The following is a 57,671-nucleotide window of genomic DNA, read 5'->3' as shown; positions in this document are numbered from 1 at the left end:
CGAGGGGGAGACGCACATGACAAAAAGGGTTGATGCCGAATATTACCGTCAGCTTGAGCAAATACAGGCTGCTGATTTTGTGCTTGTTGAGCTGAGTCTTTACTTGGATACACATCCTCATGATGAAGATGCGCTGAAGCAATTCAATCAATATTCCGGCTATTCAAGGCACTTAAAAAGACAGTTCGAATCCTCTTACGGACCGCTCTTGCAGTTTGGCAACAGCCCAGCTGACAAGGATTGGGATTGGGGGAAAGGGCCTTGGCCGTGGCAAGTATAAGGAGGAATGCCTGAATGTGGGTGTATGAAAAGAAGCTGCAATACCCTGTCAAGGTCAGTACGTGCAATCCGACGCTGGCGAAGTATTTGATTGAGCAGTATGGCGGAGCGGACGGCGAGCTGGCCGCGGCTCTTCGATATTTAAACCAGCGTTATACGATTCCTGATAAGGTCATCGGCCTTTTAACAGATATCGGCACGGAGGAGTTTGCCCATTTGGAAATGATCGCGACTATGGTGTATAAATTAACAAAAGACGCTACGCCGGAGCAGCTGCGTGAAGCGGGGCTTGGCGACCATTACGTGAATCATGACAGCGCGCTGTTTTATCACAACGCGGCGGGCGTTCCGTTTACTGCGAGCTATATCCAGGCGAAGGGTGACCCGATTGCCGATTTATACGAAGACATTGCTGCAGAGGAAAAGGCGCGGGCGACGTATCAATGGCTGATTGATATTTCGGATGATCCTGATTTAAATGATTCCCTGCGTTTTTTGCGTGAACGTGAAATTGTACACTCCATGCGCTTCAGGGAAGCGGTTGAAATTTTAAAAGAAGAGCGGGATAAAAAGAAGATTTTCTAATGGGCAAATTGGCCTCTCTTTCATACACCCTTTTACATATAAAGAAAATGGTCTGTTTTTGCTGTTTAGTCTGCATTATAATCAAGGTGTGTGTGCAAGCTTACTTTTTGATTGGGAGGCCTTTATGTCAGCTTTTAAGATGAAGAACGAAATGATTGCAGATGGATTTTACGCGTGTCCGGCTGTCTATGAGGATGCAGAATCGATTACTGGATTGCTCGTCCGAACAGCTGAATGGCTCCGGGATCGGGGTTCTAATCAATGGAGCGGACTGCTGAAAGGGCAAGATACACATGACATCACGGGGGCAATTGAAAATGGACATGTGTTTGTGTTTAAAAAAGACAAAGAGCTTGCGGCTGTCGTGATGCTGCTGCCTGAACCGAGCGAGTGGGACCAGACGCTTTGGGGAGACGATGGGCATGAGGAGTCCATTTATTTGCACCGCCTCGCAGTAAGCCGCCGGTTTGCGGGACAGGGGCTTGGAGAACGCGTCCTTCATTGGGCGGAGACGGACATATCCTTTCCGGGAAAAACACGGATCCGTCTTGATTGTGTCGCTGATAACGATGCCTTGCATTCCTTTTATCGGCGTATGGGATATGAATTTATGGGTGCTGATGCATCCGGGTATCATTTGTTTGAAAAAGAGCTTTCGGCAGAATAAGCGTCCTTTGCAGGAGGCTTTTTTGTCTTTTTCTAAAAGGGGAGGGCAGGCGATGTGGCCGGAATGGATGTTGGCCGGACTGATTGTCCCTGGTGTGTTTGCGATCTGGCACAGCACGGCTGGGAAGGAGATGCGCTTGGAATGCTTGGATTCAATGTGATTGGCGGAGCGGTTACGGGATATTTGATCGATAGGGCCATCCGGCGATACAGGAGAAGTTAAGGAGATCTGCTGCCTCTCATATGTCGAATGTTAAACAGGATGGCAGGAATTTTCTTTCGAACAGAGAAATACTTATTACTTAGAATGAAAGCGTTTTCTAAAACGGGAAGGTGATGTTGATGATACACAGTGTGACGAATGGGCTGGATCGTTTTTGCACGTGGGTGATGAGACTGGCCTATTTGAATGTGCTTTGGCTGTTATTTTCTCTTGCGGGCCTCGTTGTGTTTGGGCTGCTGCCTGCTACTGCCGCAATGTTTTCAGTCACGAGAGAATGGGCGAAGGGGAACACAGATGCCCCGGTGTTTTCTGTTTTTTTTCGGGCGTTCAAAAAGGAATGGCGGGCAGCACAGATTCTCGGGCTTATTCTTGTGACGGCCGGCTTGTTTCTGTTTGCGGATATGCGGATTGCGGCGCAGATGAATCAGCCTGTGCTCGTCAATGTGTTCCTGAGCATCAGCTTGATTTTCGCATTTGTTATGCTGTATGTGTTTCCTGTGTTTTCTCATTTTGACGTGAAAATCAGAGAAGTGCTGAGCATCAGCTTTTTGATAGCCTTCAGCCGTCCGGCGGTGACGCTCATGATGGCGGCAGGCGCTGTCGGTGTGTTGTTTCTCGTGTTGTTTCACGTCACGTTTCTGCTATTTTTCAGCGGGAGTTTACTGAGCCTGATCTTAACGAAGCTATCCTTTAAAGCGTTTCGGTCAATGGATCAGCGTCAGGAGAAAGAAGAGGCGGCATGAAAAAAAGAGCTGCTGGCTGGTACAGGCGGATGAAAATTAGGGATAAGCTGTTTGTGTTCCTTTCACTGATTATGGCTATTTCCTTTTTGTTTGTATACAGCGGGGTGCAGTATGCCTTTCATGTGTATGATGAGCAAATTTACCGCAAATCCTCGGAGGTGCTGCGGATGTCTTCTGAAAGGATCGAAGACGAGCTGAAGAAGATAGAGGATGTGTCATATGAAATCATTACGGACGAACAGATTCAGCGCATTCTGAGCATGCAAAACCGCGTTGATACGTACGATCAGTATCAAATGAAGCAGAAGCTGTGGGATCAGCTGGCGGAATATGCCGGTGATGAAAAGTACATCGATTCCATTCATTTGATTGATGCCCGCGGCTCGGAGTATTCAGCGGGAAGCAGTTCTTCAGATCTTTTGAAGCAGGAGCGGGAAGAGGTGTTTAAACGAGCCAAAGCGAAAAATGGAAGAAATCTTTGGATGACGCTCGGTGATTCCGATCCTGTCCTGATTTCAGCGCGGCAGATCAGATCCTATCACCAGTTGAGTTTGAACAGCTTGGGCATGGTGCTGATCCAAGTCAATGTGAAACAGATGATCCGTGATGTACCAAAGGATTGGGGCGATTCGGTCGGAGACATCATGATCGCTGACCAAAGCGGGAATTTGGTGTATTCGGCACATTCATCTGTGCTTGTTCCTGAAGCGGCAAAAGAAACGCTAAAGCACCCTGGTTATGACTTGATAAAAAAGAATGGCAAACGTTACTTTATTTCTTTCCTTCAATCATCCTACCAAAATTGGAGCTACTATAACGTCATCCCCTTTGATCAGATGTTCGAAAAAATTTCCTTTATGAAAACGGTGATTGGCACGTGTTTTCTGCTGTTTTTCTGTGTGGTTTTGCTTTTCGGAAGGAAAATCGCCAACAATATCACGGAGCCGATCGAGCAGCTTGTGTCCGCAATGAAATCGGTGCAGGACGGTGGCATTGAGGCGGGCGTATCGCTTTCTCTGCCGGAACATACACAGGATGAGGCCGGCATGCTGAACCGCCATTTTACGGTCATGATGAAGCGGATTAACGAGCTGATGGAAGAAAATGTGGAAAAACAGCTCATCATTAAAGAAACTGAATTGAAGGCGCTGCAAGCCCAGATCAACCCGCATTTTTTATATAATACGCTCGAGTCCATCAATTGGCTCGCAAAAGCAAATCAGCAAAAGCAAATTTCAAAGATGGTGGAATCACTCGGTTTTCTTCTTCGAAACAGCATACATATGAAGAAAGATATCGTGACCATTCAGGAGGAGGCGGATATCGTTCTTCACTATATGACCATTCAGCGGTTTCGATTTGAAGAGCGCCTAAACTTCACGTTGGATATTGACGATGAGGTAAAGCATTGCCTCATTCCGAAACTGACGCTCCAGCCGCTGGCGGAAAATGCGATACAATACGCACTTGAGCCTTTTACAAGGCCGTGCGCCATCCGCCTTCAGGCGAAAAAGATGAAGGATTGTGTCTGTATTACCGTCGAAGATAACGGCCCCGGCATGGATGAACGGATGCTTGAAACATCGTGCGGAAGAGGAATCGGACTTTGGAATATCCGTGAACGCATCCGGCTGACATTCGGAGAGCCGTATGGCTTGCGCATTCAGTGTGAGAAAGGAAAGGGAACGAGGGTTGTGATCACTATACCGTGCCGAAATGAGGTGGTGTGATGTATAAGATCTTGCTAGCTGATGATGAGAGGATTATTCTTGACGGAATGGCAGGAATCATTGAGTGGGAGGCGCTTGGCGCTTCATTAATCGGCAAGGCGCAGAACGGCAATGAAGCGTATGAGAAGATCTTACATAAGCAGCCGCATATCGTCATTACAGACATCAAAATGCCCGGCATGGACGGGCTTGAGCTGATCAAAAAGGTGTCAGGCGTGAGTCCGTCGGTTCAATTTATCGTTCTGTCCGGGTTTGGAGAGTTTGAGTACGCGAAGGAAGCAATGAAATATGGGGTCAAGCATTATTTGCTGAAGCCCTGCAATGAACAGCAGATTATCAGCTCACTGGAGGAAATCATTGTTGAACTGAAGCGGCATGAGGTGCGGAAAAAGAAAACCGCTCATCTGAAACATGAGCTCGATCATATCCGTTCTTTTGCTGCCGATCAATATTTGGAGGGCGTGATCGCCGGTGTGGCCCAGTTGTCCCCGCCTTCTTCACTTGCCGAAAAAAAGGTCCGCCTCCTCATTGTAAAAGGGGAACAATCTGTTGATGACGCGGCTAGAGAAGTGCTCGGGTCGGCGCTGACAGCGGTTTGCAGCAGCGAAGAATGGACCGTGCTCGCTGTGGAGGAAAACGCCGCTGAAAAGGCGGCGGACGTTTTTGCTGACCGCCAGATCGCCATCAGCCAGGCGGGAGAACTCCGGAATGCGGGGCAGCTGTTTCGCGACACAGCCGTAGTTTCTGGTAACCTGCACGGAAGCGCAGTGATTTCGAAAATGATCAGGCTTGTTGCCGATGAGCTCGGAAATCCGAATCTGTCCTTAAAATGGGCGGCGAAGGATATGCTGTTTATGAATCCTGATTATCTCGGGAAATTATTTAAACAGGAAACAGGAGAGAAATTTTCTCAATACGTTACGCGAGTGCGGCTTGAGCATGCGATGAAGCAGATGAAAATAAGGCGGGATGCGAGTGTATCAGAAATTGCGGAAGAAATTGGGTTTGGCGATAATCCGAAGTATTTTAGTCTCGTCTTTAAAAAATATACGGGTCTGACACCGTCAGAATTCAGAAGAAAACAGGGAGGCGCTTCCGCAGGATAGCCATCTCTGTTTTTTTTACTTTCGCCACTGTTTTTTGAGTGTTTCGCCCCATCCGAACACTTTAAAATGAAATGTAAGCACTTACATTAAAGGGGGGATTGGTTTGAAGAAGGTTTGTTGCTTGCTGTTATCGCTCGTCTGCGTCTTTTTTTTCAGCGGATGTTCTGCAGGTGAAGAGGCATCGGGGAAAAAAGAAGACATTACGCTTAGAATCGCATGGTGGGGCGGGCAGCCAAGGCATGATTATACAACGAAGGTGATTGAGCTATATGAGAAAAAGAATCCGCACGTCCATATTGATGCGGAATTTGCGAACTGGGATGACTACTGGAAAAAGCTCGCCCCGATGTCTGCCGCTGGCCAGCTTCCTGATGTCATTCAAATGGATACCGCTTATTTGGCACAGTACGGAAAGAAGAACCAGCTGGAAGATTTAACGCCGTATACAAAGGATGGAACGATTGATGTCAGTTCAATCGACGAGAATATGCTGTCGGGCGGAAAAATTGACGATAAGCTCTATGGGTTTACGCTAGGCGTCAACGTGCTGTCTGTGATTGCGAATAATGATTTGCTGAAGAAAGCCGGTGTGTCCATCAATCAGGAAAACTGGGCGTGGGAGGATTACGAGAAGCTGGCGTATGACCTTCAGGAAAAAGCCGACGTCTATGGCTCCAACGGAATGGATCCGCCTGATATTTTCTTCCCTTATTATTTGCGCACGAAGGGTGAGCGTTTTTATAAGGAAGACGGCACAGGCCTCGCGTATCAGGATGATCAGCTGTTTGTCGATTATTTTGAACGGCAGCTAAGGCTGGTGAAAGCGAAAACATCCCCAACACCTGATGAAAGCGAACAAATTAAAGGGATGGAGGATGACTTTATCGTCAAAGGCAAGTCAGCCATTACGTGGAACTACTCTAATCAATATTTGGGCTTTGCCCGGCTGACAGATTCGCCGCTGTCTCTCTATCTGCCGCCGGAGCAAATGAAGGAAAAAGCGCTGACGCTGAAGCCGAGTATGCTGTTTTCGATTCCAAAAAGCTCAGAGCATAAAAAAGAGGCCGCAAAGTTTATCGATTTCTTCGTCAACAATAAGGAAGCGAACATGCTGATTAAAGGCGAGCGGGGTGTACCGGTATCTGACAAGGTGGCGGACGCGATTAAACCGAAGCTGAATGAGGAAGAAGCCAACATCGTGGAATATGTAGAAAACGCGTCAAAAAACATCAGCAAAGCCGATCCGCCGGAGCCTGTGGGAAGCGCGGAGGTCATCAAGCTGCTGAAGGATACGTCTGATCAGATTCTGTATCAGAAGGTATCTCCGGAAAAAGCCGCCAAAACGTTCCGGAAGCAGGCCAATGAGATATTAGAGAGGAATAATTGACGGGAAATGGGGCTGATGCAATGAAAAAAAGCCGGAGTATGAGAAAAGACAATCTGGCGGGATATGCTTTTATTTCTCCGTTCATTATCGGATTCCTATGTTTTACAGTGATTCCGATGGGTGCGTCCCTGTTTCTGTCCTTCACAAGCTATGACTTGTTTACAGCGCCGAAATGGATCGGGCTCGACAACTACAAGGAGATGTTTACGGGTGACGAAAAGTATTGGCAGTCACTGAAGGTGACGTTTACGTATGTGCTTGCCGGGGTTCCGCTCCGCCTCGGCTTCGCGCTTTTTATCGCTGTCATTTTAAACAATGCATCAAAAGGAACGGCCATTTACAGAACGCTCTTTTATCTGCCTTCAATCATCGGCGGGAGTGTGGCCGTGGCGATTATGTGGCGCAATATTTTCGGCAATGAAGGGGTCATTAATGCGCTGCTGTTTTTTGTCGGGATTGATCAAAAAATTCTTTGGTATCAGGACCCGACAAGTGCGCTATGGACATTGATTCTGCTATCCGTCTGGCAGTTCGGGTCATCAATGCTGATTTTTCTGGCCGGGCTGAAAAACATTCCGTCTTCGTATTTGGAAGCGGCAAGCGTGGACGGGGCAAACCGGGTGCAGCGTTTCTTTAAAATTACGCTTCCGATCCTCACGCCGATTATTTTCTTTAATCTAGTGATGCAGACGATTTCTGCTTTTATGACATTTACACCTGCCTATATCATCTCGAAGGGCGAGGGCGGGCCGCTTGACGGGACGCTTTTGTATTCGCTCTATTTGTTCCAGCGGGCGTTCAACTATTTTCAAATGGGTTACGCATCGGCGATGGCGTGGATCATGCTTATCATTGTCGGGCTGATTACGCTGATTTTGTTTAAAACCTCGTCATATTGGGTTCATTACGAGTCAAAGGGGGAATGACGGATGGAGCCGGTTAACCAGCCTGACAGAGAAGCCCCGGTTTTTGAGAGAAAAAAAGCCGGGCGCGTCAGGCCCAAACGCATACTGTTCCACGTTTTTACGGCATCGCTGGCAGTGTTATTGCTATACCCGGTCATTTGGCTGTTTGTCAGCTCATTTAAGGAAAGCGCCAGTATTTTTACAACCTCTCACTCTCTCATTCCCGATCCTTTTATTCTCAGTAACTATGCTGAAGGATGGAAGGGCATTGCCGGACAGCCGTTTCTGACCTTTATTAAGAACTCGGCGATCATTGTCGGGCTGTCAACAATCGGCGCCGTCCTGTCATCGGCTGTCATTGCATACGGATTTGCGCGTATCCCGTTTAAAGGGAAAACGTTTTGGTTCGCCTGCATGATGGGGACGTTAATGCTGCCGCATGAAGTGCTGATGATTCCGCAGTACATTTTGTTTGCGAAATTAGACTGGCTGAATTCTTTTAAACCGATTGTCGTTCCGCAATTTTTCGGGCATGCGTTTTTTATATTTCTGATGATCCAGTTTATCCGGACGATCCCCGAGGAGCTGGATGAAGCAGCTCGAATCGACGGCTGCGGGCGCTTTGCCTGCTTTTGGCGCATCATTCTCCCGCTAATTGCCCCGGCGCTTGCGACGTCTGCGATTTTCTCCTTCTATTGGAAGTGGGAGGAGCTGATTCAGCCGCTCCTGTATTTGAATAAGCCGGAGCTTTATCCTGTTTCACTTGCGCTGAAGCTTTTCCTCGATACGGAATCGGCTTCGAACTGGGGGGCGATGTTTGCGATGTCGGCCGTCTCGTTATTGCCTGTGATTCTTGTATTCTTTTTGTTTCAGAAATATATCGTTCAAGGCATCAGTACGACCGGATTAAAATAAAAGGAGTGTTACAGATGGCACAGCTTATCTTTGATGAAGAAAAGGTGACGTCCGTCATTGACCGGATTGTAAAAAGGACATTTCAGATGGATTTTGCGTGGGATTGGCCGGGCGGCGTCGCGTTTTACGGCGTGGCGGAGGCTTATGAAGCGACGGAAAACGAGGAATATATCAATTTATTAAAAACGTGGGTGGATGAACAGCTGGAGGATGGGCTCCCGCCCCTTTCGATCAACGGGGTTTCCATCGGGCATACGCTTTTGTTCCTCCATAAGGTGACAGGGGATCACGTCTATTTGGAAACGGCGGGGGAGATGGCGGAATATGTGCTGCATAAAGCGCCGCGCTTTGGCGAGGGCATCCTTCAGCATACGGTTAATTCCGCAGAGTACGTGTTTCCTGAGCAGGCATGGGCGGATACGCTGATGATGGCGGGGCTGTTTATGCTGAGAATCGGGCGGGTGATGGAGCGTGAGGATTATTTTGAAGACGGCCTTCGCCAGTTTCACGGACATGAAGACGTGCTTCAGGACCCTGTCACGAATTTGTACTACCACGCTTGGGACAACAAAGCGCAAAATCATCTGTCGGGGATTTATTGGGGCAGGGCGAACGGCTGGGCGGCACTCACGATGGCGAAGGCGCTCCCGCTCATTGAGGTGACGCATCCTTCCTTTATGATCATCGACGGATCGCTCAGAGATCAGCTAAGCGCGCTCGTCCGGCTCCAAGACGATACAGGGCTGTGGCATACCATTTTGGATGATCCGGATTCGTATCTCGAAGTTTCGGCATCGGCTGGCATTGCCTCTGCTCTGCTGTCGAGCGGAAAGCTGTATACGAAATATGTGCAGAAATCGCTTGCCGCCATTTTGGATGCGGTAGAAGAGGACGGACGGGTCAGCAAGGTATCGGCCGGAACAGCTGTCATGAAAAATGCCGATGGATACAAACAGGTGCCTTACAAACGAATACAAGGATGGGGACAGGGACTTGCGCTGACGTTTCTTGCTGATGTGTTGAGAACGAAAAAACGCGTGTATCAGTAATAATGGCGGCGGGGGGAAAGGGATGAAAAAACAGCCTCAACAGAAGGAACGGGTTTCACGCTGGAAGGGAACGTATTTCAAAAGAAACTTTATCTTCATTTTGCTGATTGCCTGTATTCCCGGATTGCTGACTGGGGGCGCTGTCTACTTTCTTTCGATCGACAAGGTAGAGAAAGAGCTGCAGAGGTCACATGAAACACAGGTGGCGCGTGAAGTCAGCCGAATGGATGAGAAGCTGGCAGTGCTGGAGCTGACTCTCACCCAGATGGCATACGATTCTTCGCTGATGAACGGATTGGCCGAGAGGGATTTGGAGAAAGACTTTACGTTCTCCTATCAATTAACGAAAAAACTGTTTCTTTTACGGGACCAGCAGCCGCTGATCGAGCAGGCTTCCATCTTTCTGAACAGCCCCCGGCCTCTTGTGATGAGCCCCGAATACAGCGCTTTGACAGAACAGGAGGCGCTTCGCAAGTATCGCTCGCTGCTTGCCTCAGACAACAGTATTTATTGGAAACGATCCGGAAAACAAACGATGCTGATCCAGCTCATTCCGGGTGCAGCGGAGAAACCGTTCGGCGCGATCATGCTGGCGGTTGATCCGAATGAAATGGAGTCGATCCTGCAAAGCTTATCCCCTTATCCTGATGGCAGTGCGCTGCTTCTGGATCAAAATCAGGAGGTGCTTTTTCACGAGGGAGAAATAGCGTTTGAAAAGACTTTACTTAAAGAGGTGAGGAAACAGCCGGAAGGGAAAGGCCATTTCCAGATGGAATGGGACGGCAAGGTGTATTCCGTCTCCTTTGGAGAAATGAATCGCATGCATCAGCAGTGGACCTTTGTGTCAGCGGCGCCTCTTTCTGCCATTACAGCGCCGATGGTGTTTTTATCAAAAGTGATTATCGTGATGCTTGTCATTTGCATCTGCTTGGCGGTGTGCATGACGTGGTATGCCTCAAAAAAAATCTACCGTCCCATTCAGCATTTGCTTGGCTTATTTACCGGTGGAGAGAAGAAAACATGGCAGGCGTCCGGGCAGGATGAATTCAAGTGGATTGAAAAGCGATGGAATGATCTATCTCTTGAAAGCCGAAAGCTTCAAGAGCAGCTTCTGCGGCAGACACCCCATATGAAAAAGAGTTTCTTACAGCACCTCTTGCAGGGTGATTTTTACTATGACAACGAGACAAGTCTCAGGTCGCGGATGGAGGAGGCTGGATGGAACATCCGAGAAAATGTGTTTCAGGTGCTTGATCTTCAGGTAACAGGCCTCCGTTGTGAAAAAAGCATCTTCCGTGCCGGTGATGAACAGCTTGCTGTATTTACGCTGACCAATCTGGCCGAGGAGCTTGCAGCAAAACAATGTTTTCAGCCCTCCATTCTTGATATCAGCCGGCTTTCCGTCACCTTGCTTGTGATGAAAACCAACAGCTCTGATCTGAAGGCGTATGTAACGGAGCTGGCACGCCAATTTGACGATGTTGTCGGATTAAGCCTGACCGGAACGATAAGCAGGAAGACAGAGCGTGTTACGGAGATCCCTGATTTATTTCAAGATGTAAAAAGCGGCAAATCCCGCAGGCATTTTGCCAACCGGCATCAGGTGATTGATTTGCAGGACGACTTCCCTCAGGCTGAGCACTCCGCCCCTTATTATCCTTTTGAACTGGAAAAACAAATTGTTCAGGCCATCCGGCTGGAAAGAAAACAGGAGGCTGAAGAATTGATACGTGTATGCATGATGGACCTGGCGGAAAAGGCGGCTATAGACAGGCATGTGCACGCCGGCCTGATTCAGCTGTTTTCCCGCATTCAGGAGGATATTTTGCATTCCGGACTCAATCCGAGTGACCTATATCAGCATCGGGATCTGCTTCTTGACATTTCAGAATTGCGCGAACCTGATGAAGCGGTGGCCTGGCTGATGGATGCTGTGGTGACGCCTTACCTTTCCAAGCTTGAGGGCAGAAAAAACAGACAGCAAAAACAGCTGGCGGATCGTGTCATAGCCATGATTCACGAACAGTACATGGCGGATATCTCGCTGGAAAGCTGTGCCGATGCGCTCGGCATGAATTCATATACGTTAAGCAAGGCATTTAAGCAAGTGACCGGCGTTAATTTTATTGATTATGTGACCAAAATCAGAATCGAAAAAGCGAAAGAGCTTTTAGTGAATACGAATAAAAAAATTCATGATGTGTCGGAGGAAGTCGGCTACCGCCACAATTACTTCAATCGGATTTTTAAAAAACAGGTGGGCATGCCGCCGGGTGTTTTCAGGCAAATGTATCAGGAAACGCCGTGAAAGGAGAGAAGATGTAATGGAGAAAGTGATTCAAGTGTTTTTAGCGGGTGACTCCACCGTGAGTGATTGCCCGCCTCATGAAGCGCCGATGGCGGGGTGGGGGCAGGTACTCGGGCAGTTGTTTTCTAAGGATGTGAAGGTGCACAATCACGCCAAAGGAGGGGCGAGCACCAATTCTTTTGTGGAAGAAGGAAGGCTCCAAGCGATTGCCGAGCGCATCAGACAGGGCGATTATTTGTTTATTCAATTTGGCCATAATGACCAGAAACCGCGGGGGACGAAACCCTACTCTACATTTCAACAATTTCTCACCCTATTTGCAGATACCGCACGCGAAAAAGGAGCGCATCCTGTATTCGTTACATCGGTGCAGCGCCGCCGCTTTGATGAAAACGGCCGTATTGAGCATACACTCGGCGAGTACCCTGATGCGATGAAAGCACTGGCGAAGGAGCTAGATGTGCCTGTCATTGATCTGCTGGCCAAAACAAAAGAGCTCTATGAAGCATACGGACCGGAGGAGTCGAAAAGATTGTTCGTTTGGCTTCAGCCGAATGAACATCCGAATTATCCGGACGGTATTGAGGACAATACACATTTTTCAGAAGAAGGGGCAATGGAGGTTGCGAAGCTTGTGGCAGAAGGCATTGAAGAACTCGGCCTTCCGCTGAAGGACCATCTTGTGATCCGGGAGGGAAAAGAACATGTATAAGGAAGGCGCGTGCCTGTACCGCAATCCGCTCCGGTCAGCAAGCGATATGGAGGATTGGCGGATGGAGGGAGGGGGACAGATCTCATTTGACGATCACTCCTTGCATCTGTCGCATGTTCAGGACGAAGCACATTTTGTCTATTGGTGCCCGGAAACGTTTCCGGATGGCATCATTGTGACGTGGGACTTCTCTCCGATTGAGCAGCCTGGGCTGTGTATGCTGTTTTTTTCCGCTGCGGGGATTGGAGGCGAAGATCTGTTTGATCCATGTCTCAAGAAAAGAACGGGAAAATACCCCGAGTATCATTCGGGGGACATCAATGCGCTCCATCTGTCGTATTTCCGCAGAAAATACGCGGAGGAAAGAGCGTTCCGCACCTGCAATTTAAGAAAAAGCCGCGGTTTCCACCTCGCCGCGATGGGAGCCGATCCGCTGCCATCTCCAGACGACGCTGATTCCCCATATCATATGAAGCTCATCAAAGACAAAGGCTATGTGCACTTTTCAATTAATGATTTGCCCATTCTTGAATGGATGGACGACGGCAGCACATACGGGCCTGTATTAACGAAAGGGAAAATCGGGTTCCGGCAGATGGCGCCCATGAAAGCCGCTTATCGAGATTTTGCTGTGCATCAAGCGGTGAGAAGATGAAGACGACGGTAACGGATGCGCTTTATGCAGGCTGTGAAGCGGTGGTGAAAATTGCGTGGCTCAACGGGCTGTGGCTGTTGTTTACGCTTTTGGGCGGCGTTCTTTTTGGATGGGCGCCGAGCACTGCCGCGATGTGTGCCGTCATACGGAAATGGCTGATGGGACAAAAGGATATCCCGGTGTTTCCATTATTTCTCGATACCTACAAAAAAGAGTTTCTCAAGGCCAATGCAATTGGATTGGCGTTTGCGGCGCTTTTGCTCATATTGTCCGCGAATTATCATTATTTTTCAGCCAGTACGGATTGGCTGTCCTTTGCTGTAACCAGCTGCACGCTGTTAGCAGGGGTATTGTATATCATCGCGCTAATGTATGTGTTTCCCCTTTATGTGCATTACCAGCTCCCGCTGCGAAAATATATTCCGCAAGCGCTGCTGTTTGGCGCCATGCGGCCTTTGACGACCGGCTGTATGCTGATCGGGTGCGGATTTGTCCTTTACCTGCTGTATACGCTACCAGGATTGATCCCATTTTACGGCCCATGTTTATTTGGGCTAGTGGTGATGTTTTTTGCTCTTAGAGGATTTCAAAAGACGGAGGCTCAGCACCACCAAGCAGGTTAACAAAAAAATGACAATCATGCAAAAAAGTGCAGTGTCTGAAAAAGGCAGATGCAAAAAAGTGTAATTGAAGACAGCTCACACAGCGCATAAAATCCAATATAAGTAAGCGCTTACAGAAAAATGAGAAGGAGCTGTCTGATGATTAAACGAAGGAAACGCATGTTTACCGCTGTTACGTTGCTTGTCTTGTTGGTGATGGGAGTCTCTGTATTTCCTGTGAAAGCTGAAGGAGCAGCGCGGCAGATGGAAGCACTGAACCGGGGGCTTGTGGCGGTCAAGACGGACGGCGGCATTTTTGTCAGCTGGCGGTTTCTTGGCACTGAAAATGCATCTGTTTCGTTCAATGTGTACAGAGACGGGCAAAAGCTGAATGCTGCACCTGTCAAAACCACGAACTACGTGGATAAAAACGGATCGGCGGTCTCAACGTATACGGTTCGGGCTGTCGTAAACGGTACCGAACAAGCGGCTTCTGAAAAAGCCTCCGTATGGGTGCAGCCGTATCATTCCGTCCCGCTGGATAAACCGGCTGGCGGCACGACGCCAAAGGGTGAAGCTTACACCTACAGCGCCAATGACGCAAGTGTTGGCGATGTGGATGGTGACGGGCAATACGAGCTGATCCTGAAATGGGACCCGTCTAATTCAAAGGACAACTCACAGGATGGCTATACGGGTGACGTCCTGATTGACGCCTATAAACTGGACGGAACGAAATTATGGCGGATCAATCTCGGCAAAAACATCAGAGCGGGCGCGCACTACACCCAATTTATGGTGTATGACCTTGATGGTGACGGAAAAGCGGAAGTGGCAATGAAAACGGCAGACGGGACAAAAGACGGCACGGGCAAAGTGATTGGAAATGCCAATGCTGATTACAGAAACGAACAGGGGCGTGTGCTTTCAGGACCGGAATACCTTACTGTGTTTCAAGGTGCAACCGGAAAAGAGCTTGTCACAACAAATTTTGAACCGGCCCGCGGCAATGTGTCAGATTGGGGAGACAGCTACGGCAACCGGGTTGATCGTTTTCTCGCCGGCATTGCCTACCTCGACGGGCAGCGGCCGAGCCTGATCATGAGCAGAGGGTATTATGCCAAAACCGCGCTTGTCGCCTATAACTTCAGAGACGGAAAGCTGTCAAAGCTTTGGACATTCGATTCTTCGAAGTCTGGAAATGAGGCGTTTGCAGGACAGGGGAACCACAGCCTGAGCATTGCAGATGTTGACGGGGACGGGAAAGATGAGATTATTTTTGGCTCAATGGCTGTTGATCATGACGGTAAAGGCATGTACTCAACTGGCTTAGGCCACGGGGATGCCCTCCATACCGGGGATCTTGACCCGAGCCGGCCGGGTCTTGAGGTGTTTCAAGTTCATGAGGACAAAAATGCAAAATACGGCTTATCCTTCCGTGATGCGGCAACCGGAAAAATCCTTTGGGGCGTTCATGCAGGCAAGGATGTAGGCCGTGGGATGGCTGCTGATATTGACCCGCGTTATCCGGGACAGGAAGTGTGGGCTAACGGTTCTCTCTACACAGCGAAAGGGGTCAAAATCGGTAGCAGTGTTCCGTCATCGACCAATTTCGGCATCTGGTGGGACGGTGATTTGCTGCGGGAACAGTTGGACAGCAACCGAATCGATAAGTGGGATTATCAAAACGGTGTATCGAAAAATATGCTGACTGCTTCAGGCGTGGCCGCCAACAACGGCACAAAAGCAACACCGGCGCTTCAGGCTGATCTGCTTGGGGACTGGCGCGAGGAAGTCGTGTGGAGAACGGAGGACAGCAGTGCGCTCCGGATCTACACGACTACCCATCCGACTGAGCACAGGCTGTACACGCTGATGCACGATCCTGTGTACCGGCTTGGCATCGCCTGGCAAAATGTCGCGTATAACCAGCCGCCGCACACGAGCTTCTTTTTAGGAGACGGCATGGCGGAACAGCCAAAACCGAATATGTATACGCCTTAATAAAAAGGGGGGAAGGAACGGGCTGCATGCAGCCCGTTCCCATTAAATTGAAACCAAAAAAGAGGCAGATGGAGTACTTGACCAGAGGCTTAATTGCGGTCAAGACGGAGCAGGGTGTGTTTGTCAGCTGGCGTTTTCTCGGAACGGATCATGAGACGACGGCTTTTCACCTTTATCGGGATGGAGCACGGATCACCCGCAAGCCGATCGCAGACAGCACCAATTTTCTCGATCAAAACGGAACGGCGGACGCTGTTTACCAGGTGGCGGCAGTCAATAAAGGACGGGAAGAAAAGCTGTCCAAAGAAGCTCATGTCTGGCGGGAAAATGTCCTAGAGGTACCGCTTAATAAACCGGAAGGCGGTCTCACGCCGGACGGAATGCCTTACACGTACAGCGCCAATGATGCCAGTGTCGGGGATGTGGATGGGGATGGAGAATATGAAATCATTCTGAAGTGGGACCCGTCCAATTCAAAGGACAACGCCCATGACGGATACACCGGGGAGGTTCTCATAGATGCCTATAAACTGGACGGCACCTTTTTGTGGCGCATTAATCTCGGCAAAAACATCAGAGCAGGCGCTCATTATACCCAGTTTATGGTCTATGACTTGGACGGTGACGGAAAAGCAGAAATCGCCATGAAAACCGCTGACGGCACAACAGATGGGAAAGGACACATCATTGGCGATGAACATGCTGATTTTAGGAACGAACAGGGCAGAATCCTGTCCGGTCCGGAATATTTGACTGTGTTTAAAGGAGAAACCGGTGAAGCGCTCACGACCGTGGAATATGAACCGCCCCGCGGCAAGCTGGAAGATTGGGGAGATGGCTATGGAAACCGCATGGATCGTTTTCTCGCCGGGATCGCGTATTTGGATGGGGAGCGGCCGAGCCTCGTGATGGCGCGCGGTTACTATACGAGAGCTGTACTTGTGGCATACGATTTCAGAAACGGAAGGCTTAACAAACGCTGGATATTTGATTCCAATCAGCCGGGCCATGAAGCGTATGCTGGGCAGGGCAACCACAGCTTGAGTGTGGCAGATGTTGACGGAGACGGGAAGGATGAGATCATTTACGGCGCCATGGCGGTTGATCATGACGGTACAGGATTGTACACAACGGGGCTCGGACACGGAGACGCGATGCATGTAGGGGATCTGGATCCGTCCCGAAAAGGGCTTGAAGTGTTTCAAGTGCATGAAGATGCCTCGAAGCCGTACGGACTGTCGCTGCGTGATGCCGGAACCGGCGAGGTTTTGTGGGGCGTTCATGCCGGAACTGACGTCGGCAGGGGCATGGCGGCTCATATCGACCCAAACTACAAAGGATCGCTCGTATGGGGAATCGATCCGCCGGGCAACGCTGGCATGTCGTATGGGCTTTTCACGAGCAAAGGAGAAAAAATCAGCGACAAAGCGCCTGCTTCAGCCAATTTCGCCATCTGGTGGGACGGTGATTTAGTCAGAGAACTGCTTGATCATGACTGGGACGGAACGGCCGGCAGACCGAAGATTGAAAAGTGGGATGCTGAGAACCGCTGTCTGAAGACGATTTTTCAGCCGGACGGCGTATTGTCCAACAACGGCACAAAAGGAAATCCTGTCCTTCAGGCCAACTTGTTCGGAGACTGGCGGGAAGAAGTGATATGGAGAACGGAAGACAGCAGCGCGCTCCGTATCTATACAACAACACATCTCACCCGCCATCGCTTGTACACGCTTATGCACGATCCGGTTTACAGGCTCGGCATCGCCTGGCAGAACACCGCCTACAACCAGCCGCCGCACACGGGCTTTTATCTCGGAACGGGAATGAAAAAACCGCCGAAGCCCGCCCTGTATATAGCAGGCAGCAAAGCGGAGGCGCCGCTATAGGAGGAACGTATGGCATACAAAGCAAAAGCTGATCGCTTTGGAAGAATGGTGTATCACAATGCCGGACGAACCGGATTAAAGCTTCCTGCCGTATCTCTCGGCCTCTGGCATCAGTTCGGCGGTGCCTATTCAGCGGAGAACGCACGATCGATGCTCAGCTCCGCATTTGACGCAGGCATTGTCCATTTTGATCTCGCCAACAATTACGGCCCGCCGCCCGGATCGGCCGAAGAGATGTTTGGGAGCGTGCTGAAAGCTGATTTTGCACCGTACCGCGATGAACTCGTCATCAGCACAAAGGCAGGCTATGACATGTGGGAGGGGCCGTATGGAAACGGCGGTTCAAAAAAACACCTGACAGCCAGCCTGGATCAAAGCTTGAAGCGAATGGGGCTTGATTATATCGATCTGTTTTATTCGCACCGCCCGGATCCTGAAACGCCGCTCGAGGAAACGATGGAGACGCTGGCCGGATTTGTGCGGCAGGGAAAGGCACTGTACGTCGGAGTATCAAACTACAGCCCGCAGGAAACGGAGCGGGCTGCCGAGCTTTTAAAGCAATTTGGCGTCCGCCTTGCCATCCACCAAACGAAATATTCCATGTTCCACAGAGAGCCGGAAAAAGGCCTGCTTGATGTGCTGGAGAAACAAGGAGCCGGCTGTATCGCGTTTGCGCCGCTTGCTCAAGGGCTTCTCACGACAAAGTACGTATCAGGCATTCCAGAGGGATCAAGAGCCATGGATGCAAGCAGTCCTTTCCTGCAGGCGGAGAACGTCACCAAAGGAGCAGTCACGAAGGCGCAAAAGCTGAACGAAATAGCGAAAGAACGGGGGCAATCGCTTCCGCAAATGGCGATCGCATGGCTTTTAAAGGATGACCGAATCACTTCAGTGCTGATCGGAGCGAGCAGGAAACAGCAAATAGAAGAAAATGTTCAAGCGTTGCACGCACCGGTTTTTTCAAGGGAAGAGCTGTCCATGATTGATGCCATATTAAACGAAAAAAACGAGGGGGAATGAGAAATGGCAAATCACATTTATCTTGCTGGCGATTCAACTGTTCAAACGTATGGAGACAGCACCAATCAAGGGGGCTGGGGGCAGTTTCTCGGCTCGCATCTGCCGGAGCATATTCAAGTGATCAACAGAGCAATCGGGGGAAGAAGCTCAAAAACATTTGTGGAAGAGGGCAGGCTTCAGGCGATTCTTGATGTGATTGAGCCGGATGACTGGCTGTTTGTGCAGATGGGCCATAATGACGCGTCGAAAAATAAGCCCGAGCGCTACACTGAGCCCTATACCACCTATAAACAATATTTAAAGCAGTATATCGCAGGCGCGCGGGAAAAAGGCGCCCATCCGCTTCTCATTACCCCTGTAGCACGCTTTCATTATGAAAATGACATGTTTTTGAACGACTTTCCTGATTATTGCATTGCCATGAAGCAAACGGCTGCAGAGGAGAATGTCCAGCTCATTGATCTGATGGAGAAAAGCCTTGCTTTCTTTACCGAGAAGGGTGAGGAAAAAGTGTACACCTATTTTATGGTGTCAGAAGGAATTAACGATTACACGCACTTCACAAAAAAAGGCGCAAATGAAATGGCGAAACTTGTTGCAAAAGGCATAAAGGAACTCGGCCTGCCATTGACAGAATCGATCATCAAAGAAGGGTGAAAAATGTGAGGAGAAAACTGTATCACGGGGCTTGCTATTATCCAGAATTATGGGATGAAGAGACAATTCAGCAGGACATTGACATCATGCGTGAGGTTGGCGTGAATGTTGTAAGGATTGGCGAATTTGCTTGGTCCGTCATGGAACCGGAAGAAGGAAAAATTGACGTCAGTTTTTTCAAAGAGATCATCACCCGTCTGTATGATAACGGCATCGAAACGATCATGTGCACGCCGACGCCTACACCGCCGATTTGGCTGTCGCACGGCCGGCCGGAGCGTATGCATGTAAACGAAAAAAGAGAAGTCATGGGCCATGGCTCCCGTCAGCATGCTTGTACGAACAACCCGTATTTCCGAAAAAAAGCCGCCATCATTACTACAAGCATCGCCAAGGAGCTTGGCCAGCTCCCGGGACTGATCGGCTGGCAGCTAGACAATGAGTTTAAATGCCATGTGGCTGAATGCATGTGTGAGACGTGCTTGCACTTATGGCACGACTGGCTCAGAAACCGCTATGGCGTGATTGAGCGGTTAAACGAGGCATGGGGAACTGATGTGTGGAGCGAAACCTACCAGTCGTTTGAGCAGGTGCCGCAGCCGGGGCCGGCCCCGTTTCTGCATCACGCCTCTCTAAGCACAATGTATCAGCTGTTTTCGATGGAGATGATCGCTTCATTTGCAGATGAACAGGCCAAAATGATCCGCTGCTATTCGGATGCGCCGATCACGCATAACGGCTCTGTCATGTTCAGCGTGGACAATGAGCGGATGTTTCGGAATCTCGATTTTGCCTCCTATGATACGTACGCTTCGCAGAAAAACGCCTCTGCCTTTTTATTGAACTGTGATTTGTGGAGGAACTTGAAGCAAGGGCGCCCGTTTTGGATTTTGGAAACGAGTCCGTCGTATGCTGCCTCGCTCGAGAGCTCCGCTTTTCCGCATGCCGACGGGTATTTGCAGGCTGAAGCTGTATCTTCCTACGGCTTAGGAAGCGATGGCTTTTGCTATTGGCTGTGGCGCCAGCAGCGTTCAGGCAGCGAGATATCACACGGTTCGGTTCTCAGTGCCTGGGGCGAGCCGACTGTAGGTTATCAGAACGTGCTGGCAGTCGAGCGGGCTAGAAAGGAAATCGAACCGGTGATTTTATCGACTGTGCCTGTCCAAGCCGAAGCGGCGATGACCTACTCTGACAGAGCAAAAGCATTTATCAAAACTGAGCCTCATCAGGGGCTTCAGCATCGTTCGCTTGTGACGCACTTTTATGAACGGATTCTCAACACGGGGATTCACCGTGACCTCATTCCGGAAGGTGTTCCGCTGGACGGCTACCGTTTGCTGTTTACGCCTTTTGTGCCGTATCTGTCTTCTGATTTTATCAAAAAAGCTTCAGCATTCGCTGAAACAGGCGGCATCTGGATTGCCGGACCGCTGACAGGAGGGCGCACAAGCGAGCATACGATTCATACGGATTGCGGGCTTGGCCAACTTGAGAAAACAGCCGGGATCAAAACGCTGTTTACCTTTCCGATGAACGAGGATGCCAATACAGGAAAAGCGTTTGGCTTCACAGCGCCGCTCGGGCTGTGGAGCGCAGTGTTTGATACAGCGAGCGGAAACACCCTAGGCACGGTTGAGTCAGGACCGGGAGCAGGTCATGCCTTTCTGACAGAACAGAAGCACGGCAAGGGAAAAATCGTTATGCTTGGCTCGCTTCCATCGGGGAAAGAAGGGAATGTGATGCTGGAAGCGCTCGTCAGGCATTACGCTGCTGAAGCAGCCATTTCCGTCCGGTCCGATGTTACACCCGGCACGATCGTTGCCCCGCGCAAAGGCGAAAACGGCCTTGTGTGGATCATCGTCAATATGGATGGAAAAGGCGGAAGCGTGACACTGCCGGGAGCCGGTATGGATCTGTTGACAAACCGTTCAGAGAAAGCGGGAAGATTGGCAGTCGGACCGCATGAATACCGTGTGATTCAGTTTGACAATCACAGCTGATTCTTTGCATCGAATCAGCTTTTTTCTATGGAGGGAGAATCGATGAAAAAGATGAAATGGTTATCAGAAGAGCCAAAGGTGACAAGCGGTGTGACGTGGGGTGTGCCGTGGAAAAAAGGGGAATTGAAAAAAGGTCACCGCCTGGCGCTTGTGAATGAAAATGCGGAAAGTCGATATGTGCAGAGCGAACCGTCGGCCTATTGGCCGGACGGGAGCATCAAGTGGACGAGGCACGCGGCGGTATTCAGCGGGCGGGACTCTCAAAGCTTTACAGTGCAAAAAGGAGAATCCCCGCAGCCAATAGATTCAATCAGCATCAATGAGTCAGAGGATGGCATCGAAGTGAATACAGGAACACTCGTCTGTGCCATCCATAAAACAGGCTCCGATTTCATTCAATCATTGCAGATCAACGGAAAGCCGATCGCCGCTGGCGGTAGGCTTGTTGCCATAAGAGAAACGAGAAAAGCTACTGCGGCGGAAACCATGCTTTTTCGTGAAACGTCTGTCAGCCTCATCAAACGTGCGGCGATTGAGAAGAGCGGCCCTGTCAAAGCAGTGATCAAAATAGAGGGCGCGCATATTCTCCAAAAAACAAAGGAGGAGTGGCTCCCGTTTGTGGCCAGATTGACGTTTTACGCCGGACTTTCTGAGATTGGCATCGTGCACACGCAACTGATCGATACGAATGGTAAACAAGAATTCATTAAAGGGCTCGGCATCGAATTTGACCTTGTTTTGAAAGGGGAGCCGTACAATCGCCATTTCCGTTTTGCGGGAGAGAAAGGGATGTACAAAGAACCCGCCCAGCTGTTTGGCACACGTAAATTCAATGAACGGTATCCGCTTTACCAAAAACAAATTAATGGTGAAACGCTGTTTCCAAGTGAAGAGCACAAGGAATGGTTTGCGCATGGCACACAAAACGCGGTTTGGAATGATGTCAAGCTCGTACAGGATTCCAGCGATCATTACAGCCTGTCAAAACGGACCGGAAAAGATTATGCGTGGGTAGGCATGCTGCATGGCAGCCGGGCGAAGGGGCTTTGCTATGCGGGCGGCGAAAATGGCGGCATAGCCCTCGGTCTGCGGTACTTTTTTGAGAAATATCCGTCAGCCCTGGAAATCACAGGCCTTGCCGGCAGCCATCCCACAATGACTGTCTGGTTTTGGCCCCCGGACGGAGATGCGATGGATTTGCGGCATTATACAGGAAACACCCATGTGGCGAGCGCGTATGAAGGCTTTGATGAAATGCGCGCTGATCCGACCGGTATTGCGAACACAAATGAAATCAGCCTGGCGTGCTTTTCACACATGCCGTCCGATGATGCCCTCAATGCGCTCGCTGACAAATGGCAGGCGCCGCCACTGCTTGTTTGTGAGCCGGACGTCTATTACGAATCAAAGGCGCTCGGGGTTTGGAGTGTCATTGACACATCTCATCCGCTCAAAAAAGAGCTGGAGGAACAGCTCGACGCCGCATTTCTATTTTACAAAAAGGAAGTAGAGCAGCGCAGATGGTATGGGTTTTGGGATTATGGCGATGTCATGCATACATATGACCCGATCCGGCATATGTGGCGGTATGATCTCGGCGGGTATGCATGGCAAAATAATGAGCTCGTTCCGACCTTATGGCTATGGCAGGCGTTTTTCCGCTCTGGCAGAGAGGATATCTTCCGCATGGCAGAAGCCATGACCCGCCACACGAGCGAAACGGACAGCTTTCATCTCGGGGAATACGCAGGGCTTGGCTCACGGCATAATGTTGTTCATTGGGGATGCGGCTGCAAGGAAGCGAGGATCAGCATGGCCGGGCTTTATAAATTTTATTATTATCTGACGGGAGATGAGCGGACGGGAGATCTTTTGACAGAAGTGAAGGACGCCGATTACGCCCTCGTCAAAACCGATCCGATGCGCGCCTTTTATGAGAAAGGCGAGCACCCGACCCACGCCAGAACGGGACCAGACTGGGCGGCGTTTTGTTCGAACTGGCTGGCGGAATGGGAGCGGACCGAAAATCCGGAATACCTCAAAAAAATCGAAACGGGCATTAGCTGTCTGAAGCGGCTCCCGCTCCGCTTATTATCCGGCCCGACATTTGAATATGATCCGGCGACCTCAAGACTTCATCACATGGGAGACGGCATAGCGGGCGGATATCATATGATCATTGCCTTCGGCGCGCCGCAAGTGTGGATGGAGCTGGCTGAGCTTCTTGAAGACCGGGAATGGGAGGAAATGCTGAGTGAATTCGGCGAATTTTACACTCTCAGTGATGAAGAAAAACGAAAAAAAAGCGGAGGTGCGCTTCATGATAGGCATTTTCACTGGCCGATGTTCGCCGCTGCCATGACCGCCTACGCCGCAAGAAAAAAACAAGATCAGAAGCTCGCCGCCAAAGCGTGGAATCTTTTGCTTGATGATAAGCTGAGCCATACGCCGCTTCCGATCAAACCAGAGCGCATTGAGACATGGACGCAGATGGAGGAGCTCCCGTGGGTGACAACGAACACCGTCTCTCAATGGTGTTTGAACGTCATAGCAGCGCTGGAACTAATCGGGGATTCCCTTCCGGCAAAATAAGATACATCCGGCAAAAAAGGATAAAAGCCGGAATTTCATAGGAGAAATGATGCAAAAAATGAAGATTGCAAGAATTTATGTAAGCGCTTTATATTAAGAGAGGCAAAGGGGAAATGGAAAATGAAAAAAAGGGGGACTTGCGGATCATGAAATATAGAATGCGAAAAAAATGGCTGGCCTTACCGCTCGCTGTCATGATGATCGCTGGATGCAGCAATTCGGAAACATCCAGTTCAGCAGGCGGTTCGAAAGACACGATTAAAATTATGGCGCCGCTCTTATCGCCGGAAAGCCCGAGTGAGAAGAGCCCTTCATTAAAAGCGCTCGAAAAATACACAGGTAAAGAGATTAAAGTCACATGGGTGCCTGATTCATCCTACAACGACAAATTCAACATCGTCATGGCTTCCGGAGAGATGCCTCATGCAATTGTGATTAAAGATAAATCAGCGGGCTTTATCAAGTCTGTCAAAGCAGGGGCGTTTTGGGAGCTGTCTCCTTATTTAAAAGACTACAAGAATTTAAGCCAGGCAGATGAAAAGATACTGAAGAACAGCTCGGTGAACGGCGAGGTGTACGGAATCTACAGAACGAGGGATCTGATCAGAGCGTGTATGATCATCAGAACCGACTGGCTGAAAAACGTCGGTCTGGATATGCCGGAAACGATTGATGATTTCTATGAAGTGCTGAAAGCCTTTAAGGAAAAAGATCCTGACGGAAACGGCAAGGATGATACGTATGGCATGGTGGTGCCGAAATGGATGGGGCTCGGCAACGGAAGCCCGTGGGATGTTCTGCAAATCTGGTTCGGCGCTCCGAACCGCTACGGCGTTGAAAACGGAAAGCTGATTCCTGATTTTACAACGAAGGAATACATGGATGCGCTCAAGTTTTTTAAAAAGCTGTATGATGAGGGCTTGATCAATAAGGACTTTGCGGTCATGGATTCAGCGAAGTGGAATGATCCGGTAGTGAAAGGAAAAGCAGGTGTCATCGTTGATACAGGCTCCAGAGCATCTCAAATCCAAAGCGCGATGGAGGAGGCGGATAAGTCGAAAAAGGATGTGATTGATATCGTCGGCTCGCTTGAGGGGCCAAATGGCAAGCGCACCTTCCCGACATCCGGTTATTCAGGCATGATTGTGATACCAAAATCAAGTGTCAAAACCGAAAAAGAGCTGAAAGAGGTGCTGTCCTTCCTCGATAAGATGAATGATAAGGAAGCACAGATTCTCACGAACAACGGGGTGGAGGGCCGCAATTACGAGCTCAAGGACGGGGTATTCACCTCGCTTGAAAAAAACAACAAGTCTCTCCTGTATGAGCATGAAGGCTTGGCGCAGTTCAGCATGTCAATTCCGAAAAGCGAGTATTACATCGAAGACCAGAAAACAAAGCTCTTCCAGCATCGCAAGGACCTCATCACTGAAGGAGAAAAAATAGCCGTCTTTAACCCGGCTGAGTCGCTTGTATCTGATGTGTATACCCAAAAAGGAGCCCAGCTTGACAACATCATTCTCGACGCGAGAACACAATTTATTATTGGAGAGATTGACGAAAAAGGGTTCGAGGATGCGGTGGAGCTTTGGAAAAAAAGCGGCGGAAATGACCTGATGAAGGACTTGAACAAATTATATCAATCGTCAAAATAAACCGATGCGCCTGCCGTTCGGCGGGCGCACCGGTACACAGAAAGGAGAACAGATATGGAAACAGTGCCAAAGAAGGGAGATTCACCTGTTCTCACTGCTGGAAAAGGCACCAGCTGGAAGGTTGCGCTCAAACGGGACAAATGGCTTTACCTTCTTCTTATTCCCGGTCTGCTTTATTTTTTGATTTTCAAATACTTGCCGATGTGGGGCGTGCTGATCGCTTTTAAAGACTATTCGCCATATCTCGGCTTCTGGAAAAGCGAATGGGTCGGCATTGAATATTTCAAAGACTTTTTTATGAATCCGGATTTTTTCCGGCTGCTGCGCAACACCCTCATGCTCGCGAGCCTAGATCTTTTATTTGCTTTTCCAGCGCCTCTCATTTTGGCCTTGCTTTTGAATGAGGTGAGAAAGGCCGTGTATAAAAGATGCATCCAAACCTTTATTTACGTGCCCCATTTTGTTTCATGGACAATTGTGGTCAGCATCACCTTTGTTTTCTTTACTGTCGATACAGGTGTGATCAACAAATTCATTATGAACCTGACAGGTGAGCAGATTTCTTTCTTATCAGACGCGGACTGGTTCCGGCCGATGATTGTGATGCAAAGCATCTGGAAGGAGACAGGCTGGGGAACGATTTTATTTCTGGCCGCGTTGGCGACGGTTGATCAGGAGCAGTATGAAGCCGCCATCATGGATGGAGCGGGCCGATTTAGGAGAATGTGGCATATTACGCTGCCGGCGATCAGGAGCACCATTATCGTTTTGTTAATTTTAAGAATCGGCAGCTTTTTGAATCTCGGCTTTGAACAGGTGTATTTGATGACGAACTCACTCAACCGCAGCGTGGCTGACATTTTTGACACGTATGTATACATGATGGGAATTACCCAAGGCGCGTACAGCTACAGCACCGCGGTCGGTTTGTTTAAATCGGTTGTCGGGATTATCTTGATTTTCGGCGCCAATTACATTGCGAAGAAGTTTGATCAGGAAGGATTGTTTTAGAGGAGGGAGAGGTATGGCTGACATTCACACGATGCACAACACAAAAGCCGGACGGGTGTTTGACGTCTGCAACATTCTATTTCTCGGCGGTGTCGGTGCAATTACCATTTTGCCGTTTTTGTATATTATCGCCGGTTCCTTTGCCACAGAAGCGGAACTCGCCCAGCGCAGCTTCTTTATATTCCCGAAAACCTTTACACTCGATGCTTACAAGTATGTGTTTTCAACACCGACGTTCATCCGAAGCATGGGCGTATCCATCTTCATTACCGTGGTCGGGACGGCTGTGCAGCTGTTTTTCACCTTTACGATGGCGTATCCGTTAGCGAAGCGGCATGTGAAGGGGCGGAATCTGCTGTTGAATCTGGTCATTTTCTCTATGCTGTTTTCCGGCGGCATGATTCCGACGTACCTTGTTGTGAAATCACTCGGACTTTTAGATACGTACTGGGCATTGATTCTGCCGATGGCGATTAATCCGTTCAACCTTATTATTATCAAAAACTTCTTTCAGCAGCTGCCGCGCGAGCTGGAGGAATCGGCAAAGATTGACGGCTGTTCCGAAATCGGCGTTTTCTGGCGGATCGCCCTGCCGTTGTCAAAACCGGTTATTGCGACTTTTGCGCTGTTTTATGCGGTCGGGATTTGGAATGATTTCTTCCACGCTCTCTTATATATCAATGACAGTGCAAAATGGCCGCTTCAAATGGTGCTCCGCCAAGTTACCATCTTATCGGATTTAACGGCGACCAATGGCGATACGATGCAAAATACCATACCGCCCGAGCAGGGAATCAAACTCGCCGTCATTGTCATTGCAACGCTGCCTATTTTGGCGGTCTATCCATTCCTGCAAAAACACTTTGCAAAAGGAATGCTGATCGGTTCGGTGAAAGGCTGAGAAAGGGAGTGTTTCATATCAGTACGTTAGATCAAATTAAAATCGCCTATATTGGCGGGGGGTCTCAAGGCTGGGCCAGAAGCCTGATGAGTGATCTGTCGATTGATAAACGGATGTCAGGCACAGTGGCGCTCTATGATCTTGATTTTGAAGCTGCTCAGAAAAATGAAGTGATCGGCAATTATAGCGGAGACGGCAGATGGAGGTACGAAGCGGTTTCTACTTTGAAAAAGGCGTTATCGGGCGCGGATATCGTCATTATTTCGATTTTGCCGGGTTCACTGGAGGATATGGAAACCGATGTCCACCTCCCTGAGCGCTTCGGCATTTATCAGTCTGTGGGTGATACTGTCGGGCCCGGCGGGATCATCAGAGGTTTGCGGGCCGTTCCGATGTTTGCAGAAATTGCCCGGGCAATAAGAGACTACGCACCTGAATCATGGGTCATCAATTATACAAACCCGATGTCTGTCTGTACAAGAGTGCTGTATAAAGTGTTTCCGGGCATCAAAGCGATTGGCTGCTGCCATGAGGTATTCGGCACGCAGAAACTGCTAACGGAAATGGTCACAGAAAGGCTCGGAGTAGAGGTGCTGCGGCGCGAAAATTTTCGCGTCAATGTACTCGGCATTAACCATTTCACATGGATTACGGAAGCCTCTTACCGCCATATTGACCTGCTGCCTATATTCCATGAATTCAGCGCGCATTATGGAGAATCAGGATATGAGCTAGAGGGGGAAAGCTGGAGGGACAGTGTCTTTCGTTCGGCCCACCGTGTTGCGTTTGATTTATTTGAACTGTATGGCGCCATCCCCGCTGCGGGTGACAGGCATCTGGCAGAGTTTCTTCCCGGCCCTTATCTCAAACAGCCTGAGGTATGGAAATTTCACCTCACATCTGTATCTTTCAGAACACAAGACAGAGATGAGAAGCGCCAGGAAACAGAACGATTAATCGCGCAAAAACGAGGCGTTGCCGGGAAAGCCTCGGGGGAAGAAGGCGTGAGCATCATAGCGGCTCTTCTCGGATTGGGTGAGCGCGTCACGAATGTAAATGTGCCGAATCAAGGCCAGGTTTCCAATCTTCCTTTACAAGCAATTGTCGAAACGAACGCCTTGATTACCCGCAACAGCGTCCAGCCAATTTTCTCTGGATCGCTGCCGAAAGGTGTGGAAATGCTGGCGGCACGACACGTATCCAATCAGGAGGCAGTGGCGGAAGCGGGGTTATCAAAGGACCGCGGTCTCGCTTTTCAAGCGTTTCTCAATGATCCGCTTGTCACGATTGACCACCGTGATGCAGAGCAGCTTTTCGATCACATGCTTGCCAAGCACCAAATGATGTGAAATCGGCAGCCGGCGGACGGCTGTTTTTTTATCGAAAATCTGCAGGTCCGGTTTAGAAATAGTGCAGTTGACCATAATGGTAGTAGCTCTTAAGAAGTAGGTGCTATCAACGTGGGAGATTATCTGAATGTAGCAATAGAATTAGTTTGCGGTCTCGTTATTTTATTTGTCATTTTGAAGTTTCTTGGGAAAACCCAATTCTCTCAACTCACCCCATTTGATTTTATTTCGGCCTTGATTTTAGGAGAACTGGTTGGAAACGCCGTCTATGATCAAGAAATCAAGGTAAAAGAAATTATTTATGCATCACTCCTATGGGGCTTGCTTATTTATTTGATCGAATTGATTACACAAAAGATAAAAGGAACCAGAAAGTTTCTGGAAGGCGAACCGAATATAGTGATTCATAAAGGAAAGCTGAAATACAAGATGCTGAAGAAAAACAAACTCGATATTAATCAGCTGCAAAGCCTCCTGAGGCAAAAAGGGTGCTTTTCGATTCAGGAAGTGGAGTATGCCATTTTGGAAACAAACGGGATGGTCAGTGTGCTCCCGAAAGCCGAATTCGATAAACCGACCAGAAAAGATATGAACCTTCCGACAAAGGATGTATCTTTGCCGATTACGTTAATTCTTGATGGGGAGATTGTGTTTGACAATCTGGTGGAGGCTGGCGTGGATGAACAATGGCTGAAGCAATCACTGCAACAGCATGGAGTTGAAAAGGCCGAGGACGTCTTATATGCGGAATGGCATGCCAGCCAGCCTCTATATGTCATCACATTTGAAGAAACCAATTCATCATAACCGTAAAAAAGAGCTTGCAGCAGGTGCAAGCTCTTTTTATGATTCGTGAGTCCCTTGTTTAACAGCTCTTACGTGGTACATGCTCACTTCAGTGCTGATCAGATAATCAGGCTTTGGTTTGCCCTTGTTCGCTTTATGGCCGGCGATATGTGCATCGCTTTTTTCCCATTGCTTCCAGTGATCCTCAGATTCCCAGCGAATCATGACAACGACTTCCTCATCACCGCGGCGGACGTTTTTCTCGAGCACTGTCACATCAATTAAACCTTCTTGTTTTTCAATGATTCCTTCAGCGCTGAATCGTTCTATAACTTGATCTGCATGGCCTTCTTTTACTGTCATTTTTCTCAACATAACAAACATCTGTCTCTCTCCAATCATTCTCATATATGAATAATTGCAAATGAAATTCATTCTCAATGTCAAACAAAGCACACGGCGGAAGAGCCGCCGTCGCAATGTTATTCTTATAATAAAGATACATTGCCGTCTCCGTCCTTACATTGTACGAAGGTGCCCCACCCATTTAATTGGCTCGCGGAGAAATTCTACACCGTTAGCTTTCATTTTCTCATATGCACCAAAGATGTCTTCACATTCAAACACGATAGAAGCTTTCATTTGTTCAGAGCCTTTCATCATGGCTTTTGGGTAAATGACCTTTTGCCGTAATCTCCATCCAGCTTTCATCAGATCCCATCGGGTGGTTCGCCGCAATATCAAAGGCAACCTTCTCCGCCCCAAATGGCTTGGCTTTCTGCTTGTCTTCAACATTTATTAGTGCCAATTTGTTTGATCATAGGTATACTATGACCGGTTCATGGCCGAAGTAACATGAAAAATCAGCCGGAAAAACCGGCTGATTGTCGATTAATATGAGCAGCTCACGACATCTATCAGATTTGTGTCTAAGGCGAAATAAACCCAGCGGCGCCGTGAAGAATCCCAGTAAAAGCCTCCAACGGATCTTCTGCCAAGAATGATCGGGTAGAACCAAAATGAGCTGCCGTTGGTTAACCAAACATAGGTAAACCGGAAGAGGCAAGGCTGAATAGCAATGGGTTCAACTAAATAAGCAACTCCCTGAGTGCTCTGCGGCTTTTTTGGTTTTGCCGGCTTTTTTGAAGGCGGGGGTCCCTGCGGCGCACCGCCGAAACCAGGGCCAGCGCCGCCGCCGAAACCAGGCCCAGCGCCGCCGCCGAAACCAGGGCCAGCGCCGCCGCCGAAGCCAGGCCCAGCGCCGCCGCCAATACCAGGGCCGGAGCCGCCGCCAATACCAGGGCCGGAGCCGCCGCCGAAACCAGGCCCAACGACGCCGCCAATGCCAGGCCCAACGACGCCGCCAATGCCAGACCATGGGTAACCATCTGGATAACGATATTCGTATTCAAAAGCGGGCCATGGTTCATAAAAATGCCCGGCAAACATATAAGGATCAACATTATACATGTAATAACGCCCTTTCTCATTGTAAACTGTACATTGCAGTTTATGCGAGCGGATGTTTATTGGTGTTTTCGCCTATGGATGAAATTGGAATGCGCTCAGGGTGCAGAATCATTTGATTTTTTTCTAGTCCCATTCACAATTCCGATGTATCATTTTATAATGAAAGAGCTTCTATTATGAAAAAGGAGACAGACCGTGAATATCGATCAATTATTATTTCAATATATTATAGACCACACGGCGGATATTACGGATAAATGGTTCAGTTTGCGATGTCAGCTGAAAGGAGAGTTATATTCCGCCGACAATTTAAGTGAAGAAACGAAAAAGCTCCTAACCAAGCAGCATACGTTTACCAATATAACGATTGCAAGTGCATTCCTTGAGGATCAAACTGAGTTTCAGAAACATATGACAAAATGGGCGCAAACCGTTGCGAAAAATAGGGTAGAGCAAGATGTTCCGGTGCATGAGGTTGTGGAAGCCATATCAAACTCAAGAATCTCATTTTGGGATGCTGTTGTTGCGTTTATTCAAGAGAATCGGGATATCGTCACAGATGAGGATGCCAACCGATGGAACCGCATAGTGAATCAGTCGTTCGATAAGCTGATCATTGAATTTTCCGAGCAGTACCAAAAGTTTATGCTGATGAGGCTCACATCCCAGCAGGAACTGATCTCAGAGCTGGGCTGCCCGGTGATTTCTATTGCGGATGGAATAGGGATATTGCCGCTAATCGGCTCCATTGATACGAAACGGGCACAGGTTATTTTAGAAACAGTGCCGGTCCGCTGTATCGAGAGAAAAATCACAAGCCTTGTCGTTGATCTTTCGGGTGTCCCAATTGTGGATACCATGGTGGCGCAGCAACTGTACAACCTGTCAAAAACGCTTTTCTTATTAGGCATCAAAGCTGTATTTTCAGGGATTCGCCCAGATGTGGCCCAGACATCGATTCAATTGGGGCTTGATTTCAGTGAATATGATACATACGGCACGCTGAAGCAGGCATTAGAAAACATGGGCGTTCGCTGCATTGTTGAGGAATTGGAAGAAAACCATTAGGAAGTTTGACCAGGCATATGATTGTCCGCCAGCGGGTGATCATATGCTTTTTTGAATTGATCAGAAAACACCAGCGATTTATCGAAAAAAACATACAACAAGGGGGAAAGGTCTTTTGATTTCAAAATCAACGATAGAAGCGGAAGTGTTTGGAAAAATTATCAGCTCGTTAGAAACGCTCGATTTCGGCACCATTCATCATTCTAGGTTACCCAAATTGAGAAAATAGAAAAGCACCGGTTTTCACGGAAAATGAAAGACTAAATATGATCGCATAAGGACGTTTGTTTTCATTAAATTATCCTTAAAACATATACATATTTTATCCGATTTTTATATAATAGACCTTTAAGATCATTTTTTGGGAGGATTTTTGACATGCAAGCTACGGTTCACGAGAGTAAGCAATCGATCATGCAGCGCATTTTGACAGTCTTTGTCTTCACACTGCTAATCGCGACTGTCGGTCTATTTATCGGCCAATTTGTTCCTGTCGCTTTAATGCTGCCGCTTTCTATCCTAGAAGTGGGGATGATTATTCTGGCCTTCTGGATGCGCAGAAGAAAAGCGGTCGGATATGCGTTTGTCTATACATTCGCGTTCGTTTCCGGCATTACCTTATTTCCGATCGTCAGCCACTATGCTTCCATCGCCGGCGCCTATGTCGTGCTTGAAGCCTTTGGCTCTACATTTGTCATTTTTGCTGTTTTGGGCACAATCGGCGCAAAAATGAAGAAGGATTTATCCTTCCTGTGGTCATTTCTGCTGGTAGCGGTGCTCGCGCTGATGGTGGTGGGTATTTTCAACATTTTCAGCCCATTAAACTCAGCGGCGATGATGGCGTATTCCGTGATCGGAACCATCGTCTTTTCCCTTTACATTTTGTATGACCTAAATCAAATCAAACACCGCCATATTACGGAAGACCTAATCCCCGTAATGGCATTATCGCTGTACCTTGACTTTATCAACTTGTTCATCAACCTGCTCCGCTTCTTCGGCATTTTGAGCAGTGATGATTAATGAAAAAGCCTCTGTCTTTGGATAGGTGCTTTTTTGCCATACATTAAAAAGGCAGGTGGAGTTGTGCGACTGTCATTTTGTCAGATGTGGAGCCTGCGAATTTAAAGTTTTTTAGTCTTTAAACACACTTAGCTTTTCAAAAAGATCACCAAGCATCTTCACGAACATGTCTTTTTCCTCGTCGCTGTAGTTTTCCATTACTGCGCAGATTTTGCTGGAAATGGCCGGGCAGAAATTGCTCCAGCCGTTCTTTTCCTTCCTTTGTCAGTTCAATGCTAATTTTTCGTTTATCCTCTGTGTGATGCTTGCGGCTGATAAAACCGTCCCTCGCCAGCCCGTCCAGCAGTCCTGTAATCGTTGCTTTCGTGACGTTTGACTGCTTTGCAAGCTCTGTCGGACTTAACCTATGATCCTTGGCATCAAAGAGCAACATCAGGATTTTGAATTTTCCTTCTGTAAGTCCGCTGCCTGCGAAGTAATGCTCCATCACATGATTCATTTTTTTCGAGATATCAAAAAGAGATAAAAACAATTCAAGAGAGCCGGCGTCTATATTGGCATACGTCTCGGCGTGCTCTGTTATATGCTTATATTTCGGTAAATGTTTTAATTCCATCTTAATAAGCTCCCGTACATTCGTTTTGACACGATTATAAAGGAGCGAAACACCATAACGCAGCTTAGCTTGGAAATGATTAACATCTTTTTGGACATAGTAAGGTAATATAGTTAGGTACCTAACTATATACAGAGCTGAAAAGGTGGTTATTCATATGAAACATATTTTAATAGCAGGAGGCGGTATCGGTGGTTTGTCAGCGACCATTTCTCTCAGTAAGTCGGTGTTTTCTGTCACCTTGTGTGAAGCGGCTTCAGAAAACCGCAAAACAGGTGCAGGAATTCTTCAGCCGCAAAACGCACTGGCTGTCTTGAAAGAACTGGGCGTATTCGAAGAGTGCTGTAAGCATGGCTTTCAAACAGAATGGTTTAAAACGTTTGATGAGCAGGGGGATTTGCTGTTTCAAGTCAGTGAATCCTTTTTATGACACACTTCCGGGACGCAATAATATCCTGCGAAAAACGTTAAATGACATTCTCATGAAGCATGCCGAGGCTGCGGGTGTACACATCAAGTGGGAGAAAAAGGTTGTCGCCTATGAAGAAACGGCTGAATCAGTCACTGCCCTTTGTGAAGACGGAGAAAGGATGCAGTCTGACATTCTGGCGGGCTTTGACGGCATTCATTCCGCTATTCGTGATAAAATGCTGCAAAAGGAAACAGAAAAAGAGCACCTTGGCATGGGGGCGTGGCGAACTTTATATCGAGCTCTCTGATTATACATTTGAGGACGCAACATTAATGTATAGAAGCGGAACACACAAATTGGCGTCGTGCCATTGGCGGAACACGCCGGCTATGTTTTCGTCCTCCAGCCTTGCACGAGCGATTATTGGGATGAGGAAGAGACCCGGTTTGAAAGAGTAAAAGAGATTCTCTCTCGCTTTTCGGGGCTGGATTTTGTCACCAAGCACATGTCGAAAGAGCATCCTGTCATGTTTAACAAACTGGAGCAGGTCGCAGTACAGGAGCCATGGTACAAAGGCCGCGTCGTCATCGGAGGAGACGCCGCCCATGCCGGAGCGCCGACCTTGGCACAAGGAGCGGCAATGGCCATCGAGGATGCCATCGTCCTCGCTGAAGAACTCAAAAACCACGCCGGCCACGAAACAGCGTTTCAGGCGTACTACAATAGAAGAGCCCCAAGAGCGCTCAAAGTCCAGAACCTCTCCTCAGAAATCGTCCGCCGCGGGCTGAAAGGAGAGCCAGGAGCGGAAGAGCTGATCGGCGAGTACTATGCGGTGTTGAGAGAGGGATATTAAATAGGAAAAGTCCAGAAAGTGATTTCTGGACTTTTTATTCTTGCTCTCTTTTATTCCGTATCCGCTCAATCACCTCATGCAGCCCCTCAGGCTTATAAAACTCCACCGGTGAACTGCCCTTCTCAAACGAAATCGTCTCGGCTTCAATCAGCGCGACATAGCGCCCGTTCACTTTTGCGAGATGAATCGATTCGCCAAAATCAGCTAGCAACCCTTTAATCTCGGTTTCTCCGACTTTCATTTTCAGCTCGGCTTCCGGCGTGTGCTCAATGATCTGGGCGGAGGCTTCGATCACTTGATGGGTGTCGAGGCGTTCTTGGATTTCCCGCTTTTCGCTCGCTTCCCAGATTTCGATGTCTTGTTCAAACTGCTTGAGCTCTTCGCTGTTGTCCTTAAATGTCTCATAGACGTGCTCCTGCACCATGTTCATAACCTGGGTTTTCATGATTTCCGGCATCGATTCGCCGTATTCGACGAATTTCAGAAAGTCCTCAAAATAGCGGGCGTGCGAGGCCTGGTGGATTTTCAGCTCGCCTTCCTCGATCATTCCTTCCTCTGGCATGTACGGGTATTGGATGCTTTTCATGTTTTTTGTCGTGATCGCCATTTCGACTTTTTTAATGAGAGAAGACGCGTCAGAGATGCGGGCGACCTTCGGCTCAAAATCACATTTCATAATGAAGACAAATGACTCGTCAAAGTATTTTCTCGGCACGGCTGAAGCAACGAGGAACACACCGCCGCGAACCGCGCTCGTGTCGAGGTACGTGCGGACGAATTGCTCGCTCAGCTCGTTGAAGTCTTCTTTTGTTTCCGCCAGACGCGCGCGGTTGAACATGTTGTAGTTTGGATTGGAATCGAGCTCGTGGCCGGGCTCTACGATAAAATGGCCAATCTTCGTCGGCACCTGCTCGGACTGCGGATGGCGGTCGGCTTTTCGTTTGACGATTTTTTTCAGCTCTCCGTCAAGAAAGTCCTTCAGCTCGCTTTCTTCAAATTCCTCTGTATCAAGGGTCTGGAAGTGCTTGAATTGCTTGTTTGCTTGCTCGTCCTTGCCTTCCACCTGTATGACATAAAAGGATAAAAACCGAATTTCAAAATCCATATATGAACTCACCTTATTCGCGTATTGTACAGCTTCTCAAGTATAGAAAAAACGATGTTCATACGTCAATCAGAGGAATGGAATAATCATGACCAGAAAAGGGGAATGTAGTCAATCTGCCTTTCATTGATAAGACAAACAGACACTGTCGCTGCTCAAATTGGCCACCGGTGAAGAAGCACAAAACAGGCTGAAACATCTGCAGGATACCGGTATATATGCAAAAGATGTTTGGTCGGGGATTTAAAGACTGGAAAGATCCAGTCTTTTTTGCCCTTTTGAAAAAATTGTGATCGCGCTAAACATTCGTGCATACAATAGCCACAGTCTGCCAGAGGTCGGGCTTTTGTAAAACCTATTTCTCGTTTTTGCTAGTTTATGTTATTCTTATACTCGGTATCTATTTCTTTTTTTCAAAGGCACACATGACCTAAGAACTCCTTTTTTTATTTCCGAGAAAAAAATGTGAAACGAAATGAAGGCTTCTTTCGTCCAGTGTTTGGTCGAATGGTTGCAATAAAATTGGTATGGTGCAAAAACATAGATATTGTGTGATGCCTTAATTTATTTGAAGAAAAGGAATTGGAAGACAGGATAAAGAGCAGGTAAATATGAATAAAGAACTTAAAGTGTTTAAGAAAGTAGAGGTTGCCATGAAGAAACTTTTTTCTTACAAACTTAGCTTTTTTGTGCTGGCTGTTATACTGTTTTGGGCAAAAACGTATTTATCCTACAAGACTGAATTTAATCTTGGGGTAAAAGGCACAACTCAGGAGATCCTCCTGATATTTAACCCGTTCTCAAGCGCCGTCTTCTTTTTAGGACTGGCTTTGCTGGCGAAAGGGCGTAAATCAGCCATTATCATGCTGATTATCGATTTTGTGATGACATTTGTGTTATATGCTAATATTTTATTCTATCGTTTCTTTGATGATTTCTTGACGTTCCCGAACATTAAACAGTCCGGCAATGTCGGAAACATGGGAGACGGGATTTTCAGTATCATGGCCGGTCATGATATTTTCTATTTCTTAGATATCATGATTTTGATTGCGGTATTGATCTGGAGACCTGAATTAAAAGAATACAAAATGAAAAAACGTTTTGCGTCACTAGTGATCCTTTCCGGGATCGCACTGTTTTTCATCAACCTGCACTATGCGGAAAAAGACCGTCCGCAGCTGCTGACAAGAACGTTTGACCGCAATTATATCGTGAAATATTTAGGTCTATACAATTACACCATTTATGACGGCGTGCAGACGGCTCAAACGGAAACACAAAGAGCCTATGCGAGCAGCGATGATTTAACAAGCGTTGAGAACTACACAACGTCTCATTATGCAAAACCGAATGCCGAATACTTTGGTGCTGCCAAAGGCAAAAACATCATTAAGATTCACCTGGAAAGCTTCCAGACATTCTTGATTGACTACAAGCTGAACGGTGAAGAGGTCACGCCGTTCTTGAATAAACTTGCACACGGCGGGGAAGATGTGACGTATTTTGATAACTTCTTCCATCAGACAGGCCAGGGGAAAACATCTGATGCCGAGCTGACAATGGATAACTCCATCTTCGGCCTTCCTGAAGGCTCCGCATTTGTGACGAAAGGCGAAAACACATATCAGTCACTTCCTGCAATTTTGGATCAAAAGGAAGGCTATACAAGCGCCGTCCTGCATGGTGACTACAAATCGTTCTGGAACCGTGACCAGATTTACAAACATATTGGATATGACAAGTTCTTCGACGCAAGCAGTTATGATATGTCAGATGAAAACGTCATTAATATGGGACTCAAGGATAAACCGTTCTTTACAGAATCAATTCCTAAACTTGAATCTCTCAAACAGCCGTTTTACGCGCATTTGATTACATTAACAAACCATTATCCATTTAACCTGGATGAAGAAGATGCGTCCATTAAGAAAGCGACAACCGGTGATAAAACAGTTGATAATTACTTCCAGACAGCACGTTATCTTGACGAAGCGGTTGAGCAATTCTTCAAGGAGCTGAAGGAAGCCGGTCTGTATGACGACTCAGTCATCGTGATTTACGGTGACCACAACGGTATTTCTGAAAATCATAACCGTGCGATGAAAGAAATTCTTGGAAAAGAGATCACAGATTATCAAAACGCGCAAAACCAGCGTGTGCCGCTGATGATCCGCGTTCCTGGCAAAAAAGGCGGAGTGAACCATACGTATGGCGGCGAAATTGATGTCATGCCGACACTTCTGCACTTACAAGGAATTGATTCTCAGAAATATATCAACTTTGGTACTGATTTATTCTCCAAAGAACACGACGATACAGTGGCGTTCAGAAACGGAGACTTCGTGACGCCGAAGTACACATCTGTCGACAATGTCATTTACGATACGAAGACTGGTGAAAAACTGAAAGCGAATGAAGAAACGAAGAATCTGAAAACAAGAGTTAATCAGCAGCTGAGTCTCTCAGACAGTGTCCTGTATAAAGACTTGCTGAGGTTCCATAAACTCAGCGATTTTAAAGCCGTTGATCCGTCTGACTATCATTACGGCAAGGAAAAAGAAATTAAATAAGACGAGATAGAGCCTTGAGCGGGCGCATTGCCTTCGCTCAAGGCTCTTTTTTGAGGCTGCATAACCAACTTAAAAAAAAAGATTCCATTTGGTCACCAAGGCCGGCTTTCTCTCATATCATTACAGTAGATTTTGAAACCAGTATTGAAGTGGACAAATTATCGGTTTAAACGCAATGATAGATTGTAAAGCTGTACCAGGTTTCGAACTCAATATTCATAGAGATGAGGGGTAGAGATGAAAGCGGTCATTCTCTGCGGCGGAAAAGGAACGAGAATGAGTGAAGTCACGTATGATATTCCTAAACCGCTCGCCATGATAGGCGGCAAACCGATTCTATGGCATATTATGAAAATCTATCAGTATTACGGAGTAAACGAGTTTATTCTTCTTTTGGGCTATAAAGGAGAAAAAATTAAAGAATACTTTCTCGACTATGAATGGAAGCACAACAGCCTGACACTCGACAGCTCTACAGGAGAGGTGCAGATGCTGGGGCAGCCTGAAACGTGGAAAATTACGTTTTTGGAAACAGGAGAAGACACACTGACAGCCGGAAGAATCATGCAGGCAAAAGACTATATCGGTGATGAAACATTTCTGCTTACCTATGGGGACGGACTGGCCAATATTAATCTTTTCCATCTCATTAGCTATCATAGGGCAAAAGGGGCTGCCGCGACTGTCACCGGCATTGACAAAGGCTCACAGTTCGGCACCTTGACGGTTGAGGACGGCATGGCGAAAACATTTTCTGAGAAAACATCGAGTGACGGAATCATCAACGGCGGATTTTTCGTTCTCAGTCCAAAGGTTTTCGATTATTTGCCAAAGGACGAGAACATGATGTTCGAAGATGAACCGCTGAAGAACCTTGCCAAAGACGGAGAGCTTGCCGTGTACCGCCATTACGGGTTTTGGACGGCCATCGATACGTATAAGGATCTCTTAGAAGTCAACAAAATGTGGGATCAAGGACAACAAGTATGGAAGGTATGGTGAACTGATTTGAGTTTCTGGGAAAACAAAAACGTATTTGTCACGGGGTGTACAGGTCTTTTAGGAAGCTATTTGGTGAAAGAGCTGATCGAACAGGGAGCAAACGTTACAGGGCTTGTCAGGGATCATGTGCCTCAATCTAACCTTTATCAGGGAGAACATATCAAAAAAATGAACATCGTACAGGGCTCTCTCGAAGACTTGCCTGTGATTGAACGCGCGCTTGGGGAGTATGAAATTGATACAGTCTTTCACCTTGCCGCACAAGCGATTGTTGGCGTGGCGAACCGCAATCCGATTTCTACCTTTGAAGCGAATATCCTCGGCACATGGAATATTCTCGAAGCCTGCCGGAAGCATCCGTTAATCAAGCGGGTGATTGTCGCTTCAAGTGATAAAGCTTACGGTGATCAAGAGAACCTTCCGTACGATGAAAATATGCCGCTGCAGGGCAAGCATCCGTACGACGTCTCAAAAAGCTGCGCAGATCTCATCAGTCACACATATTTTCACACGTACGGGCTCCCGGTCTGCATCACACGCTGCGGTAACCTGTACGGCGGCGGGGATTTGAATTTCAATCGCATCATTCCGCAGACGATTCAGCTTGTGCTGAACGGGAAAGCGCCGGAAATCCGCAGCGACGGGACATTTGTCCGCGACTACTTCTATATTGAAGATGCCGTTCAGGCTTATTTGCTACTGGCAGAAAAAATGGAAGAAAAGCATCTTGCCGGAGAGGCCTTTAATTTCAGCAATGAGATCCAGCTGACTGTACTTGAACTGGTAGAAAAAATCTTGAAGAAAATGAACAGTGATCTGAAGCCGAAGGTGCTGAACCAGGGAAGCAATGAGATCAAACATCAATATTTATCCGCGGAAAAAGCAAGAAAGCTGCTGAATTGGTCACCGGCCTACACCATTGATGAAGGACTTAAAAAAACGATTGAGTGGTATACGGAATTCTTCAAAAAGTAATGTGAAACGAGGTGAACATGACTGTGGCCAGCGCGTTTTGCACCGTTTTATCAAAAGGGAGATTATATCAGGCAGTCGCTTTATTTAAGTCTTTAGAGCAAGTTGACCAAGACAGTCCCATTTTTACGCTATGCATGGATGAAGATACACACCGCGTCTTACAGAAACTGAAGATGAAGCAGTTGAATCTTGTGCCGGTGTCAGCGCTCGAGAATGAAATGCTTCTGCAGCTGAAGGAAACTAGAGATCAAAGCGAGTATTGCTGGACGATGAAGCCGATCTTTCTCCAAGCTGTGCTGAACAAGATGCCAGAGCTGAATCGTGTGACGTATATTGATGGGGATTTATTTTTCTATGCCGATCCGTCGCCGATTTTTGAAAACCAGCCGGACTGCTCGGTGCTGCTTTCGCGGGGTGATATTGTAATCCCTTCTTTTGAGAAAGAGCAGATTGACATGCTGCAGCGTCTTTTAGGCAGATATAACTCAGGCTTTATCAGCTTCAAGCATGATGAAGCCGGGACGGATTGCTTGGAGTGGTGGAAGGAACGCTGTCTTGAGGAATGCAAAAATGCCCCGGGTGAAGGGAAATTCGGTGATCAGGGCTATTTGGATTATATGTCTGAGCTGTTTCTGAATGTGTGTGACATTACGACACCCGGTGTAAACATCGGCCACTGGAACTACGGACAGCATACGTTTTCCTGGAAGGATGGCCGGATTGTGCTGGAGGATGGCAGCCCGCTGATCTTTTACCATTTCAGCGGATACCGAATCGTCAGCATTAATCAAATCAAACAGATTCACGAAACAACTCGCACAGATCTGCCGTTTATTCATGACCTGTATCAAGAGACGCTGCCGCATATCATTCAGCACATCAAAACGTTAGACCCTGAATTTAACGGTTTTGCTTCAAAAGATGACAACAAATAAATGTTTAAATACAGGAAGTGAAAATGAAGTGAAGGCAAGCGTTATTATTCCTGCATATAATTCAAAGGAGCGACTGTATAACAGCCTTCTGTCATTAAACCAGCAGGAGTGCGATGAAGAGTTTGAAGTCATTGTAGCAGACAATGGGTCTGAGGACGGGACGCTCTCAATGCTTAAGTCGTTTCAAGCGGATTTTCCGCTGATCTTTACACGGATTAAAGAAAACAGGGGCATCGCACACGGACGAAATCAGGCGCTTCGCCATGCCAGAGGAGATATCCTTATTTTTCACGACAGCGATATGCTTGCGGCAAAGGACCTTGTGGCAAAGCATATGAAAGCCCATGAAAACGGAGAAAATCTTGTCGTGTGCGGTTTGTTTTGGAAACGGATCTACAGTTTTTATTATGAAGGCTTTGAAGATGAACATAAGAAACAGCTCGCAAAGCTCGTAGATGAAATACCGAAAAAAGATAAAGAAAAGCTGCTGCAGGAAGCGGACATCAAAAACGGAAGCTTTCTGGATAAAAGCTTTGACCTCGATACCGATTTTATTGACGTACTCAAGCAGATTTTAGAGGAGTACGGCGATGACCTGATAGGCTATCATATGCCATGGCGCTTTTTTATCACGAATAATTCCTCTGTTAAACGCAAACATGTGGTTGACCTCGGCTTATTTGATGAAGGCATTATACGATACGGATTTGAGGATTATGACCTCGGGATCAGGCTTCATCAGGCCGGACTGACGTTCAGGCTGCATCGCGACATTGTCAGTATTCATCAGGAGCACCCAAGCAATTGTAAATCTGTAGACGATATTCGGGCAAATATTGCTTATATGTGCGATAAATACAACAATATCCGCTCCTTAGACGTTCATCTCGCTTTTAACGGGCCGTTTCCTCCTGACATGACGAACAGATTGATGGCTGATATTCATAAACTACTGGAAGCTCAGAAATACGACATGCTGTTGAATCTATTTCTTGAGCTGCTTCATGTTGTCAAAGAGCGCAACATTGACCCGGATTGGCAAAAGAAAGCCCCAAGGGTGACGGCGAAAAGCTTTGATTTACAAACGGTTCGCAAGCTTCTCCCAAAAGCGAAGAAAAAGCTTGGCGTGAACGATTTTGCCAACGCATTGTGTGCGCTTGTCAACGATTTGCTCCACGTGGATCTTAGATAATTGGATGTGGTATGGTGAGTACATTTCATTTTTCAACGATAGTGTCAAGGACGCATATCTTTAAGCTCATGCCCATGATTCATTCTCTCCATGAGCATTGCGATGATTTTCATTTGTTTGTGCTTTGTGTGGATCAGAAGGCGTATGAATTGCTCCAGCACGTTCCGTGGGAGCATGTAACATTTGTACAGCTGCATGAAATGGAAGACCCGGAGCTGCTGCAAGCGAAAAGCAATCGAACGTTTCATGAATATTGCTGGACATTGAAGCCGGCCTTTTTATTCCATGTCATGAGCAAGTGGGATGAAGCTGAATACTTTGCTCATATGGATACTGATTTGTTTTTCTTTTCTGATCCGGCACGTATTTTTGCGGAAAACCCAAAAGCTTATCTGTATCTGACCGATCACTGCAACTCGCCGCGGTTCATGTCGTACTATGAACGGACCGGCCGCTATAACACAGGCTTTGTCGGTGCCGGAAATACGAAGGAAGCCTATAAAGCGGTGTGGCAGTGGAGACAGGAGTGCATTGCATTTTGTACGGTAGAAATGGATACGGAACGAAAGACGTACGGAGATCAAAGATATGTGGAGAAATGGCCGGCGCAGTATAAGGGCGTGCATGTAGTCAAATCAATCGGAGCCAATACAGCGCTTTGGAATATCGAAAATTATAAGGTCGGGCAAAAGGAAGGCCGCGTGTATATAGATGAAACGCCGCTGATATTCTATCATTTCTCCGGGTTTACACTCGTTACGGAAAAAGAGTTTAATCTTTGCTGGTATTACCGAATTGAAGATGAAGCGACAGTTGAAATGATATATATGCCGTATGTATTAAGCCTGAAAAAATGGATTAAAGAAATTCAGTCAGCGTTTCCGGACTTTGCTGACGGCTTTATCCCGAAGCACGCAGTGCCTGACACTCATTTTATACAGCTGGATTAAGAAACCCCTGCCGGATGGCAGGGGTTTTTCAGCTATGCCATTCTCTCAGCTTCTGATCGCTCGGCAATAGGAAGGCTAGGATGCCGAGGACAGGGAGAAAGGCAATGGCAATCATCGTCGGGGTCAGTCCCGCGGCGTCAATCAGAGCGCCAAGCGCCACCGCGCCGATCGCGCCCATCCCGAAGGCGAGTCCGACGGTCAAACCGGACATTGTGCCAATTTTTCCAGGAACAAGCTCCTGTGCGTAGACAACCGTTACGGAAAAGCTCGACATCAGAATCAAGCCGATCAAGGCAAGCACGCCATAGGCGAGCACCGGTCCGGCAAATGGCAGCAAAATCGCCAGCGGTGCAGAGCACAGCAGCGAACCGAGGATCACGAAGCGTTTTCCAAAACGGTCTGCGAGCGGGCCGCCGAGAAACGTGCCGACAGCGCCGAACAGCAAAAAGACAAAAATATAGCTTTGTGCCTGCTGAATGCTTACGTGATATGTATCCATCGCGTAAAACGTGTAAAAATTGCCGATCGCACTTGTATACCAAGAACGTGCAAAAATGAGAAAGATAATAATGATAAGAGCAGATACAACAGACTTGGTGATGGCCGTGTTTTCAGCCGTTTTCTTTTGTTTGCCTGACTTCTGGGCAAGGCTTCCGAGACGTGCGGCGTACCATTTCGCAATATACAGCAGAAACATAACAGCGAGCGCGGCGACAAGCGTGAACCAAACGGCGCCGAATTGTCCGAGCGGCACAAGAATCAGCGCGGTAATCAGAGGCGCCATCGCCTGGCCTGAGTTTCCGCCCACCTGATAGATCGACTGGGCGAGCCCGCGTTTTGTGCCGGCGGCCATATACGCAACACGGGAGCCTTCCGGATGGAAAATGGCGGAGCCTAATCCGATGAAAAACACACAGCATAAGATCGTTATGAATGAAGGGGCGAAGGCAAGGCCCAATATGCCGAGCATGCTGGCAGTCAAACCGATGGGCAATGCGTACGGCCGGGGCCGTTTATCGGTATACCAGCCGACGACAGGCTGCATCACAGATGACACCATGTTTAATGTGAAAGCGATGACGCCGAGCTGTGTAAATGTCAAGCTCATGGAGCGTTCCAAAATAGGGAACATGGCCGGAATCACGGCTTGCAGCGAATCGTTGAGCATGTGGCAGATTCCGATGATGATCAAAATTGGATAAACTGTGGTGCCGGGTTTTTGAACTGTTTTTTCTTTTAGCGGGGTGGCGATAGCCAAGTGAGTCTCCTCCTTACATATCTAGCCAGAGCATACCACTATATTATTCATAAGGTGAAGAATTTATCAAGAGGAAAAAAGACCTTCTAAAACAAAGGCCGCCAGCATGATTAGCAGCTGACGGTAAGTTCGATATTCAAAATGTGATACAGCTCTTCAAGCTTGTGAGTCTCTGAAAATCTTGGAATCCGTTCAAAGATGTAATTGAAGTATTCCTTCAGCGGTTTTTGAAAGCCTGTATCTTCAGAAACGAAAATATTCTTGAAGAACGGAAATAATCCTGAATCACGGAGGCGCTTGTACTGTGTCTTAGACACGCCGGTTGTCACGATATACAGATCAAACTGATGCTGCAGACTTGAAAGGAATGTTCTGATCTTCAAACAGCAAGCGCAACGCTAATGCTTCTGCCGCTTTAAAATCAAGGATGGTATCTCTACATCAAATTATAAAGTGCGGTATTGTAAGGAAAAAACCGGCTGGTGAGGCACCGCCGGCTTATAAGAGATTATTTGTTTAATAGGCTGTGTTTTCTAGAATACAGGAAATAAACCAGCGCCCCGACGGCGATCCAGATCACAAAGGAAAGCCATGTGACGCCGGGAAGGCTGTACATAAACCAAAGGCAGATGCCTGCGCTGATCATTGGCACAACCGGAACGAACGGCACTCTAAAGGACGCTTTGATTTCCGGATATTTCTTTCGTAACACGATAATAGCAATTGAAATGACTGTAAACGCCGCCAGGGTTCCCATATTCACCAGATGGGCAAGCGTTCCGAGGTTAATAAAGCCGGCGATTCCGGCCGCAACGATACCAGTCAGCCATGTATTGCTGAACGGGGTTTTAAATGACGGATGAACCTTTGCGAACAATCCAGGGAGAAGGCCGTCTCTGCTCATGGCAAATGTCAAACGGACCTGAGCGTACAGTAAAGCGAGCATAACCGTCGTAATCCCGATAATCGCACCGACAGAAATAATACCGGCAACAGCATCCTGGCCGACGAATTTCAGCGCAAAGGACACCGGATCCCCGACATTCAATTTCGTATAAGGCATCATGCCTGTCAAAACAAGCGAAACCGTGATGTATAGAACGGTACAAACGGCAAGAGCCGAAATAATGCCGACTGGCATGTTTTTTTGAGGATTTTTCACTTCCTCTGAAGCGTTAGAAACCGCGTCAAACCCGAGGTACGCGAAGAACACAGTTGCCGCGCTGACAATGACGCCTTTCATTCCGAACGGCATAAAAGGAGACCAGTTATCCGGTTTGACATAACCGAGGCCGACAATGATGAACAATAAAATGATTCCGATTTTCATCAGGACGATGACGTTGTTAAAACGTGTGCTTTCCTTGACGCCTCTGCTGACAATCGCAGTGATGATGAGAATGATCACTGCAGCCGGAAGGTTAAATACGGCGCCCGGTGTGCTTCCCGGCGCTCCTGTCAGTGCGGCCGGAATATGAAGGTTGAAGCCGGCAAGCAGTGATTGAAAGTATGAAGACCAGCCGGTGGCAACGGCTGATAGTGCAATGACATATTCAAGCATGAGATCCCATCCGATCAAAAAGGCGAGCAGCTCTCCGAGTGTCATATAGGAGTATGAGTACACGCTTCCTGAAATCGGAATCGAAGACGAAAACTCAGCATAGCAGAAGGCGGCAAGCGCACAGGCGAGCCCGGCTAAAATAAACGATATAATGAGGGCAGGGCCTGCACCGGTTGCGGCCACTGTTCCTGTGATGACAAAAATCCCTGTACCGATCACACAACCGATACCAAGCAAGGTTAAATCAAATGCGCTTAACGTGCGGGCAAGGCTTTTTGACTTGCTCTGCGCACTCAATGTTTCAAGCGGTTTTTTTCTGAATAATGAACTCATCAAAAGTTCCTCCCGGAAAATTCAAAATATTCTAATCATTATATACAGTTCTTGTTGTATTATATTGTCGAAATTTAGGACAGTCAATCATATATTTTTCCGCTTTAAATGATAGAAGCGAAAAAGCGTAGTCGTAGGATAGGATCGTAATTTTCTAATAAGATATTCAATTTTATGCAGGGAGAACCGATAGAAACAATAGATTCGCCCACATTATGACTTTCGGATTAAAAGGAGATGCTGACCATGTTTCAATATGAAGAGTTGAATAAACAGTTTATCGGAGGGAAATGGCAGGAGGGCAGCAGCCCAAATGTATTGGAAAACAAAAATCCTTATACTCAGAAAACATTCACAACCTTCCAAAAAGCCACTGCTGACGATGTTGATGAAGCGTACCGGGCAGCGGCGCTGGCAAAGAAAAAATGGGATGCGGTCAATCCGTTCGAGAAAAGAACCATTTTAGAAAAAGCCGTCACGTATATTGAAGAAAACGAAGAAGCGATCATTTATCTGATTATGGAAGAGCTTGGCGGAACAAGGCTTAAAGCGGCCTTTGAAATTGGGCTTGTGAAAAACATCATAAAAGAAGCGGCGACGTTCCCTGTCCGCATGGAAGGGAAAATTCTTCCGTCAACGATAGACGGCAAGGAAAACAGATTATATCGCGTGCCGGCAGGCGTTGTCGGTGTCATCAGTCCTTTTAACTTCCCATTCTTTTTATCTATGAAATCAGTGGCGCCCGCACTCGGAGCAGGCAATGGCGTCGTTTTAAAGCCGCATGAAGAAACACCGATTTGCGGCGGCACTCTGATTGCGAAAATTTTTGAGAATGCGGGAATCCCAGAGGGGCTGCTGAATGTCGTTGTCACAGACATTGCAGAAATTGGAGACAGCTTTGTGGAACACCCGATACCGCGGATCATCTCATTTACAGGTTCTACAAAAGTCGGCAGCTATATCGGCCAGCTTGCGATGAAGCATTTTAAAAAGCCGCTTCTTGAACTCGGCGGCAACAGCGCCTTCATCGTACTTGAGGATGCGGATATCGAATATGCGGTCAATGCGGCGGTTTTCAGCCGATTTACCCATCAAGGGCAGATTTGCATGTCGGCCAACCGCGTACTTGTTCACTCATCAATTTATGATAAGTTCCTAGAAATGTATCAGGCAAAAGTGGAATCACTGAAGGTCGGCGATCCAATGGACCCTGATACGATTATTGGGCCATTAATCAATAGCAGACAGACGGACGGGCTGATGAAATCTGTTGAGAAAGCGATTGAAGAAGGTGCTGTTCCAGTGAAGCTTGGCGGATTTAACGGGACGATCGTGGAACCGACGATCTTAAAAGACGTCAAACCGTTCATGAGCATCGCCAAGGAAGAGTTGTTCGGACCTGTCGTTTCCTTTATGAAGTTTGATTCAGAAGACGAAGCGGTGGATATCGCAAACGAAACGCCGTTTGGCTTGAGCGGTGCCGTGCATACGTCAAATCTTGAACGCGGCGTGGCTTTTGCGAAGCGCATTGAAACAGGCATGATCCATGTCAATGACACAACAATCAATGATGAACCGAATGTGGCCTTTGGCGGCGAAAAGCAATCCGGTCTCGGCCGGTTGAACGGCGAGTGGAGCCTTGAAGAATTTACGACACTGAAATGGATCTCGGTCCAGTACGAAAAACGCAGCTTCCCTTATTAATGGATAGGAGTGAATGGGATTGAGCATAAGAACGGAAAAAGAAACCGCAGACCTTCTGGACGCGTTGGTCAAAGTAGCCCCTTATTTAAACAGCCTGGTTCAGGATGATATTACAATCGGCATTTACGATACGGAAAAACTGCTTGTGAATATACCGGCCAAAACCTTTTCTCTAAAGGTAAAAGCCGGTGATCCGCTACAGGAAGGGGATATTATCACAGATGCCATCCGCACCAATCAGAAGAAGACGAGCATGGTTCCGAAAGAATTGTTCGGCTTCCCATTGATTGCTCGTGCCATCCCGCTCCACGACGAGAATGGAAGAGTAATAGGGGGCGTCGGCCTCGGAACGAGCCTTGAGGAGTCGTCTAAGCTGCATGATGTGGCGGAAAGCTTATCAGCTGTCGTTGAACAAACGGCCGCAGCCATTTCCGATATTTCTGAATCAATCAACGGGTTTTCGACTCAAATGTCAGGCATTTCCTCACAGGCGAAAAAGGTAAGCGAAAGCGCCGGTGAAATTGCCGATATTTCAGTAACTGTGAAAGGCATCTCTGACCAAAGTAACCTGCTTGGCTTGAACGCCGCAATCGAAGCGGCGAGAGCAGGCGAGTCCGGAAAAGGCTTCTCTGTCGTCGCAGATGAGATTAGAAAGCTAGCGACGTACTCAAAAGAAAATGTCGGCCAGATTGACCAGATCACGAAAAAAATCCACAGCCTGCTGAAAGGGCTGGAGGAATCCATTGAGTCGATTAATCAGCATACAGACGGGCAAGCCGCTGCCGTTGAACAAATTTCCGCCACGATGCAGGAGATTTCAGGAAGCGCGCAGCATCTCGCGAAAATGGCAGAAAAAGCGCTAGAGGAAGAATCAGAGATCGGGGACAAATGTTCCCGGTCTTTTTCTATCCTGCATTTCCATGAAATTTGTCTGACGTTTTACTAGTTTTATTCCAGCGGCTGATTTAAAATGTACACATGAACTTACGTGAGGATTGATAGGAATCATGAGTATATTAAAAGCGGAAAATCTGTATAAAACATACGGAGATAAAACATTATTTGACCATATCTCCTTTCATATTGAAGAGAATGAGAGAATCGGATTAATCGGACCGAATGGAACGGGGAAATCAACGCTGCTGAAAGTGATCGCCGGCTTGGAATCTATTGAAGAGGGAGACATCATGAAATCCGGCAGCGTGCATGTCGAATTTCTTCATCAAGACCCGGAGCTGCCTGAGGGGCAAACTGTGCTGGAGCATATCTATTCCGGTGAATCGGCTGTAATGAAAACCTTGCGTGAATATGAAAAAGCGCTGTATGAGCTTGGAAAAGACCCCGAAAATGAACAGCGCCAGAAGCACCTGCTGGCGGCGCAGGCGAAAATGGATGCGAATAACGCGTGGGATGCGAATACCTTGGCGAAAACCGTATTGTCTAAGCTGGGCGTCAACGATGTAACAAAGCCAGTCAACGAGCTTTCAGGCGGCCAGAAAAAACGGGTAGCCATTGCCAAAAACTTAATTCAGCCAGCTGATCTGCTCATTTTAGACGAGCCGACGAACCATCTGGATAATGAAACGATTGAGTGGCTTGAAGGATATTTAAGTCAATATCCCGGCTCCGTCATGCTGGTGACGCACGACAGGTATTTCTTAAACCGTGTCACGAACCGCATTTATGAGTTAGAACGAGGTAGCCTTTACACGTATAAAGGCAACTATGAAGTGTTTTTAGAAAAACGAGCGGAACGGGAAGCGCAGGCTGAGCAAAAGGAAACGAAGCGGCAAAACCTGCTGCGCCGCGAACTGGCTTGGCTCAGACGGGGAGCGAAAGCCCGTTCCACAAAACAAAAGGCGAGAATCGACCGAGTGGAGACGCTTAAGGAGCAGAAAGGCCCTCAGTCATCGGGCTCACTCGATTTTGCGATTGGCTCCCACCGTCTTGGCAAACAGGTCATTGAAGCGGAGAACGTGATGATCGCTTACGACGGCCGCATGCTCGTCGACCGCTTTAATGAATTGGTGATACCGGGTGAACGGATCGGGATTATTGGACCAAACGGCATCGGAAAAACAACGCTATTAAACACCCTTGCCGGCCGTCATACCCCAGACGGCGGCCATATGACGATCGGACAGACGGTCAGAATCGGCTACTATACCCAGGATCACAGTGAAATGAATGGCGAGTTAAAGGTCATTGAATATATAAAAGAAACGGCGGAGGTCGTAAAAACAGCGGATGGCGATATCATTACAGCTGAACAAATGCTGGAGCGTTTCCTCTTCCCGCGTCAGATGCAGCAGACGTATATCCGCAAGCTGTCCGGCGGGGAAAAACGCCGTTTATATTTGCTTCAGGTTCTCATGCAGGAGCCGAATGTCCTGTTTCTCGATGAGCCGACGAACGATTTGGATACTGAAACATTAAGCGTACTGGAGGATTATATTGACCAGTTCCCTGGCGTCGTCATCACCGTATCCCATGACCGCTACTTCCTTGATCGTGTCGTCGATCGTTTGATTGTGTTTGAAGGAAATGGCGTCATTTCTCGATTCCAAGGCTCCTACAGCGACTATATGGAGGAGACAAGAGCGAAGAAAACAGCTGAAAAACCAGCAACTGTAGCAAAACCGGCCGAAGCGGAGCCGAAGAAAAAACGGAAAAAGCTTTCCTACAAGGATCAGATTGAATGGGACGGCATCGAAGATAAAATTGCCCAGTTAGAAGAGAAGCATGAGCAGCTCGAAGCTGACATCGCCGCAGCAGGCAGCGATTTTGGAAAAATCCAAGAGCTGATGGCTGAGCAGGCGAAAACAGCGGAAGAACTTGAGACTGCTATGGACCGCTGGACAGAATTGTCTCTTATGATAGAAGAGCTGGAAAGCTAAAAAAAGCGCGGCCCGCAGGAGGCCGCGCTTTTTTCACATAATGTACAAAAACGAAACGGCCAGATTATGATATGCTCAAATTATGTGTCAGCGGCACTTGGAAAAACAACGGAGATGATGAAGTATGACATGGACGATCGTGATGTTAATCCTCATGAGTGTGGTGAAAATCGTAATAACCTGCCTTCCAACAGGCGTCATGGAATGGCTGCTCAGCAAATTTGCGGTGCACGCCAAGCTGAGTGACGAAAATGCTGTTCTCTCCCTGAATGGAAAACGTCTCGAAGGTGAAGAGAAACAGAAAGTAATTGACCAATTTAACAAAGCTGTCTTCCTAGAGAAATATTATATCTACCCAGGTGATGAAGAGCGTTATTTACATCCGGAAAACGGCGGCACGCCGCTGGTGATAGATATGAAAAAAGGAAAAAGAGATGTGAAGCTGTTTGTGTACAGCTATGACGACCATATCGACGTCGTGAAGCAGTACAAGAATAAAGTGATTGCATATCAATTGCTTTCTGAAAGCCTTCAAAAGCAGTCTCTGTCAGAGACAGGAAGCTTGGCTTAAACAGGACTGTGAACGACGGGTGTTTGATGCACTCGTCTTTTTTTATTGATTGTTTAACTTAACGTTTACGTTAAGGTTCAAAAGGTGTATAATGATAACAGAAACGGCGAAGGGGGATTTACCTTGGAATGGATGAAGATTGATCAAGTAGCCAAAAGAAGCGGGCTGACAAAGCGGACCATCCGGTTTTATGAAGAAATCGGCTTAATTCCGGCGCCGAAACGGACAGACGGCGGTGTAAGGCTTTATTCAGAGGATGATATGGAGGAGCTTGAGAAAGTCATCAGCACAAAAGAGGTGCTTGGTTTTTCCCTTCAGGAGCTTCAGCATTTCATGGAAACAAGCCGCCAGCTAGAGTTAAACAAAGAGGGGTATTTGTTGTCACTGGATCCCAAGGAACGGAAAGAAAAACTGGAGGAAATTCAGGAAACCCTGAATCACCAGCTGAATTTGATTGATGAGAAAATCCGCACATTCCAAAGCTTTAAAGAACGCCTGCAAGGCATGAAAGGCAAAGCGGAACGCGCCATTCAATCAATCGAATGAAACGTTTGTTAAACGCTATTTTTGTAGCGTTTCTTTTAATGGAATAAAGATGGAGGTCAGGTCAAATGGATAAGACAAAACAAGTGAATCAGAAAACGGGCTTGCTCAGCCAGCCAAAAGCGGTATGGGCTGTCGCATTTGCCTGTGTGATTTCCTTTATGGGAATCGGGCTGGTCGATCCAATTCTTCCGGCCATTGCCGCACAATTACATGCTTCACCTAGTGAAGTATCACTCTTGTTTACAAGTTATTTACTTGTAACAGGATTTATGATGTTTTTCTCAGGAGCCATTTCCAGCCGTATCGGCGCGAAATGGACATTAATTCTCGGACTTATTTTTATTATTGTGTTTGCGGGGCTTGGCGGCAGTTCAAGCTCAATTGCTCAGCTAGTCGGCTATCGCGGCGGCTGGGGACTAGGTAATGCTCTGTTTATTTCAACAGCGCTTGCGGTTATTGTCGGCGTATCAGTCGGGGGCAGCGCCCAAGCAATTATTTTGTATGAGGCGGCGCTCGGACTCGGGATTTCTGTCGGACCGCTAGCAGGCGGAGAGCTTGGAAGCATTTCATGGCGTGCGCCGTTCTTCGGGGTATCTGTCCTGATGTTTATTGCATTAATCGCGATTTCTTTCATGCTTCCGAAGCTGCCGAAACCGGCGAAACGCGTCGGTGTGTTTGATGCGGTGAAGGCACTCAAGTATAAAGGCCTTCTGACAATGGCGGTATCGGCGTTCTTATACAACTTTGGATTTTTTATTTTGCTTGCTTATTCTCCGTTCGTTCTGGATTTAGATGAGCACGGTCTCGGATATGTCTTCTTCGGCTGGGGCCTTCTGCTGGCTATTACATCAGTCTTTACGGCGCCGCTCGTGCACAAAGCGCTGGGTACAGTGCGTTCGTTGGTTGTTCTCTTTATCGCCTTTGCGGTCATTCTGATCATCATGGGGATCTGGACAGAGCATCAGACGTTGATTATTACATGTATCGTTGTCGCCGGTGCTGTCCTCGGTATGGTCAACACGATCATGACAACAGCTGTCATGGGTTCTGCGCCGGTTGAACGTTCAATCGCATCTTCAGCCTACAGCTCAGTCCGCTTCATCGGCGGCGCGCTCGCTCCGTGGATTGCGGGAATGCTCTCTGAACACTTTACCGCAAACACACCATATACAGTAGGCGGAATCGTCGTTTTTGTCGGCATGCTTGTCCTTCTCATGGGACGTAAACACCTTGCCGGAATTAAGGCGGGACATTAATAACGATAGACACTGCTCGTGAGGCAGTGTCTTTTTTATGTGATCAAGTTATACCAGTATTCACGATCAGTTATAATGGTATCATCATAAAATTAGTGCGGAAAGGACAGCCTTATGACACAATTTTACTATTTAACGGCTAAAACTCCTTTAGAAACTGGTTTTTTCGGTCAGCAAGAACGGTGTTCGCGGAAAGGGCATCCGCTTCGGTCAGGCATCGACGCGGCGGGTATTGATCTTGAAGAAACTGAGGATGTATCGGTTCATTTACGATTGCCATATCAAGTAATGGTTCATGCTGTAGAGGGGACGTTTGCCATGGATAAGGTAAAGCCTGACGAACTTGATCAGAAGTGCTTAGAAATGCTCTATCAATACATACACAGCGTCATGAAAAACAGTTTTTCGGTTGAGTGGTTCACCGCATGGGCTGATGAGGAAGACTTTGAGCTGTCTGCCAAAAGAGAGCTGACACTTGATGAATTCACCTCGCCATTGCAGCTCATTTTAAAAGACAGAGAGCTTTTGAGAATCGTTCAGAAAAAATGGCAGTAAAAAACCCGCCCTTCAGCAGGCGGGTTTTTTCGTAACATTAAAGCACTTTCGTCGTCCAAGACTCGCAGTTCCATGTTTCTGTCGCGATGTCCATATAGAAATCAGGCTCGTGAGAAATAAGAAGAATGGAGCCTTTGTATTCTTTGAGGGCGCGCTTGAGCTCTTCCTTCGCGTCGACATCCAAGTGGTTTGTCGGCTCATCGAGTACCAGCAGGTTGGTTTCTGAATTGATCAGCTTGCATAATCTGACTTTCGCTTTTTCTCCCCCGCTTAATACGGAGACGCGGCTTTCGATATGTTTTGTCGTCAGTCCGCATTTTGCCAGAGCGGCGCGGATTTCATACTGTGTATACGAAGGGAATTCGCTCCAAACTTCTTCAATACACGTATTGTTGTTTGTTTCCTTGACCTCTTGCTCGAAGTAGCCGGTAAAGAGGTGCTCGCCTCGCTCAACGGAGCCTTCGAGCGGCTGGATTTCGCCAAGCAGGCTTTTCAGCAATGTTGTTTTTCCGATCCCGTTTGCTCCGTAAAGAGCGATTTTTTGGCCGCGCTCCATGCGGAGATTCAGCGGACGTGAGAGCGGGGAATCGTAACCGATCACGAGATCCTTCGTTTCAAAAATCAGCTTGCCTGACGTTCTCGCCGGCTTGAAGTGGAATTCCGGCTTTGGTTTTTCTGCCGCCAGCTCGATCATATCCATCTTGTCGAGTTTCTTTTGGCGGGACATCGCCATGTTTCTCGTGCTGACACGGGCTTTGTTGCGGGCAACGAAATCCTTCAGCTCCGCGACTTCCTGCTGCTGCTTTTTGTAGGCCGCTTCAAGCTGCTGCTTCTTCACCTCGTAGACTTCCATAAACTGATGATAGTCGCCGACGTAGCGTGTCAGCTCTTGATTTTCTACATGATAAATCAGGTTGATGACACTGTTTAAGAACGGAATATCATGGGAAATCAAGATGAACGCGTTCTCGTATTCCTGCAGATAACGTTTTAGCCATTCAATATGCTGCTCATCAAGATAGTTGGTCGGCTCATCAAGCAGCAGAATCTCTGGCTTTTCGAGAAGCAGTTTGGCGAGAAGAACCTTGGTTCGCTGTCCGCCGCTCAGATCAGTAACATCGCGCTCTAACCCGATATCACTCAAGCCGAGGCCGCGGGCGATTTCTTCCACCTTCGAATCAATGACATAAAAATCATTGTTCGTCAGCGCGTCTTGAATCACACCGACGTCTTCAAGAAGCTTTTCGAGCTCGTCGGGATCAGCTTCGCCCATTTTGTTGTAAATCTCGTTCATTTCTTCTTCCATCGCAAATAAATAATGGAATGCGTCTTTCAGCACATCACGAATGGATTTGCCTTTTTCAAGCACAGTATGCTGATCCAGATAGCCGACACGGACATTTTTTGACCATTCGACTTTTCCCTCATCAGGCTCAAGTTTTCCGGTAATAATATTCATGAAGGTTGATTTTCCTTCACCGTTTGCGCCGATCAGCCCGACGTGCTCGCCTTTTAGCAGGCGGAAGGAGACGTTATTAAAAATGGCCCGGTCACCAAAGCCGTGGCTTAAATCCTTTACAGATAAAATACTCATATTTACACCTCTATCGTTTATCAAACACGCACAATCGGCGTGTATTATTCACCCTTTTGATTATAAAGGAGGAATCGGAATGTTGAAAGGTATAGGAAAGAAAAAGAAAAATTGCGTTCCGGGCGAGGTTTTGAGATACTATGGAATAGATTTCAGGAATTGAGGAGAAAAAAATGACGCAAACTTGGCCATTTTTACATAATGCACAATCATTTATACAAGAGAATTGGAATGCTTCCGGTTTTCAAAAGCCGACTCCTGTTCAGGAACAAGCGGCTCAGCTGATCATGGACGGAAGGGATGTTATCGCGGAATCGCCGACAGGCACAGGCAAGACGCTGGCGTATGCGCTGCCGGTCTTGGAGCGGATTAAGCCGGACCAAAAGCACCCGCAGGCAGTCATTTTAGCGCCATCCCGTGAGCTGGTGATGCAGATCTTTCAGGTAATTCAGGATTGGAAATCAGGCTCAGAGCTGCGTGCGGCTTCCTTAATCGGCGGGGCGAATGTGAAGAAGCAGGTCGAAAAGCTGAAAAAACATCCGCATATCATTGTCGGAACGCCGGGCAGGGTATTTGAGCTGATTAAAGCGAAGAAACTCAAAATGCATGAAGTGAAAACGATCGTGCTTGATGAAACAGATCAGCTTGTCCTGCCGGAGCATCGTGAAACGATGAAGCAAATCATTAAAACGACATTAAGAGACCGGCAGCTTCTATGTTTTTCTGCCACGCTCAAAAAGGAAACAGAGGACGTGCTCCGTGAATTGGCGCATGAGCCTGAGGTGTTGAAGGTGCATCGAAGCAAGGCGGAAGCTGGGAAAGTGAAGCATCAATATCTGATTTGCGACCAGCGCGACAAAGTGAAGCTGCTGCAAAAGCTGTCTAGACTTCAAGGCATGCAGGCACTCGTATTTGTGAGAGACATCGGCAACCTGAGTGTGTATGCGGAAAAGCTGGCGTATCACCATGTCAAACTCGGCGTTCTGCACAGTGAAGCGAAAAAAATGGAGCGGGCGAAAATCATTGCCGCGTTCGAAGACGGGGAATTCCCGCTCTTATTAGCGACTGATATTGCCGCACGCGGCTTAGACATTGAAAACCTGCCATATGTGATCCATGCTGATATTCCTGACGAAGACGGCTACGTTCACAGATCAGGCCGAACAGGCCGGGCTGGAAAAGAAGGCAACGTACTGAGCCTCGTGACGAAACTGGAAGAATCAAAACTGAAAAAGATGGCGAAGAAGCTTGGCGTGGAGCTGAGTGAAGCCGTTTATGCAGGCGGAAAATTGAAGACAAAATAAAAAGGAGGGCGGAAAGCCCTTCAGCTTGTAGAGAAAACGATGTTTTTCTACAAGCTTTTTTTGTCTTACGCTGTTTTTTTGGATATTCAGCTGATTTCAAAAACAGAAAAAGAGCTCCCGCATACCTAGCTCCGCTTGGCTAGGTATGTGGCAATCTTCTTCATATTCTGGCATGCGGCTGTGAGGAGAACT

The 57,671-nt window shown here is 47.7% G+C and carries 48 protein-coding genes and 8 pseudogenes (1 of these 56 running past the window's edge); 47 read left to right on the top strand and 9 right to left on the bottom strand.

The features are described from left to right. The 27 genes and pseudogenes from cotJA to Q3W56_RS05685 all read left to right on the top strand — a co-directional run. On the top strand, positions 1–33 hold the 3' portion of the coding sequence (gene cotJA, locus Q3W56_RS05815) for a spore coat-associated protein CotJA (RefSeq protein ID WP_268399542.1). The gene continues 216 nt to the left of window position 1, outside the view; 33 of the gene's 249 nt are visible here — the last part of the coding sequence; its start codon lies beyond the left edge, outside the window; it ends in the stop codon at positions 31–33. Further along, entirely contained in the window at positions 17–280 is a 264-nt protein-coding gene (gene cotJB, locus Q3W56_RS05810; RefSeq protein ID WP_019713543.1) for a spore coat protein CotJB, read from the top strand. Before cotJA ends, cotJB begins: the two co-directional genes overlap by 17 nt. Before the next feature lie 14 nt (positions 281–294). Continuing rightward, positions 295–864: a spore coat protein CotJC gene (gene cotJC / locus Q3W56_RS05805; protein ID WP_003233850.1), complete on the top strand. Its 570-nt coding sequence runs from the start codon at positions 295–297 to the stop codon at positions 862–864. Between the two features lie 124 nt (positions 865–988). Next, positions 989–1,531, top strand: coding sequence for a GNAT family N-acetyltransferase (locus Q3W56_RS05800; RefSeq protein WP_302894808.1), 543 nt, complete (start codon positions 989–991; stop codon positions 1,529–1,531). Positions 1,532–1,589: 58 nt separating this feature from the next. Continuing rightward, positions 1,590–1,753 (top strand): annotated as a pseudogene (locus tag Q3W56_RS05795) (YesK family protein); the annotation flags it as partial. Positions 1,754–1,866: 113 nt separating this feature from the next. Beyond that, positions 1,867–2,496 carry a YesL family protein gene (locus tag Q3W56_RS05790; RefSeq protein WP_080010247.1) on the top strand — a complete coding sequence of 210 codons (630 nt, stop codon included), beginning with the start codon at positions 1,867–1,869 and terminating at the stop codon, positions 2,494–2,496. Then, complete coding sequence (locus Q3W56_RS05785) at positions 2,493–4,226, top strand: cache domain-containing sensor histidine kinase (RefSeq protein WP_302894807.1); 1,734 nt, start codon at positions 2,493–2,495, stop codon at positions 4,224–4,226. The genes Q3W56_RS05790 and Q3W56_RS05785 overlap by 4 nt, the downstream gene beginning before the upstream one ends. Next, positions 4,226–5,332 carry a response regulator transcription factor gene (locus Q3W56_RS05780; protein WP_302894806.1) on the top strand — a complete coding sequence of 369 codons (1,107 nt, stop codon included), beginning with the start codon at positions 4,226–4,228 and terminating at the stop codon, positions 5,330–5,332. Before Q3W56_RS05785 ends, Q3W56_RS05780 begins: the two co-directional genes overlap by 1 nt. 103 nt (positions 5,333–5,435) lie before the next feature. Beyond that, positions 5,436–6,719 carry an ABC transporter substrate-binding protein gene (locus tag Q3W56_RS05775; RefSeq protein ID WP_302894805.1) on the top strand — a complete coding sequence of 428 codons (1,284 nt, stop codon included), beginning with the start codon at positions 5,436–5,438 and terminating at the stop codon, positions 6,717–6,719. Beyond that, entirely contained in the window at positions 6,716–7,645 is a 930-nt protein-coding gene (locus Q3W56_RS05770; protein WP_019713549.1) for a carbohydrate ABC transporter permease, read from the top strand. The genes Q3W56_RS05775 and Q3W56_RS05770 overlap by 4 nt, the downstream gene beginning before the upstream one ends. A 3-nt stretch (positions 7,646–7,648) precedes the next feature. Continuing rightward, complete coding sequence (locus Q3W56_RS05765; protein ID WP_268399556.1) at positions 7,649–8,539, top strand: carbohydrate ABC transporter permease; 891 nt, start codon at positions 7,649–7,651, stop codon at positions 8,537–8,539. 14 nt (positions 8,540–8,553) lie between these two features. After that, a complete protein-coding gene (gene yesR / locus Q3W56_RS05760) occupies positions 8,554–9,588 on the top strand; it encodes a rhamnogalacturonyl hydrolase YesR (protein ID WP_268399557.1) in 1,035 nt (344 codons plus the stop codon). Positions 9,589–9,610: 22 nt separating this feature from the next. Then, positions 9,611–11,896: a transcriptional regulator YesS gene (yesS, locus tag Q3W56_RS05755; RefSeq protein ID WP_302894804.1), complete on the top strand. Its 2,286-nt coding sequence runs from the start codon at positions 9,611–9,613 to the stop codon at positions 11,894–11,896. A gap of 16 nt (positions 11,897–11,912) precedes the next feature. Continuing rightward, positions 11,913–12,608, top strand: coding sequence for a rhamnogalacturonan acetylesterase (locus tag Q3W56_RS05750; protein ID WP_268399560.1), 696 nt, complete (start codon positions 11,913–11,915; stop codon positions 12,606–12,608). Continuing rightward, positions 12,601–13,263, top strand: coding sequence for a YesU family protein (locus Q3W56_RS05745; protein WP_268399561.1), 663 nt, complete (start codon positions 12,601–12,603; stop codon positions 13,261–13,263). The genes Q3W56_RS05750 and Q3W56_RS05745 overlap by 8 nt, the downstream gene beginning before the upstream one ends. Beyond that, the gene (locus Q3W56_RS05740; protein WP_302894803.1) at positions 13,260–13,886 is read left to right on the top strand and encodes a YesL family protein; all 627 of its coding nucleotides are present in this window, start codon (positions 13,260–13,262) and stop codon (positions 13,884–13,886) included. Before Q3W56_RS05745 ends, Q3W56_RS05740 begins: the two co-directional genes overlap by 4 nt. Before the next feature lie 138 nt (positions 13,887–14,024). Continuing rightward, a complete protein-coding gene (gene rhgW, locus Q3W56_RS05735) occupies positions 14,025–15,869 on the top strand; it encodes a rhamnogalacturonan lyase (protein WP_483298522.1) in 1,845 nt (614 codons plus the stop codon). Between the two features lie 47 nt (positions 15,870–15,916). After that, positions 15,917–17,755, top strand: a complete 1,839-nt coding sequence (rhgX, locus tag Q3W56_RS05730; protein WP_302894897.1) for a rhamnogalacturonan exolyase — start codon at positions 15,917–15,919, stop codon at positions 17,753–17,755. Positions 17,756–17,764: 9 nt separating this feature from the next. Next, a complete protein-coding gene (mgrA, locus tag Q3W56_RS05725; RefSeq protein ID WP_302894801.1) occupies positions 17,765–18,775 on the top strand; it encodes an L-glyceraldehyde 3-phosphate reductase in 1,011 nt (336 codons plus the stop codon). 3 nt (positions 18,776–18,778) lie between these two features. After that, positions 18,779–19,432: a rhamnogalacturonan acetylesterase gene (locus Q3W56_RS05720; RefSeq protein WP_003219526.1), complete on the top strand. Its 654-nt coding sequence runs from the start codon at positions 18,779–18,781 to the stop codon at positions 19,430–19,432. A gap of 5 nt (positions 19,433–19,437) precedes the next feature. After that, positions 19,438–21,432, top strand: a complete 1,995-nt coding sequence (locus tag Q3W56_RS05715; RefSeq protein ID WP_302894800.1) for a beta-galactosidase — start codon at positions 19,438–19,440, stop codon at positions 21,430–21,432. A gap of 42 nt (positions 21,433–21,474) precedes the next feature. Next, a complete protein-coding gene (locus Q3W56_RS05710; RefSeq protein WP_302894799.1) occupies positions 21,475–24,024 on the top strand; it encodes an exo-rhamnogalacturonan lyase family protein in 2,550 nt (849 codons plus the stop codon). A 146-nt stretch (positions 24,025–24,170) separates the two neighbouring features. Continuing rightward, the gene (locus Q3W56_RS05705; RefSeq protein WP_302894798.1) at positions 24,171–25,679 is read left to right on the top strand and encodes an extracellular solute-binding protein; all 1,509 of its coding nucleotides are present in this window, start codon (positions 24,171–24,173) and stop codon (positions 25,677–25,679) included. Between the two features lie 54 nt (positions 25,680–25,733). Continuing rightward, entirely contained in the window at positions 25,734–26,690 is a 957-nt protein-coding gene (locus Q3W56_RS05700) for an ABC transporter permease (RefSeq protein ID WP_302894797.1), read from the top strand. A gap of 13 nt (positions 26,691–26,703) precedes the next feature. After that, the gene (locus Q3W56_RS05695; RefSeq protein ID WP_019713564.1) at positions 26,704–27,591 is read left to right on the top strand and encodes a carbohydrate ABC transporter permease; all 888 of its coding nucleotides are present in this window, start codon (positions 26,704–26,706) and stop codon (positions 27,589–27,591) included. 8 nt (positions 27,592–27,599) lie between these two features. Beyond that, complete coding sequence (gene lplD / locus Q3W56_RS05690) at positions 27,600–28,940, top strand: alpha-galacturonidase LplD (protein WP_302894796.1); 1,341 nt, start codon at positions 27,600–27,602, stop codon at positions 28,938–28,940. Positions 28,941–29,051: 111 nt separating this feature from the next. Next, complete coding sequence (locus Q3W56_RS05685) at positions 29,052–29,747, top strand: DUF421 domain-containing protein (RefSeq protein WP_302894795.1); 696 nt, start codon at positions 29,052–29,054, stop codon at positions 29,745–29,747. A 36-nt stretch (positions 29,748–29,783) separates the two neighbouring features. Here the strand turns inward: Q3W56_RS05685 and hmoA are convergent, their stop codons facing one another. The 3 genes and pseudogenes from hmoA to Q3W56_RS05670 form a co-directional block, all read right to left on the bottom strand. Beyond that, complete coding sequence (hmoA, locus tag Q3W56_RS05680; RefSeq protein WP_268399578.1) at positions 29,784–30,110, bottom strand: heme-degrading oxygenase HmoA; 327 nt, start codon at positions 30,108–30,110, stop codon at positions 29,784–29,786. A gap of 104 nt (positions 30,111–30,214) precedes the next feature. Further along, positions 30,215–30,547 (bottom strand): annotated as a pseudogene (locus tag Q3W56_RS05675) (VOC family protein). A 70-nt stretch (positions 30,548–30,617) separates the two neighbouring features. Next, positions 30,618–31,196 (bottom strand): hypothetical protein, encoded by a 579-nt coding sequence (locus Q3W56_RS05670; protein WP_302894794.1) that lies wholly within the window; start codon positions 31,194–31,196, stop codon positions 30,618–30,620. 195 nt (positions 31,197–31,391) lie between these two features. Here Q3W56_RS05670 and Q3W56_RS05665 point away from each other — a divergent pair, with 195 nt between their 5' ends. The 3 genes and pseudogenes from Q3W56_RS05665 to Q3W56_RS05655 all read left to right on the top strand — a co-directional run bounded on the left by Q3W56_RS05665 (position 31,392) and on the right by Q3W56_RS05655 (position 33,287). Then, entirely contained in the window at positions 31,392–32,264 is an 873-nt protein-coding gene (locus Q3W56_RS05665) for an STAS domain-containing protein (protein WP_302894793.1), read from the top strand. 115 nt (positions 32,265–32,379) lie between these two features. After that, positions 32,380–32,528, top strand: a pseudogene (locus tag Q3W56_RS05660) (DUF2292 domain-containing protein). A gap of 114 nt (positions 32,529–32,642) precedes the next feature. Continuing rightward, on the top strand, positions 32,643–33,287 hold the full coding sequence (locus tag Q3W56_RS05655; RefSeq protein ID WP_302894792.1) for a Bax inhibitor-1/YccA family protein: 645 nt from the start codon (positions 32,643–32,645) through the stop codon (positions 33,285–33,287). Between the two features lie 111 nt (positions 33,288–33,398). On the opposite strand, the pseudogene yetL reads toward Q3W56_RS05655, so the two are convergent. Then, positions 33,399–33,903: pseudogene (gene yetL, locus Q3W56_RS05650) on the bottom strand (transcriptional regulator YetL). Between the two features lie 157 nt (positions 33,904–34,060). Between yetL and Q3W56_RS05645 the strand changes: the two are divergent. Further along, on the top strand, positions 34,061–34,333 hold the full coding sequence (locus Q3W56_RS05645; RefSeq protein ID WP_302894791.1) for an FAD-dependent monooxygenase: 273 nt from the start codon (positions 34,061–34,063) through the stop codon (positions 34,331–34,333). Beyond that, positions 34,254–35,168: pseudogene (locus Q3W56_RS05640) on the top strand (FAD-dependent monooxygenase). Before Q3W56_RS05645 ends, Q3W56_RS05640 begins: the two are co-directional and overlap by 80 nt. Positions 35,169–35,202: 34 nt before the next feature. On the opposite strand, the gene Q3W56_RS05635 reads toward Q3W56_RS05640, so the two are convergent. Beyond that, positions 35,203–36,273 carry a DUF3900 domain-containing protein gene (locus Q3W56_RS05635; protein ID WP_302894790.1) on the bottom strand — a complete coding sequence of 357 codons (1,071 nt, stop codon included), beginning with the start codon at positions 36,271–36,273 and terminating at the stop codon, positions 35,203–35,205. 166 nt (positions 36,274–36,439) lie between these two features. Here Q3W56_RS05635 and Q3W56_RS21160 point away from each other — a divergent pair. The 7 genes and pseudogenes from Q3W56_RS21160 to Q3W56_RS05605 form a co-directional block, all read left to right on the top strand. Beyond that, positions 36,440–36,520: pseudogene (locus tag Q3W56_RS21160) on the top strand (hypothetical protein); the annotation flags it as partial. Positions 36,521–36,926: 406 nt separating this feature from the next. Further along, positions 36,927–38,846: a lipoteichoic acid synthase LtaS1 gene (gene ltaS1, locus Q3W56_RS05630; RefSeq protein ID WP_302894896.1), complete on the top strand. Its 1,920-nt coding sequence runs from the start codon at positions 36,927–36,929 to the stop codon at positions 38,844–38,846. 237 nt (positions 38,847–39,083) lie between these two features. Continuing rightward, positions 39,084–39,848: a glucose-1-phosphate cytidylyltransferase gene (locus Q3W56_RS05625; RefSeq protein WP_302894789.1), complete on the top strand. Its 765-nt coding sequence runs from the start codon at positions 39,084–39,086 to the stop codon at positions 39,846–39,848. A gap of 6 nt (positions 39,849–39,854) precedes the next feature. Further along, on the top strand, positions 39,855–40,823 hold the full coding sequence (locus Q3W56_RS05620) for a GDP-mannose 4,6-dehydratase (RefSeq protein WP_302894788.1): 969 nt from the start codon (positions 39,855–39,857) through the stop codon (positions 40,821–40,823). Between the two features lie 23 nt (positions 40,824–40,846). Then, positions 40,847–41,758 carry a putative nucleotide-diphospho-sugar transferase gene (locus Q3W56_RS05615; protein ID WP_302894895.1) on the top strand — a complete coding sequence of 304 codons (912 nt, stop codon included), beginning with the start codon at positions 40,847–40,849 and terminating at the stop codon, positions 41,756–41,758. A gap of 28 nt (positions 41,759–41,786) precedes the next feature. Beyond that, positions 41,787–42,950: a glycosyltransferase family 2 protein gene (locus Q3W56_RS05610; RefSeq protein ID WP_302894787.1), complete on the top strand. Its 1,164-nt coding sequence runs from the start codon at positions 41,787–41,789 to the stop codon at positions 42,948–42,950. Positions 42,951–42,964: 14 nt separating this feature from the next. Beyond that, a complete protein-coding gene (locus tag Q3W56_RS05605; protein WP_302894786.1) occupies positions 42,965–43,900 on the top strand; it encodes a putative nucleotide-diphospho-sugar transferase in 936 nt (311 codons plus the stop codon). Between the two features lie 28 nt (positions 43,901–43,928). On the opposite strand, the gene Q3W56_RS05600 is transcribed toward Q3W56_RS05605, so the two are convergent. The 3 genes and pseudogenes from Q3W56_RS05600 to bcaP all read right to left on the bottom strand — a co-directional run bounded on the left by Q3W56_RS05600 (position 43,929) and on the right by bcaP (position 47,052). After that, on the bottom strand, positions 43,929–45,158 hold the full coding sequence (locus Q3W56_RS05600) for an MFS transporter (protein WP_302894785.1): 1,230 nt from the start codon (positions 45,156–45,158) through the stop codon (positions 43,929–43,931). Between the two features lie 110 nt (positions 45,159–45,268). Further along, a pseudogene (locus Q3W56_RS05595) lies at positions 45,269–45,587 on the bottom strand (HAD-IA family hydrolase). A gap of 79 nt (positions 45,588–45,666) precedes the next feature. Next, entirely contained in the window at positions 45,667–47,052 is a 1,386-nt protein-coding gene (gene bcaP, locus Q3W56_RS05590) for a branched-chain amino acid transporter BcaP (RefSeq protein WP_302894784.1), read from the bottom strand. Between the two features lie 246 nt (positions 47,053–47,298). Here bcaP and yfmT point away from each other — a divergent pair, with 246 nt between their 5' ends. The 7 genes and pseudogenes from yfmT to Q3W56_RS05555 all read left to right on the top strand — a co-directional run bounded on the left by yfmT (position 47,299) and on the right by Q3W56_RS05555 (position 54,498). Next, complete coding sequence (yfmT, locus tag Q3W56_RS05585; RefSeq protein ID WP_302894783.1) at positions 47,299–48,756, top strand: benzaldehyde dehydrogenase; 1,458 nt, start codon at positions 47,299–47,301, stop codon at positions 48,754–48,756. A 13-nt stretch (positions 48,757–48,769) separates the two neighbouring features. Next, on the top strand, positions 48,770–49,702 hold the full coding sequence (locus Q3W56_RS05580) for a methyl-accepting chemotaxis protein (RefSeq protein ID WP_483298521.1): 933 nt from the start codon (positions 48,770–48,772) through the stop codon (positions 49,700–49,702). A gap of 61 nt (positions 49,703–49,763) precedes the next feature. Then, complete coding sequence (locus Q3W56_RS05575; protein WP_302894782.1) at positions 49,764–51,653, top strand: ABC-F family ATP-binding cassette domain-containing protein; 1,890 nt, start codon at positions 49,764–49,766, stop codon at positions 51,651–51,653. Between the two features lie 124 nt (positions 51,654–51,777). After that, positions 51,778–52,224, top strand: a complete 447-nt coding sequence (locus tag Q3W56_RS05570; RefSeq protein WP_302894781.1) for a YfmQ family protein — start codon at positions 51,778–51,780, stop codon at positions 52,222–52,224. Positions 52,225–52,347: 123 nt separating this feature from the next. Continuing rightward, positions 52,348–52,770, top strand: coding sequence for a MerR family transcriptional regulator (locus Q3W56_RS05565; RefSeq protein ID WP_019713583.1), 423 nt, complete (start codon positions 52,348–52,350; stop codon positions 52,768–52,770). A 65-nt stretch (positions 52,771–52,835) separates the two neighbouring features. Next, on the top strand, positions 52,836–54,026 hold the full coding sequence (locus Q3W56_RS05560; protein WP_019713584.1) for an MFS transporter: 1,191 nt from the start codon (positions 52,836–52,838) through the stop codon (positions 54,024–54,026). Positions 54,027–54,344: 318 nt separating this feature from the next. Further along, positions 54,345–54,498 (top strand): annotated as a pseudogene (locus Q3W56_RS05555) (hypothetical protein). A gap of 120 nt (positions 54,499–54,618) precedes the next feature. Here Q3W56_RS05555 and Q3W56_RS05550 read toward each other — a convergent pair. Next, positions 54,619–56,175, bottom strand: coding sequence for an ABC-F family ATP-binding cassette domain-containing protein (locus Q3W56_RS05550; RefSeq protein WP_064813836.1), 1,557 nt, complete (start codon positions 56,173–56,175; stop codon positions 54,619–54,621). Between the two features lie 173 nt (positions 56,176–56,348). On the opposite strand from Q3W56_RS05550, the gene Q3W56_RS05545 reads away from it, so the two are divergent. Beyond that, positions 56,349–57,479, top strand: a complete 1,131-nt coding sequence (locus Q3W56_RS05545) for a DEAD/DEAH box helicase (protein WP_302894780.1) — start codon at positions 56,349–56,351, stop codon at positions 57,477–57,479. Positions 57,480–57,671: the final 192 nt, after the last annotated feature.

It is taken from the genome of Bacillus sp. C28GYM-DRY-1, assembly GCF_030519405.1.
GTDB classification, from domain to species: Bacteria; Bacillota; Bacilli; order Bacillales; family Bacillaceae; genus Bacillus; species Bacillus spizizenii_A.
Note: the sequence above shows the minus strand (reverse complement) of the source record. Positions and strands in the feature narration are given on the sequence as shown.

Bases quoted from the DNA above. Each gene is read 5' to 3' on its own strand.
- Q3W56_RS05545 (WP_302894780.1), top strand. From the start codon at position 56,349: ATGACGCAAACTTGGCCATTTTTACATAATGCACAATCATTTATACAA.
- rhgW (WP_483298522.1), top strand. From the start codon at position 14,025: ATGATTAAACGAAGGAAACGCATGTTTACCGCTGTTACGTTGCTTGTC.
- Q3W56_RS05700 (WP_302894797.1), top strand. From the start codon at position 25,734: ATGGAAACAGTGCCAAAGAAGGGAGATTCACCTGTTCTCACTGCTGGA.
- Q3W56_RS05790 (WP_080010247.1), top strand. From the start codon at position 1,867: ATGTTGATGATACACAGTGTGACGAATGGGCTGGATCGTTTTTGCACG.
- Q3W56_RS05750 (WP_268399560.1), top strand. From the start codon at position 11,913: ATGGAGAAAGTGATTCAAGTGTTTTTAGCGGGTGACTCCACCGTGAGT.
- hmoA (WP_268399578.1), bottom strand. From the start codon at position 30,110: ATGTTTGTTATGTTGAGAAAAATGACAGTAAAAGAAGGCCATGCAGAT.
- Q3W56_RS05655 (WP_302894792.1), top strand. From the start codon at position 32,643: ATGCAAGCTACGGTTCACGAGAGTAAGCAATCGATCATGCAGCGCATT.
- Q3W56_RS05800 (WP_302894808.1), top strand. From the start codon at position 989: ATGTCAGCTTTTAAGATGAAGAACGAAATGATTGCAGATGGATTTTAC.
- cotJC (WP_003233850.1), top strand. From the start codon at position 295: ATGTGGGTGTATGAAAAGAAGCTGCAATACCCTGTCAAGGTCAGTACG.
- yesS (WP_302894804.1), top strand. From the start codon at position 9,611: ATGAAAAAACAGCCTCAACAGAAGGAACGGGTTTCACGCTGGAAGGGA.
- Q3W56_RS05635 (WP_302894790.1), bottom strand. From the start codon at position 36,273: ATGGATTTTGAAATTCGGTTTTTATCCTTTTATGTCATACAGGTGGAA.
- Q3W56_RS05765 (WP_268399556.1), top strand. From the start codon at position 7,649: ATGGAGCCGGTTAACCAGCCTGACAGAGAAGCCCCGGTTTTTGAGAGA.
- bcaP (WP_302894784.1), bottom strand. From the start codon at position 47,052: ATGAGTTCATTATTCAGAAAAAAACCGCTTGAAACATTGAGTGCGCAG.
- Q3W56_RS05580 (WP_483298521.1), top strand. From the start codon at position 48,770: ATGGGATTGAGCATAAGAACGGAAAAAGAAACCGCAGACCTTCTGGAC.
- Q3W56_RS05745 (WP_268399561.1), top strand. From the start codon at position 12,601: ATGTATAAGGAAGGCGCGTGCCTGTACCGCAATCCGCTCCGGTCAGCA.
- Q3W56_RS05780 (WP_302894806.1), top strand. From the start codon at position 4,226: ATGTATAAGATCTTGCTAGCTGATGATGAGAGGATTATTCTTGACGGA.
- Q3W56_RS05570 (WP_302894781.1), top strand. From the start codon at position 51,778: ATGACATGGACGATCGTGATGTTAATCCTCATGAGTGTGGTGAAAATC.
- Q3W56_RS05550 (WP_064813836.1), bottom strand. From the start codon at position 56,175: ATGAGTATTTTATCTGTAAAGGATTTAAGCCACGGCTTTGGTGACCGG.
- Q3W56_RS05740 (WP_302894803.1), top strand. From the start codon at position 13,260: ATGAAGACGACGGTAACGGATGCGCTTTATGCAGGCTGTGAAGCGGTG.
- cotJB (WP_019713543.1), top strand. From the start codon at position 17: ATGACAAAAAGGGTTGATGCCGAATATTACCGTCAGCTTGAGCAAATA.
- Q3W56_RS05575 (WP_302894782.1), top strand. From the start codon at position 49,764: ATGAGTATATTAAAAGCGGAAAATCTGTATAAAACATACGGAGATAAA.
- mgrA (WP_302894801.1), top strand. From the start codon at position 17,765: ATGGCATACAAAGCAAAAGCTGATCGCTTTGGAAGAATGGTGTATCAC.
- Q3W56_RS05705 (WP_302894798.1), top strand. From the start codon at position 24,171: ATGAAATATAGAATGCGAAAAAAATGGCTGGCCTTACCGCTCGCTGTC.
- ltaS1 (WP_302894896.1), top strand. From the start codon at position 36,927: ATGAAGAAACTTTTTTCTTACAAACTTAGCTTTTTTGTGCTGGCTGTT.
- Q3W56_RS05710 (WP_302894799.1), top strand. From the start codon at position 21,475: ATGAAAAAGATGAAATGGTTATCAGAAGAGCCAAAGGTGACAAGCGGT.
- Q3W56_RS05695 (WP_019713564.1), top strand. From the start codon at position 26,704: ATGGCTGACATTCACACGATGCACAACACAAAAGCCGGACGGGTGTTT.
- Q3W56_RS05670 (WP_302894794.1), bottom strand. From the start codon at position 31,196: ATGTATAATGTTGATCCTTATATGTTTGCCGGGCATTTTTATGAACCA.
- Q3W56_RS05720 (WP_003219526.1), top strand. From the start codon at position 18,779: ATGGCAAATCACATTTATCTTGCTGGCGATTCAACTGTTCAAACGTAT.
- Q3W56_RS05560 (WP_019713584.1), top strand. From the start codon at position 52,836: ATGGATAAGACAAAACAAGTGAATCAGAAAACGGGCTTGCTCAGCCAG.
- yesR (WP_268399557.1), top strand. From the start codon at position 8,554: ATGGCACAGCTTATCTTTGATGAAGAAAAGGTGACGTCCGTCATTGAC.
- Q3W56_RS05785 (WP_302894807.1), top strand. From the start codon at position 2,493: ATGAAAAAAAGAGCTGCTGGCTGGTACAGGCGGATGAAAATTAGGGAT.
- Q3W56_RS05625 (WP_302894789.1), top strand. From the start codon at position 39,084: ATGAAAGCGGTCATTCTCTGCGGCGGAAAAGGAACGAGAATGAGTGAA.
- yfmT (WP_302894783.1), top strand. From the start codon at position 47,299: ATGTTTCAATATGAAGAGTTGAATAAACAGTTTATCGGAGGGAAATGG.
- Q3W56_RS05645 (WP_302894791.1), top strand. From the start codon at position 34,061: ATGAAACATATTTTAATAGCAGGAGGCGGTATCGGTGGTTTGTCAGCG.